Origin of the sequence: Corallincola holothuriorum (genome assembly GCF_003336225.1) — a bacterium.
Classification (GTDB): Bacteria; Pseudomonadota; Gammaproteobacteria; order Enterobacterales; family Neiellaceae; genus Corallincola; species Corallincola holothuriorum.
The window spans coordinates 56,065-113,735 of record NZ_QPID01000001.1; the positions used below are offsets into that span (position 1 = coordinate 56,065).

Below are 57,671 nucleotides of genomic sequence, written 5' to 3' on the forward strand. Positions count from 1 at the left end.
TCCAGCATCTGCAAGCGTGCGCCAGCACTCAGTTCCCAGGCGTTATTGATCCTGTAAGCACCAGCCAGCTCTACGCCATATTTATATGAACTGCCAGGGGCGTAAGCTGATGCGCCAATAGATTGAGCTTCGTTGTCACTGACACCGTAGTAATAGTTGGCGTAATCGTTATTCATCCATTTGGCAAACCCGCGTGGCATGATCGTGAGTCGGTCTGATACCTGGATAGGATAGCCATAGCCAATGCTGGCTACGGTGCCATCACTCTTGTCAGACACATCAAATGCTATTTTCGCATCCAAGATCCCCCAGCTATCCATATAGCGGTAGCGTGTGCCTGCCATGATGCTCATGTCTCTATCATCAAAGCTTTTCAAATGGTTGCTTTTAGAAGCATCAAACTCTTCTCCGCCAGCCCCTAAAAACAGACTGACGCGATGGTTTTGCTCTTCCCATGCTTTGTAACCAATCTCTAAGCCGTCCATGTAGAAATTTTCGCTGTCATATTGGATTAGCGGTATCGCGGATTGCCTGTCGTCATAGCCTCGATAAGCATTTGAGCTGTTCGCAACACCCACACCGACTTTTAGTGAAGAGTTAGCTGCGGGTATACCATCCGAAATCGTCTCAATTCCAGCGAAAACTGGTGTAGTACCAACAACGGCAGTGATGGCAATAGCAGCAAAGTTAACTTTCATATTGTTTCTCCAGTAGTTAAATAGGGGGATATCGGTGCGCTATCGCGCAGCACTAGCTTGATTGGCAGTGTCATGGTTGACGGTACGAAATTAGTTTTTTGTGGTGGCGTATTGGCAGAGAAAAACATCCACAACCGCATCCACTTTTGCGGTTAGATCCGCTTGCAAGGGGGCAACTGATTGCTGGATAAGGTTCGGCCAGACAAACATGCCATTGAACAGCGCTTGGTAAAAGTTGAGCACAACACTCGTTTCCACCGGCTTCAGTGCACGGTCACTTATTGCGTCAGAAACCCAACGTATTAACGACTGTGAGGCACGCGTTTTAATTAAGAATAAGTTTGGCTCGGTGGGATGACTCAGTAACTCCATCATCAATATACGAAGGAATGGCAGGCAGCTTGGTTGCGTAAGCACTTGCACTTCATTGTAAGTCGCAGCCACCAATTGATCTCTTAGTGGTTGCGATGGTTCATAATCGTAATCAGGTAGGCGACTAGCATTTTGTAACTCTTGCTCCAGTATCACATGAAACAGCACATTTTTGCTTTCAAAGTAGCGGTACAGCGTTCGTTTCGACACTGACGCCTGTTGGCAAATTCGGTTGATATTAGCCTGCTCAAATCCTCGTACGAAGAACTCCAGCCGTGACGCTGCAATAATGTCGGATAAGATGCGCTCGGAATTTTTCAACAATGGCTTTCTGGTCATTTATTCATCTTGTGTATACTGTTGAGTTTACATTTTTAATGGTAATCGCAAAATAAACCAATGTAAACTCTAGAGTGTACAAATTTGTTTTGGCGCTAGTTATTTAAATGGCCGAGATGAGCCTACTAGTTGATTTGTATACTGATAATTTGATTTTTGTTCACGTTAGATAGCTGGTTAATACGCTAGCAAAGGCGTATCAATCAGCTTGTGCGACAATATGAAGACGCTTGGGCATTGTGATATCTGTGTCGAATTAGTCTGGCAAACTCATTTCGCCGTTGAATGATTGTACCGAGAGGATGGAATAGGGGGCACAAAGCTGAAGCCAGAAAAAATCAGAAGGAAGCGCTTATTCGCGCTGTCCATAAGTTTTCAGCACTGGCTCAACAACGGCTTGGATCTTTATCGCCAGTTCATTGCCTGATACTGGTTCAGCTACATGTAATAGCTGTGACCATAAAAACATACCATTAAATATCGATTCGTAGACGCTGGTGATCAGTGCAACATCCATCGGCTTAATCGCGCCTGCCGTTATCGCTTCGGCAAACCACTGACTGATGGCGGGGGTTTTATATAGGCGTTCTGATAGCGCTCTAGCAGTTTCAGGCTGCCTGAAAAGCTCCATGACCACCGTGCGCGCAAAGGCAATGCCATTAGGCCGATAAAGTTTGGATACCTCTTGTTCAGTAATGGCTATGAGTTGTTGCTGCAATGATTGTTCAGGCAGATAGCGATAGTCAGACTGGGCATTGTGTTCTGCCTGTTCCAGCGTCAGCACCGCTTCAAACAGCAGTTCTTTACTCTCGAAGTGTTTGTATAACGTGCGCTTGGAGACTTCGGCCAATTCACAAATCTTGTTCATATTTGCCGCTGCAAACCCTTTCTCAATAAATTCCTGCTTGGCGGCTGTAATAATCGACTGGTGCTTCAACTCTGTCAGCTTCATGTTGTTCTCTATTGAGTTATTGATCTAGCGTCACTGATATTAGCAGTCCAACGCAACAAAGTATACTTCACAGTTTACATTGGGTGGGGAAGGTGATTTAATAGGTTGAAAGTAAACTGTTGGTTTTACCTTTGGTGTCTTAGCCTAAGACGGTGTTAGTTACTACTAAAGTGAACCATTACTAAACAGCTTATCAATCCCAAGTTTTGGAAACGAGCGAGATAACGTGGTGAATTCAGCGAAAGTGATGACGAGTAAACGGTGGCAATTGTCAGTTTCTATTTGGTTTGGCTTAGCCCTGACGGCCATGGTACTGACTGGTTGCGGCTCAGAACCAGAAAAGACAAAAGCCGTGGTCATTCGCCCCGTGCTCAGTGAGGTTGTAAAGCCAGGACAAGGCAGCGGTCTGGCGTTTACTGGCGTGGTACAAGCGGCTCAACGCGCCGATTTAGCGTTTCGTATTCATGGGCGCTTAACCGACATACGGGTTAATGAAGGGGATATCGTGAAAGCGGGGCAACTCATTGCCTCGCTGGACGCCAAAGACGCAGAATTGGCGCTTAAAGCGGCGCAACTGGAACTTAACAATACCCGAGCTGAATACGAGCGTGGCAAAGCGTTATTTGAGCAGAGCCAAGCGATCTCTAAAAGTGACTTGGACAAATTATCCACCCGTTACCAACTTGCCGAAAATCGTGTCAGTGAAGCAACCCAGCAATTGGATTATACCCACTTGCACGCGCCCTTTGATGGCATCATTGCTCAGCGCATGGTCGACAATCATGTCCAGGTGCAAGCGAATGAAACGCTGTTTATGCTGCATGACTTGGACAATCTGGAAGTTGTGATCCAAGTACCTGATCACATCATGACAGACAAGCATGGTAATCAACGTGCCGTTGCTGAACTTTCAGTATTCCCCAATTACCAGTTCGATCTAAGCGTGAAGTCTTATGCCACCCACGCAGATCCTGCAACGCAAACCTATGCCGTCACTCTTAGTTTTAATGACTTGGATGGAAAAGCCATACTCCCTGGAATGACAGCACGGGTATTGCCTGCACCTGGAGAGCAACACGGCCAAAGCAAGGTGTTAGTGCCACTTTCTGCCGTCTCTCCTGACAACCTGGGGCAACAGTATGTGTGGGTGATTAACGACAAAAATCGTGTTGAACAACGCTTTGTTGAAACTGGTGAACTTTATGGTGATCGTATCGCTGTTATCCAACACTTGATGCCAGGCGAAATCATAGCGATCGCGGGCACAACAAGCTTGGTTGCAGAGATGGAAGTTCGCCCGACGCAAGAAAAAAGTACTCAGGAGAAGAAGTAGATGAACATCGCCCAATACACCATTACTAAGCGCACCAGCGTTTGGGTATTGATGCTGATGACCCTGCTGGGTGGCTATCTTAGCTACCAAAATTTGGGTCGATTTGAAGACCCTGAATTTGTTATTCGCCAAGCCGTGATTGTCACTCACTATGACGGTGCCACAGCACAAGAGGTTGCTGATGAGGTGACCGATCTGATTGAAGGTGCGGTGCAATCTCTACAGGAGCTGAAAGAGGTTGAATCGGTTTCTCGCCCGGGCGTGTCACAGGTCACTGTTGAGATGGATATGGCGTTTGCAAAAAGTGACGCCGACCTGCAACAGATCTGGGACAAGCTTCGCCGTAAGGTCAGTGACGTGCAGAACCAACTGCCGCCAGGTGCCGGCCCCTCTATCGTTAATGACGACTTTGGTGATGTTTATGCCCAGTTCTATGCCATCACAGGTGAAGGTTTTAGCGACAAACAATTGCAGGATTACGTAGACAATATTCGCAGAGAGCTGGCGTTGGTCCCCGGTGTTGCCAGAACAACGACCCTTGCCGAAAAACAGGAGGCGATTTTTGTCGAGTTTGCTCGCGAGCGTTTAGCCCAATCGGGCATCTCGATGGAACAGATATTTGACGTGCTCGCCCAGCAAAATCGGGTAACGGTTGCCGGAACCATCACCACCGAGAATATGCGTGTTCCGGTGATCCCTGCCAGTAATTTTCAGTCAACCGATGAACTGAAAAACCTTCACCTCACCATAGGATCCGACAACACGGTTATTCGCCTGGGCGATATCGCAAATGTAACCCGTGGCTATCAAGAGCCGTTTAACCAACTGATGCGTTATAACGGCGAGCGTGCGATAGGTTTGGGGATCTCAAACATGGCGGGTGGCAACGTTGTTACCATGGGCGACGCCGTTAAAGCACGCCTAGCAGAGCTGGAAGATCAACGTCCACTGGGGATCGAGCTGCACGAAGTCTCGTTACAATCAGACTCGGTGCGTGATTCTGTCGCTGATTTTGTCATTAACCTGATGATGGCTGTCGTCATTGTTTTTTGCGTACTGCTGATATTCATGGGGGCCCGCTCCGGCGTTATTATCGGCTTTGTGTTGCTGCTTACCGTGGCGGGTACGCTATGTATTATGCTGTTCGACGGCATCGCCATGCAGCGGATCTCGTTAGGGGCATTGATTATTGCGCTGGGCATGCTGGTGGATAACGCTATTGTGATTACTGATGGCATCCAGGTTCGCTTGCGCGAAAACCCTAATCTCGACCGTAAACAGGCCGTAAAAGAGGTTGTCAGTGCCACACAGTGGCCACTGCTTGGCGGCACGTTGGTGGGAATACTGGCGTTCAGCGCCATCGGGCTGTCACCCTCAAATATGGGAGAATACGCAGGCTCACTGTTCTGGGTGATCCTTTACTCCATGATATTGAGTTGGTTGTTTGCGATCACCATCACTCCAATGCTGTGCCATGATTTTTTAGAAGCGAATGATAAATCTAAATCAAGCCAAGGCGATGAATCTAAGTCAGTGGAAGATAAACCAAGTGCATTGATGAACCGCTACAAAGCCTTGCTTGAATGGGTACTGCAACATCGCAAGCTCACTTTGGCAGTTATCCTCGGTGTCTTGTTTACTGCGGTTTATGCGCTGCGTTTTGTCCCCCCTGGTTTTATGCCTGAATCTCAACGCCCGCAGTTTGTGGTGGATGTTTATTTGCCACAAGGGTCTGATATCCATCGCACCGAAAAAGTGATGGCCGCTATGGAGCAAGACGTTCTGGCTAAGGCTGGAGTCACCAATGTGACTGGTTTTATTGGCGGGGGTGGCCTGCGCTTTATGCTGACTTATTCGCCGGTTTCTGCTAACCCAAGTTATGGCCAGTTATTGGTGGATGTTGATGACTTCCATCGTATCAGCCCACTGTTGGCAGAGCTGCAAGGTGAGCTTAACGCTTCCTATCAAGACGCCAGCGTGATGGTATGGAAGTTTGTATTGGGCCCCGGTGGCGGTAAGAAAATCGAAGCGGGTTTCAGAGGCCCAGACAGTCAGGTGCTGCGGCAGTTAGCTGAACAGGCGAAAGCGAAAATGATCGCCAATCCGAACTTAATCGCGGTGCAGGATGACTGGCGCCAGCAAGTCCCCGTATTGCAACCTGTTTATGCGCCAGACCAGTTACAGCGTTTTGGCCTGACATCTCATGATGTTAACCAAGCCATTGCGCAAACCCTGACCGGCCGTAACGTGGGGGTATATCGTGAAGGTAATGATCTGATACCTATCATTGCCCGCTCACCGGAACATGAACGCGATCGTCAGCAGGCAATTGAAAATACGCAGGTATTCAGCGTCAAAACCGGACGTTTTATCCAGGTGAGTCAATTGATCGAATCGCTAGATGTGGTGTGGCAGGATGATGTACTCAAGCGTTTTGAACGTGTGCCTACCATTATGGCGCAGGCCGATCCTGCGCCCGGTATATTGACCGCCGAAGCGTTTGCCAGCATTCGTGATGAGATAGAAGCGATGCCACTGCCCCCTGGCTACTCACTGGATTGGTTTGGCGAGTACAAAGATGCGAAAGAAGCAGATGAAGCCATCGCCATCTCTGCGCCTTATGGCTTTGCTGCGATGGTGTTGATTGTGGTACTGATGTTTAACGGTGTGCGTCAGGCGCTGGTTATCTGGCTTACCGTACCCTTGGCGGTTATCGGTGTTGCTGTTGGCCTGATCCTGTTCCAAACGCCATTTGAGTTTATGGCTACTCTGGGTTTCCTTAGTTTGGTGGGCATGATGGTAAAGAACGCGATTGTACTTGTGGATCAGGCTGATCAGGATATCCAAGCGGGTATAGAGCCTTACTTAGCTGTGATAAAAGCCGCCACTAGCCGAGCCCGCCCGGTCGCCCTCGGCGCTTGCACCACCATCTTAGGTGTGGCACCGCTGCTGGCAGACCCTTTCTTTAAGAGCATGGCTGTCACCATCATGTTTGGTTTACTGTTCGCTACGGTGCTGACGTTAGTGGTGATCCCATTGTTCTATTCGATGATTTTCCGAGTAAAGATACCCGCTTAAACGGCGGGTAGGAGTGACAAATGATGAAATGCATAAAGAGTTCAATTAGACCCTTTAAAGCGCTGTACATTGGTTTAACTGCGCTCGGACTAACGCTGGTATCCATGTCGGCTTGGACGAAAGAGCAGCAAGTGCAGGATTGCCGTATCGTTGCGACCTATATCGAGCGTCAATTTCCTCCGTTTGCTCAAGACGTCGAGCATTCAGAAGCAGGTATGCAAAATTTACAAAGTAAAACAGAGTTACTTGCTGATCCAGACAACAAACAAAGACTGTCGATGTTTAGGCAGCAAGTATTAGCAATGAAGCAATCAACCGGTATCAACAAAACAGCGTTGTGGAATGCTCAATACCAGAAACGCTGTGCTTCCACGTTTTACTAGTCGATGGAGAGACGAGTACAACAGCTTATCGTTGGCGTGAAGTATTGTTCTTCGGCGCTGCGATAGAGGTCATGGCAGCAAGTCGTTACCTGGTGAGTCAGGTCAAAGGCTTGCTGCCAAAAGTTATGCCTATCCTCATAATCCCCTGAATAGCCTTGTTCAATATGCTAATCAGCATCCGCTGATGATTGTGAACTAAATATGATTTAACACCTTGTCGGTTTATTCTTGCCTTTTTATAAACGGCTATAAGCGTCAACGCATTCGCAATTGCCGCGGCAACAGATAGACTTCAGCATTAGATGGTTTTTAACTTGTTGATTTGAGAGGAAGACGCTTTGGCAAAAATCAAGGTTGGTATCAGTAGCTGCTTAGTTGGTGAGCCGGTGCGTTTTGATTCCGGGCACAAGCGAAATCTCTATGTGACAAACGTCTTGCACGATTATTTTGAGTTCGTGCCGTTTTGCCCTGAGGTCAGCATAGGTTTGGGGATCCCACGACAGACGATACGGCTGTCGTTACAGGATGATGAAGTGCGCTGTATTGGCTCTAAAGATCCAGCGTTGGATGTCACCGAGAAGCTGTATCAATCTGCCGAAGATCAGAAGCACTGGCATGACGAGCTGTGTGGTTACATCCTCAAAAAAGACTCTCCTAGTTGTGGTATGGAACGCGTTCGACTGTACAAGGGGGATACGCCTGATCGTGTCGGTGTTGGTCTCTATGCCAAGCGCCTGATGGAGAACTTCCCCAATCTGCCTGTCGAAGAGGAGGGGCGATTAGGCGATCCAGTATTGCGTGAGAACTTTATCCAACGGGTTTTTGTCTACTATCGTTGGCGACAGATGATGTTAGAGCCATTGACGCTCGATAAACTGATGCAGTTTCACGCACGGCATAAGTTCATTTTTGTTAGCCATGATCAAAATTTGGCGAGCGAGTTGGGACGTTGGTTGTCTGAACAGGGTAAGGAGAGTCTGGCCGCAGTAAGCCAAGCCTATCTGACAAAGATGATGACGTTACTCAAGGTGAGGGCGACTCGTCAAAACCATGCCAACACGCTGACTCACATTCAAGGCTTTCTGAAAAAGCATGTGACTGGTTTGGATAAACAAGAGCTGGTTGAGACGATTAATAATTATCGCCTCGGCTTGCTGCCACTGATCGTCCCTTTAACGCTACTGCGGCATCATTTCTTACATCATCCGAATGATTACATTGATGGATCTTACTATATGCGGCCGCACCCCAGCGAGTTGATGCTGCTCAATCAGCTATAAGCGTGTTCAAAGTGGGGGAGTTTGAGTTGTTTCATGTGCGGTTGATGTTTTCACAAGCCTGTTCGCTAAGAGAGATTGTTACAAGATCTTGATTGTTTAAGCCACGATAATTGGCTATAACCTTTCGCACTTACTATGGATCAATGAAGTTACGCTTATGAATAGCACGCCGACACACAAACCTAGACCGATGATTGACCTTATGGTCAGCGTCATTTTGCCCTCAATTATACTGATGAAGTTTAGTGGTGAAAGTGAGTTAGGTGCGGCGGGTGGCTTGATCGCTGCTCTGGCATTTCCTCTGGGCTGGGGCCTTTTCGAATTAGTTAGATATAGAAAGTACAACTTCATTGCTTTGTTGGGCTTAGCGAGTGTTTCTCTCACCGGCGGTATTGGGCTATTTGAGCTTGATACCCAATGGTTAGCAATTAAAGAAGCGGCGATACCTGCGATCATAGGTATTGCGGTGTTGGTTTCGACCTTTACCCCTTATCCGTTAGTCAAAGCTTTGTTGTTCAATCCAGACGTTATGGATGTGAATAAAATTAAACAAAGGCTAGAAGAGCATGATAGTGCCACAGCATTTGAACGGCGTTTGATGAAAGCCACATACTTTGTGGCTGGTTCTTTTGGTTTTTCAGCTGTGATGAATTACGTTCTCGCCAAGTATATAGTGACTAGCCCTGCGGGAACGCAGGCATTTAACGAAGAGCTTGGCCAGTTAACGCTCTATAGCTATCCAATGATTGCATTGCCGTCCATGGTGATGTTGATGGCTATCTTTTACTACCTATGGCGTACCATTCATGATCTGACGGGGCTTGAGCTAGAAGAAGTCTTATCATCGAAGATGCAGCAGAAATAGGGTCCAGCTAATACACTCATCTGTGGCTACTGCATTGAGAGGCAGCATGATCAGTAGGATGGATAGGAACAGGTTGTACTTCATCGGGCTGTCCTTGGTTTAATCTTACTGTCCTTGGTAAATGGCCACTGGCGTTATCGTTGGGTATGTCGCTGCAGCACCCAAAGCCGGTTTCGTTAACTGTTACGAGCGTGTTGCTACGTCGTTTGTTAACCGGCGTCGTTTGCTCTGAACGCGCGCTAAGCATCAGAATACATTTAATTAATTTAGCGTGAGTGTAATTAATCACAGGAGCGGGTTAAACCCATGAACGGCCTAGGATTGGTGTTTTTTTTAAAGAGGTGGGTGCGCTCACGTTTTCTTTGGTTGTTGAATAAAAATGCGATAAATGGAAAATTTTTATCAAATGTAAACGCCAAAATGCGTTCAAGGTCGTATAGGACAACTCTTGGTATGAATATCTATGCAATGATAAGTATGTTTTGGAAGTCGATCCGGGTTCGGATCAATCGATAGCCACTATCTATCAGGAGTATGAATGAGTAATCGAAATTATTTTAGCTGGCGTCACGCGGTTGTTGATATGGCGGCAGCCGAAGGCGTATCTCCAGAGACCATTTCTGAGCAACCAGCCAAAGTGTTTCAGGAGCAATATTTCAAGAAGAACTTGTCTGTGACTGACGCGGTTCAACGGTTAAAGCAGGCTGACTGTTCGGTGCGACGAACGGCAGCTAGCGTTGTTTGAAAAACACCGGCTTAGGGGCATAAGGAATGGCATATTTAATATGGAGGCGTCATAAACCCTAGGCAGTGATGCTTTAACACAATCTTTGATAACTGAGGTTTGATGACTATGGATGGTCATCATCACCGCCGAGAAATACCCCTTCCTAATCACTTTTTGTCTTCACGGCGTTAAAGCCGAACTGTTCGCTATTTAAAGCGAGATCTCAAACTTACGCCATCGATATCCGCTAGCCGATCCGCTTTAGCTTCAAAAGGTAGATGCTGACCAACAGTGCAACGGTAAGGAGTAGTGCCGTTAGTGCGAGCTGCTGGGTAATAAGAATGCTCACGCAGATGCTTAACCAGAGTGTTATTAAAGCTGTTTTAAGTGTTTTGCGAGTGATCGCGCGTTCACGCAAATATCGGCGGATAGCGGAACCAAACACTGGATGTTTTAGTAATTTGTTTCTTAACCGTGGTGAGGCATTAAAGCTAAGGATGGTGGCCAATATAAGGAATGGCGTAGTAGGGAGTACGGGTAAGAATATTCCCGCAGCACCTAATATCACACATAGCATTGCTGCTGTGGTTAGGGCGGCACGTTTGAAGTGATAACTAGCTTTTGCCATTGCTCTATTGTGCCGTAATTTGCTGAAAAATTGAATGAAAGCTTAGGGCAAAAAATAGTTGGCTTTGCAACGGAACTGTTCGGAGGAAGATAGCCGGTGTGGTGAGAGTGTAGTTTACTAAAGAAGGGCTCACTGATGGCAAAATCAGCGAACCCCGATCTATATCCGTACCGACTTAACCGTGTGGTTTAGCCGGGTTACTCTTCTTCGAAAGATTGTTCAAATTGCTTGCGCAGTTTTGCCACTGCTTTGTCTATTTCTGGTTTGATCGCATCAACGCCCATTTCATTGAGCTTATCTGGATCTACCGTTTCCATAACAATACGTTGCATCGCTTGCGAAACGATAACATTGGTCTCTGGGTCTATGGCTTCAAACTCAACAAACAACATCGGCATATCATCGCGGAAACCGGCAGTCGTGATGAAGGTGATTGGCAGGTATTGCCATGCCGCCAAATCTTCTTTTGAGTTGGTGATGCCAGTAAACGCCGTTTTTAATTGCAAGACTTTCGTTGATTCGCCGACTTTCTGCTCTGTACCGAACTCCGACACCATCTTTTCTGAGAAGTACTCGGCTAGCTCTTTTTGGGTTTCGATGTTAAGAGAGGACTCTTTCTTTAGTTCGTCAGATAAGATGACTTGGGTCGGCTCAAATTCTACCGTACCGTATTCTTTAGGGTTGAATCCGTCTGCGCGCCAGCGTAAAAAATTTTCATCATCTTTAACTGGTTTCAATTGATCGTAGCTGCTTAAAAAACCACTGTGTGAATCTTCAACATCTGGTGCGGACGAACAGCCCATCATGCTGAATAGTGCTGTGGCTATAATTGAGCTAGTAATAAACTTTAACTTCATCTGAGAACTCTCCGTGTGACAACCTGTTCAATAGCTTTGGGCTGGTAATAGATATAGTGCGCTAACATAGTAAAGGTGCCTGACTAGACACCTTTTTACTATAGAGGCTCTTAATCCACTATTTACGTTTATACACGGTTTTTCCTTGAAGAACCGTAGTTAACACCTTGGTTTTATGAATATCTTGCACTGGGATCTGCAAAAGATTTTGGTCAATGATAATAAAGTCGGCTGATTTACCAACTTCAATCGAGCCCGACTCATTCTCTTTTTCCATCGCCATGATGCCATTGCGGGTGAAGATCTGGATAGCGGTAGATATATCAATTCGCTCGTCAGGATTCAGCTGGCCATAATTGGGTTGACCAGGATACTGACGTGTCACCATTCCTTCCATGGCAAACCAAGGGTCTGGATTGGCAATGTTGTCCCAATCACTGCCATAACTAACTAAAGCACCTGCATCTACGATACTTTTTAGTGGTGTCATTGTTTGATTGAAACGTTGTTCACCAATGATCTCTGCCCAATGGTGCACTGAGGGATCAGGCGTCCACACCTGATAAGGGGAAACTTCAGTGACGAAGTTATACTTCTCGAAGTTAAAGCGAGGCACCTCGTCTGGGTAGATGAGCATTGAATGTGCCATATGGTGGCGGGGGCCTTTGCCGTTGGCCCGACGGGTTGCCTCTATTGCATTGAGAAAGTGGCGAACAGACAGACTACCTGTGGCGTGTGCCATTACTTTGATGCCCTCTTTGTCAAAGCGCATCATCCAGGTGCTAAAGGTTGATTCATCAATGCTTGGGGTGCCGAAGGTTGGCGCAGTGGCATAGCTATCGATCATTGGTGAGCCGCCTTCCGCATCATTGGGTACACCATCCATATATATCTTCACACCATCAACGTTGATAAGCGGCGAGTTAGGGCCGCGTTTATCACGGGTCATGAAGGTTTTGGCTTGCTCTTCCAACGTTGTGGTGACATATCGCGTATTGAAGTCCCAACTACCCTGAATGCGAACGGTGAGTTTCCCTTTGGCTTCAAGGTCGCGATAGGCTTTTACTCGCATAGGATCGAGTTGCGGCGTGATAATGGCTGTCACGCCATACTTGTTCAGTTTGCTAAATATCCATTGGGCACGTTCTTCAACTACCTTTGGTGCCGGTTCTGGCATGACCGCGGTTATCAAACCTAATGCTTTATCGTGCAGCGTGCCTGTTGGCACTCCGTTACTGTCTCTGTCAATCACGCCAGCGGCAGGGTCAGGGGTGTCTTTGGTGATATTGGCGGCTTCTAATGCGGCAGAATTAACCCAAGCCAAATGATTGGTCCAGTCATGTAAAAACACCGGGTTGTCTGGGGCAATTTCATCCAGCATGGCTGCGGTCAGGGTATGATAATCAAGGCTCCATTTGGCGCCTTCTATCCAATCGCCTTTTTTCAATTTTTTATCTTTAATAAATTTTTTCAACGCCGTTTTAATTTCATCAACGGATGATTCCGCTGGGAAGGCCAGTCCTAGTGAAGTTAAAGCACCACGCAGGGCATGGATATGGCTATCCACTAAGCCCGGCATAACCATCTTGCCTTTTAAATTCACTACTTTAGTTTTCTTACCGATAAATGCTTTCATCTCTTCATCGCTACCTACAGCGATAAACTTGCCATCTTTCATGGCAAAACCTTCGGCAACCTGACGCAGGACGTTAACGGTATAAACGTAGCCATTCTTATAAACTACATCGGCGGGTTCTGCTTTTGTGGCGGCGAAGGCTGCCGTAGATAGGCTGATTAAACACAATATAAATGCTGTAGATATGGTCTTTAACAGGCTCTTCTTTGTTGTTTTGCAACACATGTTCATTGCTAAAGTTCCTTGCTCTGAAAGTTACTTTGTCATGACATTTTTAAGCTGTCTAAAGGTGGTATTTCAGAACATAACTCTAGTCAATTTTAATGATGTCGCTGGTTATTTATGCATTCGGTTGTGCAATATCAATTTTCTGCGGAATAAGCGTTAGTGCACGATATCAAGGGGTTTGTTTAGTGCTATCGATTTTCTTCGATTCTTCGTAGGGCAGGTACACGTGGCCAAGCCTTAATCCTAATGTGGCCAATACCATCACCAGCATTGCCATGGCGATCCAGAAGACACTGAGTGCGTCCATCTCTTTCATCCCGAGGGTTAAATAACGGGCGAGGGCAATCACCGCAATATAGATGGGGTAACGCACGGGGACGCGTCCAAGTTCGACGTAGAGGCGAGACATCGCCAGCACTTCCAGGTAGATAAACAGCAGCAAAATATCACTGAGGTAGACGGCTTTCGCTTTAATTACATGCTGTACTTCCATGCCTATGGCAATGAGTGTCGCCAATGCAATTAGCAGTAGTAAAATTTTCTCGACGATAGATATTCCCACTGTGAAGTAGTGTCGCAGCTGCGGTCTGATATCCATATGACAACGCCTTCTATATGCTCATGATATTCTGGTTTGACCAGAACAAGCATAGCGTATAAGTCATTCATTTTGATAGTTTCATTGCTGTTAGGTTGGCCAGTGGTGATCACTTTTGCCAATCAATACGCAAGAGGGGATACTGTTAGCGTGAAAATAATAATAGGAATAAAACTCATGGGATTACGTCGGCTGTTTGTTTTTGTTGCTAGCTGTTTTGTTACGTTAAACGTAGTGGCTCAAACCTCCGTGCTGCATGTGGGGGAAGTGTTGGCGGTGCCTGGTGAATCACCGCTTAAGCAACAAACCATTGTCATTAGTGATGGCGTGATCACCGATATGCAATCGGGTTACATAGAGCCGTCCAAGTTTGATGCGGATGCTGTTTATATTGACCTCAAGCAACAGTTCGTTTTGCCCGGCCTGATGGATATGCATGTTCATCTCCAAGGTGAGCTGGGGCCGAAAAATGATTCGGAAATGCTCAAAATGTCTAATCCATTGATGCAGATGCGCTCTTATATGTTCGCTATGCGCACGCTCAATGCGGGTTTTACTACGGTGCGAGATGTGGGCTCCAGTGGCCAAGAGATGTACGCCATGCGTGATGCCATCAACAAGGGCTGGATCGATGGTCCACGTATTATTGCTGCCGCGTTTGTGGGGATCACGGGAGGGCATGCAGATATTAGCGGCATTAAACCTGAGTTTATGGAATTCCTGGATGAACAGAATCATACCATTTGCGATGGCCCTTACGATTGCCGACGGGCAACTCGTCATGCCATTAAGTATGGGGCAGACTGGATAAAGATAACATCTACTGGCGGTGTGCTGACTGACCGTGCCACCGGCACTGGGCAGCAGATGGAGATGGATGAGTTGCAAGAGGTGGTATTAGCCGCCAAGCGCATGGGGCGTAAAGTGACCAGTCATGCCCACCAAGAAGATGGCATTATCGCTGCATTGCAGGCGGGTGTTGCCAGTATTGAACACGGTACTTATACCAGTGATAGTGCTATCCAACTGTTCAAACAGTCCGGGGCCTATCTCGTGCCTACATTGTTGGCGGGCGACACCGTGGTGCAGATGGCAAATAACACCGATGTGCTGAGTGAAGCGCAAAAAGCCAAAGCTCTCAAAGTTGGGGCTGATATGCAGGGTAACTTCGCCAAAGCGTATAAAGCGGGGGTCAAGATCGCCTTTGGTACTGACAGTGGTGTATCTAAGCACGGCATCAATGCGCAAGAGTTTTTGTTGATGCACAAGGCAGGCATGTCTCCGATGGAGGCGATTGAAACGGCCACTGTTAATGCCGCGGCACTGATCGACATGAGTGACACTTTGGGCACGATTGCTGTGGGTAAACAGGCAGATATCATCGCGGTAGATGCTTCGCCACTCGATAACCTAGAAGAGTTATTGGATGTCGATTTTGTAATGAAAGGCGGTAAGGTGATCAAGCAGTAGCCGTTAACAACGCTCAATCGCACAATAAAAAACGCACTTCGGTGCGTTTTTTATGTTCAGCGGGTGGGCTTATTTATCTGGCCTTGCCGTTGTCATGCCACTGTCATCTTGTTGTCATAAATTGTTTGCGGTTCTTTCGACTGAACGTTCATTATGTTGCATATTTTCCGACACTTCTTTTTGCTTGGGCTGACCAGTTTTGGCGGGCCCGCCGCTCACTTAGGCTATTTTCATCGTCTATTTGTTGTAAAGCTTGGGTGGCTTGATGAAGCCGCCTACGCACGTTTGGTTGCACTTAGTCAGTTTTTGCCTGGGCCCGGCTCCAGCCAAGTGGGTTTCGCTATAGGCTTAAAGCGTGGGGGGCTTATTGGTGGATTGATCGCCTTCACCGCCTTTACCTTACCTTCATTTCTAGTCTTATTAATACTTGCTGTGCTGGCGGCACAATTTGAACAAAATAGCTATTTGTTGGCGGCGATCCATGGCTTAAAACTGCTTGCCGTTATTGTGGTGGCCGATGCGACGATGAAAATGTTCAATAGCTTTTGCAAATGCAAAGTAACTGCGGGCTTGTGTGTTTTTACCTCGGTGGTGTTACTGCTGATGCCTGGGTTATGGGCCCAGTGTGGGGTACTTGTCATCGCGGCGACTATTGGTGCTATTGCACTACGCCAGTCTGATGTTGATACCAGCGCAGCAGCCTCGCGTACTGTAGCTGTGCCACCGCGTTGGTGGGCTTTGCTACTGTTTGCAGCCCTGTTTTTAATATTGCCACTGCTGAGTCAAGATCATCTGTGGTTGGCTCTGTTCAGTGACTTCTTCCAAGCGGGCAGTTTGGTGTTCGGCGGTGGGCATGTTGTGCTGCCGCTGTTGCAGGTGACGGTTGGCGACAGTTTAAGTCAGTCGCAGTTTCTTACCGGCTATGCTGCTGCGCAGGCCGTTCCTGGACCAATGTTTACCCTGGCTACCTACTTAGGTGCCATGGTGATACCCAGTGCTCCTGTCGTCGGCGCAATTGTCGCCACTTTGGGGGTGTTCATGCCGGGGTTGTTGTTGATGCTGGCGCTGCATAACAGTTGGGAAGCAATGGCAAGACGCCCGCTGTTGGCTGGCGTGATTGCGGGGATAAATGCCGCCGTCGTTGGCTTACTGTTGGCGGCACTGTATCAACCGGTATTTAGTAGTGCGGTCGGCTCTGCGGTGGATTTTGCCTGGGTGGTGGTCGGTTTCTTTCTGTTGAATAAGGTAAAGATGCCCGTGTTCGCTTTGGTAGTGCTAAGTGCAGGGGTAGGGTTGGCTTTGTCGCTGGTCGGCTAATTGTTGGAAAAAACAGATGTTCCCAACCTAAAAAGCTCAATCTTAATTATTGCTGAGCCTAAGGTCGGGGATCTGACTTCTATTGGGTGGAAAGCATTACCACATCAGATCGTCTGGGATCTGGAAGTCAGCATAAGGATCTTCTTCATCGGTTTCAGGCGCCGCGCTCTGGTCTGCGCAATAGATGACATAGCTTTCATCGCGCTGGCGGATCTTATCGGCAGCTGCCGTCGGGATAAGCTTGTAGCTTTCATCCAGTTTGACGATAGTTAAACGACCCAAAGTGACTTGCTTGTGGGTGGCTGCGTCAGTGTATAGGCGTTTCACCTTGGTACCGTCGGTGAAATTATAAGCAATGTCACCATTATCTGTCGCCACAGTATTGGTTTCTATAATTTGTCGGATCTGCGCGGTGATCGCTTTTTGTTCCGCCTCGAGCTTGCGTTGTTGGTTTAGCTCGCGGTCTTTGGCTAACTTCTCTTGCTTCGCTTGTTCAGCTAACTGCTTTGATTCGGCGGTTTCTACCTTTTTACTTTTGCGTTGCTGATGTTTCTGCTTATTAATTTTCAGCGCTTTTTTCTTGTCGGCCAAGCCGGCCTTGAGTAGTTGTTCCTGAAGCGACAGCGCCATGGAATACCTCATTTAATTGAATAGAGAATGCAGCCTGAGTGCTACTCAGGCTGCAAATTAGTGGCATTTTATAGGATGCTGCGGTTACGGTCATCCCTGTGTTTTAGATATGTCGGTGTAGTTAGCTTTTAGCGTGAAGAAATTATGCAATAAAAACATAACTCTGTGAGGTTGTTTCCTATACTAATCAACAGTACTCATCAAGGAAGCATCAATCATGATCATAGAGCGCGTTAAACAGATTACTTCTAAACTTATCTTTGTCACCTTGTCACTCATCTTCGCTTTGGCCTCTTTCGGTTGTATGCAGCAGGAGATGGTTGGCGGCCCTTGTGAGTATCGATCGGAACAGGTTGCTGCCGTAGTCGATAAATTGCAGGACGAATATGTTTTGATGATGCATGAAGAAGATGATTTTGTTTATGCCGTTGATTATGGCTTATTCGATGGTAAGCCGACGCTCGGTGATCGATATATGTTAGCGATCGAAGTGATAACATCTGGCACCTGCACACCTTATGTGGTTCAGTCTGCGACAAAATCCTGAACCTCGTGATGTAGCGGGAATGACAGCCACCTTTATCATTCTAACTCTTCTAACCGCTGCTTTATCGTGAGTTGGCCACTGGCGTTAACCCGTTTGCTGTGGCGGTTATGATCTTAATCTCTTTCACTGTCGTTCAAAGACTGATAGCCGACAGTTGGCTCTGGTTACTTACTTGGGCTGAACAGCTTTAGGCTGGGTTGAGTCAGCTTTTGTTGGAGGTGAAGGTGAGAAATGAACTCGATATTCATCAATGTTTAAGGGTGTTTGATAAGGTACGCCGCCACGGTGTAAAAACGGAGAGTGGGCACCACTTCCAAGGGCTCACCGCGTCGTCTGATTTTGATGGTTATACTGCATTTCTTAGTTCTAACGACGTCACGCTGACGCTCTTCTTTCATAACAAATATGATTTGGACTACCGTCAGCATGGAGATGTCGATGCATTTGTAAAGTTGTTGTCGGTGATCGACCATGCAGCGAATAGTGAGCTTGTCGATGGCCGAGTGTAGTAACATAGAGATGCCGCTCTCTGATGCAGGGCGTGTTTTTTATGGAGAGGACAGAGTGATCTGTAGCGATAAGCGTTCGCCTAGACAGCTGTTGGCAGATATCAAAGGGGTCATTTTTGATCTGGATGGTACCCTAGTTGAATCCTCACTGAACTTTGCTCAGATAAGACAAGATATTGGCTGCCCAGAGGGCCATGATCTACTGGAATTTGTCGATGCTATCGTTTGTAACCACCAGCGTACGCAAGCCTCTCTCAAGATCCAGCAGCATGAATTGGCTGATGCAGCGCAGGCTCGATGGCTTCCTGGTGCCAAACAGTTAGTTGAACATTTGTGTTTTCGTACCATTCCTCAGGCGATTGTTACGCGCAACTTTCAGCAAGCTGCGGCGATGAAAGTGGAACGCAATAGTATCCCCATTGAACGCATTGTAACGCGAGAAGATGCACCGCCTAAACCCGATCCCAGTGGCTTGATTGCGATAGCAAATGAATGGCAGATTGCGGTCAGTGACATTCTGTATGTCGGTGACTTTCTCTATGACATTCAAGCGGCGCAACGGGCAGGGATGGTATCGTGTTTATATGCACCGGCAGCGATCCCTGATTACGCAAAACACGCTGACATGATCTGCCATGATTTTGATCTGTTAACGGCGGCATTTGCAGTTTAACTGGTTTTGACTCTTTGAAAGAGAACATAGCTTTCATTTGTTAGATATGTTTTTTCGCCCAACTGACAAACTCCTGTTTCGGCATCGCTTTAGCGTAGTGAAACCCTTGCAACACATCACACCCCATTTTTTGCAGCATTTCTACGTGTTCATAGGTTTCCACACCTTCTGCGACGCTGGTGAGATTGAGGTTTTTTGCTAGTAACAGTGACGACTCAACCGCAGCACGGTGGCGACCGCTGACTAACATCTGTTGGACGAAAAATTGGTCTATTTTCAGTTCGGTAAATGGGCTGGTCAATAATTGGATCATGGAGGAATGCCCGGTACCAAAATCGTCCAATGAAACGCCAACACCATTGAGCCGTAAGCGACTCATTGTGTCTAATGAGCGGGCCAAATGTGGACAGATCTCAGTTTCAGTGACTTCAAGTATGAGTCTATTGGCAGGTAAGTTGTGTTCTTCCAGCAGACTAAAAACCATATCCGCAAAGCTGAGCTCTACTAGATCCGACGGTGCGACATTGACAGACACATGACATTCGAGTCCTTGTGAGTGCCATTCTGCGCAGGCTTTAATACTCGATGTGAGTACTTGTTGGGTCAATTTGTGGGTTAGTCCCAACTGAAAGATCCGGTTAAGAAATTTATCCGGGGTCAGCATGCCTGTGTCCGGCTTTATCCAGCGTATTAGTGCTTCTGCGCCAATGACTCGTCCTGTTTTGGCACAAATGTGGGGTTGGAAAAAAGGCTGCATCTGGCCGTTATCAATCGCCGATAACAGTTCGCTGTCGTTGAGCGTCAGTGATGGATTAACGGGCTGCTCAATTGAACGCTGAGTCAGCTCTGTCAATAAGGTGGCAAGCTGTTGAAAATGAACAGGCTTGCGTAGCTGGGTTACATTGCGAAGACCATAAGACATCGCCATCTGTTTGACGGATTCTATGACATCCTTCGTCGCTGCGCTGACAAGTGCAATATGAGATGAGACTTCGCGCTGAGCCAGCGTACGTAAAAACTCAACGCCATCCATTTCGGGCATATTCAGGTCACACAAAATCAAGGACGGGTCATCAATGGCGTCAAGCATCGCCAATGCTTCCTTACCGTTCCCTGCAACACTGATTCGCCCGCTGAACAGGTTGGATGCCATCCTCACCAAGAGGCTTCGCTGAAACTGATCATCTTCAATAATCAGTATCGACGATTCGGCTTCATTATTCGGGACTGCTACTTGATGGCTTAACATTTGTTTGCAAACTCCAATTCGCGGATCTGTAATTGCGACGCAAGTATTTGGCTGGCTCGTTGAAATTCAGCTGAATAGATAGCTGATGTGTCTAACAGCAGGTCTCGGCAACGTACCGCGAGCTCGCCCACGGCGTTCTTGCTCCAGCCCATTGGCCATGCTTTGGTAAGACAAACCATCAAGGTTTTGGGTATATCAGGATCGGCGCGATTTAGTTCCAACGCCTGTGCTAAATAGCCGGCGGCACGTTCGTAGTTGCCGTCTTTTATCTGTACTAAGCTTGATTCGCGCAGTCGGGTTGCCTTTTCCGCCATCTCTTCAACTCTTGCGCGCCAGCCAGATATGTAGCGAAGAAAGCAGATATAGGCGACGTTTTGTTTATCTTTCGCTAGGCCCTCGCTCACTGACGTCATTAGCGCGTTGTAGCTTTTGGCATTACTTAGCAGCAATTGCACTTTAGCCAGTTCGATCATCTCATGTTGTTCGGACTGGTAATTGTCTAACTCTTTGATTGTTGTATGATACTCTGCGAGACAGCTCCGCGCTTTACCTACATAACCCCGTAAAGCGTTAGCGCGAGCCAAAAACAGTAACTCCATCGGTTTATACTGATTGCGTTGGAAGTTACTGCGCCATTCGCGACACTGCTCTGCAAAGCGTGACAGCAGTTTTGTTCTTTCGGCTGCTTCGCTTAGCTGTGCGTTATCCAGTGTCAGCGAAGCATTCAGCTGATGTATCTCAAGGGTTTCTCTGAAAGAGTGCTTAGATCTCAGCAAGGCTTGCTGGATATTCTGACTGGCGATGACGGGAGTAAACATGCCCATGGCTACCTGCGCCCTTAATTGATAACGGTTGACCTGTTTTGGTGACTGATTGATGGCAGCATCCAGTTTTTCGGCAGCGGCACTGAATTGGTGCTGTTGAATGAGTACGTTAGCGCTCATATCCATTGCTGCCGCGCAGAGGATGGGATCTTTTTCAATCGGCTCAAGTAGTGCTAGACAAGTTTTGTACTGCTTTTGCTTCATCGCAATGGTGGCCAAAGCCATGGCCACCTGACCTTTTTCCGAGCCATTTCTTAGTGCGATTAACTGGTTTCTTGCTTCATCGAGCTTGTTGTGCTTTATCAGTGCTTTAGCCTTTATCAGCTGGGCACTGGTAGCCATTTCGCTCGCTTTGAATATCTCCTCATCTGCCTGTTGAACTGCGGCCTCATAGTCACCTTTTGCGTAACTTTCGAGTAATCCGCCTAGCTTTCGTTTACGCCGAGCCATTTTGGGTAAACGCTCACCTAGGGTGACAAAATTAAGCGGTTTAACCAGGTATCCATCAGGTTCTAACTCGGCAAAGCTTCTTACGACCGGTGCTGAGGCATCGCCAGTTACAATCACCACAACACAGTCAGCAGGTAAATGACCGTCATGCAATATTTCATCAAGTAATTGGTGGCCGTTGGTCTTATTACCTAGGTTGTAATCACACATCACCAGCTGTAATTGCTTTGTTTTTGCAACGGTGAGCGCGCTCGCCGCATCTTTTGCGACAAGTAGTTGTTCATTATGGAATCCCAATTTTTGCAGCATGCCTTTTGCCGCGGTGCGGTACATAGGGCAATCGTCCACGATGAGAACGGGCCTGGTTCTATCGAAGAGGTTAATTAGTGTGCTCATGGCTTGTCCTGCTTGGGTGATGATGGGACGTATTATGAAGCGGTCGATCGTGCTTATCTGTTCCCAACGGAACAGAGGCGGTTAAAAAGTAGGCATATCATGTCGCCTTACTATTCGCAGAGAAGAAGAGAAAGGCTGGCTATGACGAACCTTTGGCAGAGATACTTAGCTGTATTCACCGTCACACTATTACTGGGAATCTCCACTCAGAATTTTGTTCAGGCACAGCCTAAGTCGGGTGTCTCTTATGCCGACGACTTGCCACATATTACGGTTGCGGTTCCTATGGGCTCTCAGGAAGGTGAGTTAAAAGGAGGAGGGCACGACAGGGTTTTAGAATATGTGGTGGCGCTATGGCGCTATATTGGTCAGCGAGAAGGATTTGAACTGACTTTCATTCCTTTGACTATGTCAGAGGCAAGTGTTGCGTTGGAGCGAGGCGATGTGGATGTCATCGCAGCAGCCATGTATTCAGAAGCGCTGAATCAGACGGCGTACTTTAGTATTCCTTACCTGTTGGCTGATGGTGCAGTTTTTCGTCGTCACGATGTCGAAGGCGAACTAAACCTGGCTGTCCATACACCGATGTCTTTGCCGGTAGAGTTCTCATTGGTTGACCCGTCCCGCACGTCGATGAGTCGTGATTTAAATGAACTGCTAATCGATCCTGATAACGTTGATATGATCTATACCTGGTGCGCCGAGCTTTGTGCACGCCCAATGTTGCAACAGCTAGGGTTGGCTGATGACTTTATCCGTGTCCATGAAGATGTGCCTTCGTTTAGCTTCCGGGCAGCTGTATCGCGCCGCAATAGAGAGTTGGCACTGGTTATTAATCGCGGGTTAAGAAGTATCGATCGCAACAGTGCAAAGAGGTTGTGGCAGCGACACATGGGCGACACATTGGTCTCCTTTACGCCATTAATTGGCCAGTTTGTCACGCCTGTGTCTGATGCCCAGCAAAACTACTTGATTGATCATCCTGTTGAGACTATCGGCCTGGGTGATGACGGCTACCCGCCCTATAGTATTGTCGGCGATTTTTATGCGTCGGGCTTCTCAATCGAACTGATTAAGATCATTAGCCGCCGCGTGGGTTTTGAGGTGAGGTCAGAGACCTATGGTTCGTTTGAAAATGCGCTAGATGAATTGAAAAAAAATCGCTACAGCATATTCCCACACATGTATCAAACAGCGGAGCGGAGTGAAAGCCTGCTTTTTACGTCTCCGATTGATGCCGCAAGTGGAACGGTATTTAGTCGCGATAATTTCCCGCTGGAAACAATCGCAGAACTCGATGGGCATCGGATCGCCGTGGTCAAAGGATTTCATGATACCTATTTATTGGAGCAGACGTTAAAAGAAGCAGAGTTTGTCTATATAAAGGGGATATCTGAAGCTTTAATCGCGGTATCGGAAGGGTACGCAGATGCGTTTTTTGGTAAAGATCTGAGCACCGTATATGCGATAAATAGGTTGGGGTTAACCAATTTAGAGGCGCGTCAGGACAGTACTTTTGATATGCAGTTGATGGAAAGGATGAGCGTCAGTAAGCAGCGCCCTGAGCTTGCGGACCTTCTTGAATTCTCATTGAATTCGCTTTCTGAAGTTGAGCAAGCTGAGTTGTCTAGACGTTGGACACGGAATCGCTTTGAAGTGGGTACCGACAATCGCGAGATGATCCGTGACCTGTTGACCTATGGTAGTGGACTGTCTCTCTTCGTCGCTGTTGTTTTTCTCTACCAGCGCCGCCAGATCTCCCGCCGTCGCCAAGCACAACTGCACCTGGAAAAAGCGTTAGCCACAGCTGAGTTGGCAACGTCAGAAGCGACGCAGTCTGCGCGAGCCAAGACAGACTTCTTAGCACGCATGAGCCACGAAATACGTACCCCGATGAATGGTGTGTTGGGCATGGCTGAAGCATTGTCATTTACCCGATTAAGTGATGATCAAAAAGACTTACTGAGCACGCTGAATGGATCCGCCCGCAACCTGATGGCGCTGCTCAACGATGTGCTCGACTTTTCCAAAATGGATGCGGGGCAGCTGAAATTAGAAAATATTCCATTGAATCTCAATACTTGCCTGCAAAGTGCCATCGATAACTTTAGACACAAGGCTATTTCAGCTGATTTGAGGTTAGGGCTGCGCTTGGATCCGGGATTGGCCAGTCAATACTACGGTGATCCAACGCGTTTGATGCAGGTGGTTAATAACCTGGTCTCTAATTCAATCAAATTCACTGCGCAAGGGTTTGTGGAAATATCAGCACAGCTGATTGCTGTCGATGAGAAAGACCACTTTAAACACGTTATTCGCATTGACGTACGAGACAGTGGTATTGGGATCCCGGAGGACAAGTTAGACACGTTGTTTAATCCGTTTGTACAAGCAGAAGGTGATACCACGCGCCGGTTTGGTGGCTCTGGTCTGGGCTTGAGTATCTGCAAAGAGATCATTGAGGTGATGGGGGGACAGATCCAAGTAGCGTCGATAGTTGGTCGAGGTAGCTTGTTCTCTATTGATCTAACCCTGCAAGCGATGGAAGCGGGCATTGAGGATAATTCGCCTGTTGAGCTGGCGTCTCTATTTGATGCCACACCTAACGACGTTGATGTTTCCGTGTTGAAGGTTTTGGTAGCGGAAGATAACAAAGTGAACCTTAAGGTGATCTCTGGGCAGTTGGCACGGCTGGGTATTGATGCAGACACTGCAGAAAATGGCTTGATTGCTTATCAAATGTATCAGCAGAAGCACTATGACTTGGTGTTGTCGGATTGCCATATGCCTGAGATGGACGGCTTCGCTCTGGCAGCGAAGATATCTGAGGAGCGTGACGGCGAGGTGCCCTATCTGATCGCTGTCACCGCAGATGCTCAAAGTGGTGCTGCAGAGAAGTGTTACGCGGCGGGGTTTGATAGTTACATCTCAAAACCTTGTCCGGCAGAAGTGTTGGAGGCGAAATTAGCTGAGGCAGTTAGGCATATGGCACAAGACTCAGCGCAGCTGATGACACCTGCTGATCCGTCACCCTTTGTGATGCAAGAAGATGCAGCGCAGTTTCCATCACTGCCAACCACTCCTGTGGATGAGGTGGCGCAGTCGGAGTTTGGCTGGATAGGTGAGGCTGCTATCGACGAAGAGGATAGCTTGGTTGAGCTCGATGATGATCTAGCTGTTTTTGCCGCAACATTGTCGGAAGAGGGCGGTACGCAACAAAGTGTTTCAGTACTGGAAGACACCACTTTGAACGCGGGACCGAGTGAAAACGCTACCGTAAGCAAAAGTCAAAAAATGGCCAGTGTCGCCGCCCTGAAAATCAGCGATGTAGAGAACCTGCTAGATCGCGACCATGTGTTGACCCTTAGTGGCGATGATATGGAGATGGCGAAGGATGTCATGGGGGTTTATTTAGAGACCAACATGGAAGATCTCAGAGACATACAACAAGCGCTGGATGACGAAAATTACCCGCAAATAAAGGACGTTGCCCATCGCATAAAGGGCGGTGTCAGGTATTTAGGGGCGGTGCCATTGGGAGACTTGGCCCAACATATTGAGGGATTTGCACTGCAAAGACAGTCTGCTGCCGTCATCGAGTCTGTAGCTCAACTGTGCGACGGATTGATCTTACTTAGAAATGAAGTGGTGGAGTGGTTTGAAGAGCTGAATGGTGTTGGCGCTACGTCATGTCCCGAGCAAGATCTGGAGGTAGTGCAATGAGGTGGTATCGTTCGATAGAGACGCAGATGAGTGCGATATTACTAGTCGTAAGCACCGTGGTATGTGTTCTGTTGTCGGTGGGCTCTAGCTATTACATACAAAAAGAGACCCATCATTTTGAGTTGGAAGTGCTCGAAAAAATTGCCAATGCAGCCGGTTACAATATCTCAGCTCAAAGCGAAGAGCTGTCTACAGTGGTTGCTGATTGGGCCCAGTGGGACGATACCTATCAGTATCTCATTCAGCCATATCAAGCCTATCTCACTGATAATTTTAGTCAGGGAACGCTTGAGCGCTCTAAACTTGCTGGTGCCCAGTTGTATTCGGTGAATGGTGAACTTGTCGCAAGTAGTGAAGGATTTCTCGACGGCGCGAGTGGTATCAGTGTAGCGGTTGCAGGCGCTCTAGCTAGGGCTGGCGGATCCCAGGTGTCTGGGGTACTCGCTTACCGTAATACAACCCTCTTCTTTAGTGCCCATGCCGTGACAGATACCGACGCTGTTCGTCAAAGCAATGGTTGGTTAGTGATGTTTCGTCATCCAAACAGTTTACAGCTGGACCAGTTTGGACGGGCGCTAGGTGTCACCATCTCAGTTGAGCAATCGTTTAGGCCATCGGTTCCATTGGCTTTCCTGATGCGGGGGACGTTGAGCGCAAAATATCGTCACAGTATCGAAGATGCGTCTGACTTGTTAAGTGCTAGCTATTATCTGGTATTCGATAACAGCCAACTACCGATTGTTTTGAATATTGGGTCAAAGCAGCCTCTGGGATTTATGAGTTCGCTAAAGCACCTCGTGGTGCCGTTAGTCACGCTGTTTTTTGGTATGAGCGGGATCCTTGTTTTGCTATTGCGCAGTCACGTAACGCGTCCCATTGTTAATATTTGTCGCGCTTTATCTGGTCCGAAGGTTGACGCCGAAAGGTTGAAGCAGCTTGCTGCTGGACGTAATGATGAGTTCAGTCGTTTGGCATTCAGGGTGAAATCACTGTTTGACCAGGTTTACGCAAAAAACAGTTTTAATGAGTTACTGCTGGATGCCATTGGTGATGAAATTCTAACCATCAATGAAAAGGGTGAAGTGGTTTACGTTAACCCCTCGGCCAGTGAATGGTTGAGCATGCCGATGGAACAGCTTCGTGGTCAGCGCCTCGACTTCTTGCTTAATAATTGTGATGACAATGGTTCAACGGCCTTTTGGGTAAATAGTGTCTTGGCGGGAAAAAGTCTGCACCAATATTGTCGTATTCGTGTGTTAGGGCATTCTGACGAACAAACTGTTGAAGTGAAGGCACACCCGATAGCACCGAATGGTCCAGGTGACCAGGGAGGCATCTTTATCATCCGCCAGCACCTGGTTGGTATGAATGAGTATCAACGTCAGATGGTAGGGTGAGGGTCGCAGCATGAGTTGGAAAAAATCTGTAGAACGTCGTTTGCTTATCACTATCGGTGCATGTTGCTCGGTGCTGCTACTGGTCATGTCGCTGAGTACCGCTGTTTTTATGCATCTAGAGCAGCAGTCGTGGGAGAACAATAGGGTCACGAGTTTAGGTGAAATGGCGAGTGAATTAATTGAAAATCGCTATCAGCAGCTAGCAGACTTGTCTCTTAAATACGCAAAAAATGATGCGACTTATCAATACATTGAAGATGCCAGTTATGATTTTGTAGTCAGCAATCTACAGCTGGAATCGTTACGGAATTCAAGGATTGTTGGCATATTGATTCAAGATCATGAGGGCTATTTTATTAACAGTAAGAGCACCCTTAATGTCAAATTTAGCAATCTTATGACGGATGGGCTTTTGGACTTGCCATTGCAAGAGAATGACGCGCTATACCAACAAGGTGTCATGACATTCCATAATCAAATTTACCTGTTTGTTAGAGTGCCTGTGACTGATTCCACCGGTACCGCATTAACAAATGGAGCTATTACGTTAATTCGAGAGTTTGATAATGAGATGATGAAGGACATTGGTAGTGATATGGGTGCTTTCTTTAATTTGGAAGTGGTCGCGCCGTCACTCGCTTTGAAGGTGTTCGCTCACGGTTTTAACAATGAAGCGACGCTGATGAATGTGGCAAGGGAAAGAGGCAAAGTGAGAGCACATTTTAGCCTTTACCCCACGGATAACGCTTACGTATTGCAAGGTCAGATTGTTTTCGACCAGTACCAAGGTGGCTGGACTAATTTATTGTGGCTGATTGTGATTATCTTAGTCGCGTTATCTGTTGCTGTTTATTTGATGCATTATTGGCTGAAACAACAGATCACCTTACCTGTACAAGAGCTGGTTAAGCACTTGGGCGAAAAACAATCGGTGGCCGATCCGTACCGCCCCATCATTAGCCATCGAGAAGATGAATTTGGTGCACTTTCAGCGCAAATTAATCGTGTGTTTAGCCTGTTGTATCAACAACACACGTTTAACCGCGTTCTTTTTGATGCTATCGGTGAAGCGATTGTTACTGTCGATTTCCAAGGGCGACTGACTTTCGCGAATCCTGCCGCCGTGTCATTTTTTGGTTTGGACGAATCACTCTTGTTACAGCAAAGACTCGACTTTTTGATCTCTAACCAAACGGTTGATTCACCTTGTGCCACTTCAATGGTTCGGAAGATCACGCAGCATGGTGAACATATTGATTTAGCCTGTCAGTTACGGGTGCTATCAAATAATGAAAAGGTTATTAGCACCGTCATTTGTGGGCATCCTATGCAACTGGATGATGATACTGCGATGGGAGCTGTTTTCATTATTCGCATAGTTAAGTCGCATGCTGTAGAGACTAAGACGGCGTCCTATTCAGCTGCTTAAGTCATTGGTTACATAGATTTTCTGTGTTCATCTAGATTGTTGGTGGGTAATTGTTTCGGTGATCCGTTATTTTTCTGGGGTGAGTACTACGGATTGCCAGTGCCGCGGTCGTTCATGACCGCGTTATGCCAGCTTGTTCGTTAGCTTGGCTTGGTCACTCTATTCAATGTGACAGTTCTCATCACGCCCCTAGCCATCGCTCTTTGTTAACCACGCTAACTGCTTGGTGAAATTTATATTATTCAGTCTATTACGTTGCTATAACCCGACTATACTTTGCGTTAATTGCGAATGTATTGTGAGGGAAGCGTATTGACTACCGGTGAAATCGGCGCAATTGAATGGCCATGTGAACTGACTCAAGCGCTGAAAGACGCGTTAATCAGTATCGCTCAACCAACCAATCAAATTGGTGAAGCTAGCACCCACGGCGGAATATGGACTGTAAAAGGTGTTGTTTATGTGGTGAGTGGCACAGTTAAACTTTGCCTTATGTCACAAGATGCGTCCAACCTGATGGGGGCGCTAATGGGACCGCACGATTGGGTTGGTGCAGCATCTGTCGATAACGATACAAACTTTTCTGTTTACGTTGAAGAAGTTGAACCCGTGCAGCTTTTGTATTTTCCTGCGAATCTTGTTCAGAAATTGTGTATTGAAAAGCCTGAATGCTACAAATGGTTGTTTCATTGCATAAGTCGAATGCAGCCTAAATGGTTTCAGGCAAAGCTGACATCGCTGCATGACAAAAAACTTCGGGTGGTTTATGCCCTGATGTCGCTGGCTTCAATGTCGCCAAAGATGGCAGGTGTTTTGCCAAAAATTAGAATATCACAACAGCAGCTGAGTGATGTTTGTGGTTTAAGTCGCCCCCGAGTTAATGGCGTATTAAAGAGTTTGGAAGGCGAGGGTAGCATCCAGGTTTCTCGCGGCGCGGTGCAGATCTTGGATACGGCCAAGCTGGGTCATCAACTGGATGATTTGAATCTGACCTTCCACGATCCCCGTGCAGTCGTTACGCGTTAGGCGCTTGGTCGAAAAATCGATATGTTCTGGCGTGCTGTTGTAAAAGGGCAACGTCACCGCAATCTGTTATCCGGTAATCTTTAGTTCAGCGCATCTTGCTCGATGATTTCACCGTCATCTAATCGAATGATCTTCAATGTCTTGTCGGCGTAACAGCCAAATGTTGCAGGGTGACCCTCTCTGGGCATGGTGATGGAACCCGGGTTAAAAATGCGATGGCTTGGCTGTAAATCAATTTTTGGTACATGAAAGTGGCCATAGCAAAATAGGTCGTTGTCACTTAATGCTGGCATCATGTCAGGTGAATACAGGTGACCGTGGCTGAGAAACCAGCGTCGTCCATCCAACAATAAATGGTTGTAATCGGCTGTGATAGGGAAAGCGAGTAGCGCCTGATCGACCTCGCTGTCGCAGTTTCCCCTGACGGCAATAATTCGGTCAGCGTATTGGTTCAGCAAGGCTGCAGTTGTTTGCGGATCATAACCTAAAGGCAGCGGGTTTCGCGGGCCGTGGTTGAGCAGATCGCCCAATAAAACAAGATAGTCAAATTTGCCATCAACAAAGTGTTTGAGTAGCTGTTTGGTTGCGTGGGCGCAGCCATGAATGTCTGATGCAATAAGTAATTTCATCTCGTTTCCATGCTTATCCAATTGTTGCCTGATACGCCATCATCCTGTTTATATGATCCAGCGTTCTTGGCGCCCAGAGCGTAGCAAAGGGCGATCTGGTTTAGTTTGAGTTTAGTCACTGTTGCCGATGCTTCTTGTCATTTTCAGGTTTTTTGATCACCGGAGTGCGCAAGAATTCGTAAATAAGTTCAACCATTTGTCGGTTTGTTTCGTAAGCTTGATGATAGCTACTTTGAGGCATTGGCAATGCTCCGAATGCCACCTCAATGTGAGGCTAACGATTATTCTTCGAAGAAATTTGTTGCGGGTGGATCAGGTAAACGCCGTTGTGATGTTTGCATCATTCCGCAGGATCTGTTGCTAATAGAAATAGGTTGGTGGATTTAGTTCATGCTGAAATTATCGGGCGTTTACAAAGGTTACGCTGACGTGAGTAACGGTGAACAGGAGCCAGAAAACGATTGTGTTATTCGTGGGGTGGATCTTTCGTTAGCATCAGGTAAAAGCTTGGCATTGATGGGGGCAAGTGGCTCGGGGAAAAGTACGCTACTTCATCTTATTGGCGGTATGGATCAGGTGTCGGCGGGGCAGATCCATTTCAATGATCAACGTATCGACAATGCGAATGAGCAATGCTTGAGTGCCTATCGGCGGGTCGAGCTCGGTTTTGTATTTCAACAGTTTAATTTACTGCCTACTTTGAGTGTTAGGGATAATATCGCCTTTCCTAGGCGGCTGTTGGGTTTGCCTGAACACGATGATCATACGGAAACGTTAATCTGCCGCCTGGCACTCGATGATTTGTTGGATCGTTGGCCGGATCAGCTGTCTGGTGGCCAGCAACAGCGTGTTGCAATCGCCAGGGCGTTGGCTCATCAACCCAAGTTGCTATTGGCTGATGAGCCGACCGGAAATCTCGATGATCATATGAGCCATGAAGTGATGGCACTGTTGGTTGATCTAAGCCGTCAGGCCGGCAGTGCACTGATCATGGTGACCCACAGCCGAGAGATGGCAAATTATCTTGGCTCGCAGATGCAGCTGCATGACGGTCAGCTTGAGGCGATCTGATATGTATTCTCGTGGCATCGTCGCTAAAGCGTTGTGGCAGCACTATCTGCGGCATCCGTTACAGTTAATCTTGCTGTTAGCGGGATTAGTCACGGGCGTGGTGATGGTCAATGGCGTTGCGCTGCTAAATCAAACAGCAACTGAAGATTACTTGCGTGGCGAGCAGCTACTGGGTCGTCAGGCAAGTGCTTATGTTGTCGCGGTGAGCGAGCGCCAGTTAATCCCGCAAGCGCTTTATACTCGCCTACGAAATATGGGGTTAGATAGTTTGGTGCCTGTGGTGTCGGGAACCATTACCGATGAAAGTCGGCGGCTGCTATCTATTATCGCGACGGATCCTTTAGCGTTTGCCGCTGCGGAATCAATTTCAGCATTCAGCCAAGGCCAAAATCAGGGAAGTGCAAGCGGTGGTGGATTGGCTGAGTTCATTTTGCCTCCTTATGCTATCTGGATCAGTGTCGCTCGCGCCGAGCAGTTGGGCATCCAATCAGGACAGCGATTTCAGCTTAAAGGTGGCGAAGAGAGTGCACCGGTGTTTACTAAGCAGGGGCATGGGTTAGGCCATCGTTTATGGGTCGATATCGGGTATGGGCAGCAGCTGTTATCCATGGGGGAGCAACTCTCCTATCTTGCTGTGATGGGGGGTGAGCAGCTCGACGATATTCGTGCAGCGCTGCCAGCAGGTTACAAAGTGCGACTGGCTAAAGACCCCTTAAGTTTGAAAACAATGACGCGCTCGCTACACATGAACTTAACTGCGATGGGGTTGCTGGCCTGGGTGGTCGGCGTATTTATTGTATTCAATGCGGTTACTTTTTCATTGCAAGACAGGCGACCACTGGTGAGGCAGTTACAGATGGCGGGGGTACCTAAGCCGCTTGTGATTCGATTGTTTGTGATCGAGTTTCTGCTGCTTGCCTGTGTGGCCGCATTGTTAGCCGCTCCTCTGTCTGTGGCGATGGCTGAGGGATTACTGCCGATACTCGGACGTACGCTGGACAATCTTTATGGAGTGGCGCTGTCCTATCAATCCTTTTGGCGTGCAGATGTTCTCTATCGCGCGCTCATTGTGTCTTTGGTCGGAGTCGGCTTGGCTGCTTCAGGTCCATTGTGGCAGCTCGCTTCGCATCAGCCGTTGGTTGGTGTGAGCCAGCAGTATCAGCTACGTCAGGGCAAAGCACTGCAAGCAAAGCTAGCTCTGCTTGGTGTTAGCCTGCTGATTACTGCCGCCGTCTTGGCTTGGCAATTGCCGGGTTTGCATACCGGGTTTGTGACTCTCGCCCTTCTGTTACTCGGCAGCGGTTTGCTGATCCCCTGGCTCTATTCCTTATTGCTGCAGCAGATCATGGTTGCTTTACCTCGAACGCGGCCACTGCTTGCGTGGTCTTGCAGTGAGCTTGATTGGCAGTTAGGACGCAGTCACGTTGCAATGCTGGCGCTGGTGTTAGCACTGACGGCAAATGTCGGTGTGAATACTATGGTTGGTAGTTTTCGAGACGCTGTGACAACTTGGTTGGAGCAGCGTTTAGTGGCTGATATCTATCTACGCCCGGAAGGGCGTAGCGATGAGATCATCGCTTGGTTGCAGGACAGGGATGAGGTGGCATCGTTGCTATTGCAAAAGCAGATGCGCACAGAGTTTGTTTTAGTGTCCGATAAACGTGCTGAAAATAATCAACCAATAAGGATTAACTTGCTTAGCTTGGCATCAGAACAATATGCGCGACAAGCTATCGCGCCAATACATCTGGTCGAAGACGGTTGGCAGCGCTTCGCCAATGGTGAAGGTGTGCTGATCAGCGAGCGCCTCAGTTTGTTAAATGGCCTTGAATTAGGGGATCGTATTGGTTTGCCCCTGGACTCGATTGATCAGCTTAATAACGTGAATAGTAACGCAAGCGGTGTCAGGCAGCAGATCTTTGAGGTGTTGGGGGTTTACTACGATTTTGGCAATCCGACCGGTCAGATGATGTTGGATGAGATAAGTTTTGAGCAGCATTGGCCAGGGCATCTGCTTTCGGGTATCGGTATCAAGTTGAACTCGGTTAAGGAGAAGGCTGGTATCTATGATCAGCTAGTGCATAGATTTCAGTTAAATGACCGACAGATTATTGATCAGCAACGAATGCGAGAGGTGGCGCTAGGGGTTTTTGAACAGACGTTTGTTGCTACCAAGGCATTGAATGTTTTGACCTTATTGGTTGCCGCAGCAGGTCTGGCGTGTGCATTGGTACTGCTTAATGAGCGGCGAAGATTGGCGTTGGCGGTGCTTGGTAGCTTGGGTGTGACTAAACGGGCACTGTTTCAATTGTCATTACTGCAGTGGGCAAGTGTTGGACTGATAACCGCTCTTCTATCCTTGCCTTTTGGTATCGGGCTGGCTTGGGTATTGATTAATTTACTTAATGTGTATGGATTTGGCTGGAGTTATCCGGTCACTCTGCAATGGCTGGATTATGGTTATCTTATTCTGCTTAGCACAGTGATCACCGCGCTCACCGCAATATTACCGTTGCGCCGTTTATACAAGATGGCGTTAGCCCGGCAGTTGGCAGAGGGACAATGATGGTTGGTCGATTCGGTAAGCCACGCCGCTGTGTTCAAATTCTGTTTAGCGTTTTGCTGATATTGAATGCTTGTTCGCCAGTAGAGCCTGACAGTAAAAGCAACTCCACTAAGGACGCTGGGAACTATACCCAGTTGTTGCAAGGTGGCGATACGCAGCGTTTTTTACAAGCTTTACCGGGTAAGCCGCTGCGTTTTCCGACTGATCATGGTGAGCATCCTGATTATCGTATTGAGTGGTGGTATTTGACTGCCAACCTTGAGGATGAAAGCGGTGCCCAGTATGGCGTTCAGTTCACTCTGTTCCGTTCCGCGTTGGCGCCCAGTGAAGGTGATGATGAATCGAGTGCCCTGGGTGGTGTGAAAGATAAGCCCAACGCCTGGAACAACCGACAGATCTATATGGCGCACGCGGCTCTGACAACGCCAAAGTCACATTATCATGGGGAGAAATTTGTTCGTGGTGGCGTGGGGCTGGTCGACGTGTCAGCTCAGCCGTTCATGGTTCGAATTGAGCAGTGGCAATTGGCAACGATTAATCGGCAAGCAAAGGGCTTAATGCCGCTGGTGTTACAGGTGGATACGGCACAATTTACTATAGATCTCACTATCACTGGACAAGAGCGGCCGGTGCTTCATGGGCAACAGGGGTTTAGTCAAAAACACCCTGACGCTATGGTGGGCTCCTATTACTACAGCTTGCCCCATTTAGCGCTCACGGGCGAGATCACCCTGAAGGCACCTTTGCAAGCGGATAACGATGCAGGCTTGGACCCTGAGCTTAATCCGGTTGAGAGGACGTTGACTGTAACGGGTGAAGGCTGGTTAGACAGAGAGTGGAGCAGTCAGTATTTGGCCGCAGACCAATTGGGCTGGGACTGGTTGTCACTGCATCTTGATGATGGGCGGGCACTAATGGCATTTCGCTTGCGGCAAAAAAAAGGCAAGCATTTTGTCTACGGTACACTGATTGACGCAGAGGGCAATGGAACGGCTTTAAGTGCGAATGACCTCAGCTTTCGGCCTGTTAGTTGGCAAACGGTTGATGGCAAAACACTCCCCTTGGCTTGGCGTGTGATATTGGCAGAGCACGATATTGACGTTGAAGTGGCAGCGCTGCATGGCGAACAATTTATGAAGACGCTATTTCCCTATTGGGAGGGCGTGGTGTTGTGTAAGCCAGAACAGCGCTGTCGAGGGTACTTAGAATTGACCGGGTATGAGTGATGGTAAAGGTATCTATGCAAGCGATTATGCTGGCGTTTAAAAGCCTAAGATGCGGGTGTGTCAGTGCCAAAATGGTAACGACGTTAATAGCTAGCCGTTTCTACGTTGCCAAGTTCATTGCAGCGCTGATTATCGCAATGGGAGCTCCTGCTATTGTTCAGTCAGAAATACTGAGTTCCTCAGAAGCGTCAATGCAGAAGCAAGTTCGTCAAATCCCATCGCTTATTTTGTCCCCGGTTTTTCCTGATCTAGCGTTGAATAAACCGCTTTTTCTGACCCATGCTGGTGATGGCTCTGATCGTTTATTTCTGGTTGAGCAGGGCGGAGCGATTAAGGTCGTCGCTAATGGCAGCGACGGCAGTGATGCTAAGCTATTTTTTGATATTCAAAGCGCGACAAAAAATCGATTTACCGTCAGCGACGAAGAGGGATTGCTAGGGTTAGCATTTGACCCTAACTATCGTACGAATGGTTACTTTTATGTTTACTATTCGGCGGTCTCGCCCCGGCGTTCTGTTATCTCTCGCTTCCGCGTGTCACCTGATGATCCAAATCGGTTTGAAGAAGCGAGTGAGCATATACTGCTGACGGTGGAACAAGACTATCGTAATCATAACGGCGGTATGTTGTCTTTTGGTCCAGACGATTATCTCTATGTTGGCTTAGGCGACGGCGGCAGTGCAGGTGATCCTCATCATCGGGCGCAGGACCTTGGTCAGCTTTTGGGCAAAATATTGCGGCTTGATGTGCAGGGGCGTGCCGCACCGGACAATCCTTTTGTCACGGTTGAAGGCGCACGTGATGAGATTTGGGCGTATGGCCTCCGTAATCCTTGGCGGTTTAGCTTTGATCGAAAAACGGGCGACTTATGGGCGGCAGATGTTGGCCAAAACAGTAGGGAAGAGGTAAACAAAATCGTTCGCGGGGGCAATTATGGCTGGCGCTGGTTCGAGGGCAATCACAGTTATCAGCTGGATGAGGATAGTTATAAACATAAAGTGATTATGCCTGTAGTTGACTACAGTCATCAGCTAGGACAATCGGTGACGGGTGGCTATGTGTACCGTGGTGCTCGCTTTCCACAACTGGATGGGTGGTATCTGTTTGGTGATTATGTCAGCGGTCGACTTTGGGCACTGGACACGGCTCTAGAAAAACCGTCAATGATTGCTGTTGGGCAAGTGGGACATCCCTCATCGTTCGGCGAAGACGAAGCGGGAGAGTTGTATATGGTGAGTTACGTTGGTCAGATTTATCAGCTGATGCCGGAGTGAGCCGCTGGCCTTGTTTTCTTTCAGAATCGAAGAGGGTTAGCGTTCCAGTGCCATCTGTTCCAATACCAATTTTTTTACCTTTGCCCACTGCGCTGGGTAGCGCCAAGTTTCTGCATTAATATCTGCAAGAGGTGTCCAGTTGACTGCGGCTATCTCTAGCCAATCGCCACCGTCAGCAAGAAATGCACTTTGCTGCTGGCAATGAAATAGCACAAACCCGTTTTCCAATGTTGTTAACTTGCGACCCACGACGACATCACCGCCCAATTCCTCTCGAGATTCACGCCAAGCCGTACAACTCGCGGGTTCATTACCGCTGCCTGTGCCCCCTGGTATGCCTATCGTTCCAGTGAAACGGTGGGTGACAGTCAATAGTTGGCTACCGTTAAAAATCAGGCAGCCAGCGTTACCGGGTTGAATGTTGTCGTTCTGATAGGGGCAGGGGGCGGCGTCATGATCGGAGCATGCTGTTAAAAAGAGAGTGGTAACAATGAGTACCATAGTTTTAATACTGTAGCGGCTATGAACTCTCACTCTGTTTGTCTCCGTTTGTTAATAAAAATCGTAAGATATTAATATTTAGCTGTGACTGAGGGTAATTACTCTCAACTGCATGAAATACTAACTAAAAATGAGTGGCTGATAGCCATACTAGCATATCAAATGTAGTTTTTTACGCGGATGAACTGCAAAAATACAGGCATTATCCGTTATCCGCGCTGGATTCTGTCGTTGGAATATAAGAAGATGTTAGTTAGCTTTTGCTGTAATGCCCTATTGGAGATGTTTTGGCTAGCTCAGTCCCATTACCTTTACTTGAAACTTGGTTGTCTATTCTTTCTGGGAACCATGACATGGTTGTGAAACGTCGTGCTTTTGAGGCGATCCAGAGTAATTTCCCCAGCCTAAGAGAAGCGATAGATCACCTTGAGGCAAAAAAAGGTGTCCTATCGGGTGATTTGAAGAAGTTGCGGGCAGCATTGCCTAACAACTAGGTGTTAATTGAACGAACTGTTTCGTCCAATATTCACTCATTAATCAGCTCTATGACTCAGCTCCCGTGGTTGGCGGTACGAGTAGAGATGTGACCGAAAGTATCAGTATATTAAGGTCTCATCGGTCTGTGTTGTTATTACCTAGTCTATTTGCATGCTTGCGATGCAGCCGCCCCTGAACTCTACTGACCTTATCTGATCTACTTATTATCTCGATATGATGGGATCTGCTTGATCTAACCCCGTACTCCTTTTCTATTCGCCTGTTCGATAGCTACTGAGGCTGATAAGCCGCATGATTACACTGCGCAGGTGTGTTGTTTTTCTTGTCAGCTTAAGTGAATGATCGCGGTCAAATCCTGATCTTATTTTCCGAAATTACTTAGCCGCTTTTACTAAGCTCATGGTAACGCTACATAAAGGGTGAGGTGGGTCGTTGGCTATTTCCATTTTTCGTCGTTCCTTTCGCCCAACAGTGTTGTTGCTCAACCTGTTGGTGCTGATCCTAATCGTCTTTTACAAACCATTTCCTGAGGGAATAAATCAGGGAATGGCGTTACTTATTTTTGTGGCAGTGTTGTGGTTTTCTGAGGCGATGCATATCACTATCACGGCACTGACGGTACCAATTCTGGCGGTGCTGTTAGGTGTTTTCGAAACCAAGCAGGCACTGGCTAACTTTGCCCACCCAGTTATCTTCCTCTTTCTCGGGGGATTCGCATTGGCATCGGCTTTGCGCAGCCAGGGACTAGATAAAGCATTGGCACAATTAATTGTTAGAGCGTCGGGTGGTCGCCCTTGGTTGGCGATCTTGTTGATGTTATGTAGTGTGTCGTTTTTGTCTATGTGGATATCAAACACAGCGACAACGGCGATGATGCTGCCGATGATGATTGGACTACTGGATGCCATCGCAATAGATAAATATCGCGATAACAATGCTAGGTTTGCGCTTCTGGGTTTAGCATATTGTGCCAGCCTTGGCGGCATGGCGACAGTTGTTGGTAGCCCCCCTAACGCCATTGCGGCGGCGCAGCTGAATTTGAGCTTTATAGATTGGATGCAGCTCGCCTTTCCGCTATTGCTGGTACTATTTCCCACCTGTCTGTTGATGCTGTGGCTGATGACACGCCCACGCTTTCCTAAACGCGTCTCTGTTGCCGATGAACCATTTGTGTGGACGACTAAGAGGGTGCTCACTTCAGCTGTATTTCTCATCACTGTTCTTGCTTGGATGTTATCTCGGCCCTTGTCTGGCTTGCTAGGAGATCTGAATAACATCGATACGCTTATTGCTCTCACGAGCTTGGTTACGCTGGCGTTACTAAGGCTGTTGGATTGGAAGGCGTTTCAGCAGCAGACAGATTGGGGGGTATTGTTGCTCTTCGGCGGCGGATTAACGTTAAGTGCGGCACTCAAGACGACGGGAACCAGTATCTATTTAGCGGACGTTGTGGCGGGGCTGTTTTCAAATACTCCGCTACTACTCACCTTTATTGGTTTGGCTGCATTTGTTGTATTTCTTACTGAAGTGGCCAGTAATACGGCAAGCGCGGCATTACTGGTGCCGCTATTTGCATCGTTGGCGGTGCAATTGTATGTACCTGAACAGGCACTGGTGGTGATGGTGGGGCTCGCTTGTTCCTGCGCCTTTATGTTGCCTGTTGCTACACCGCCAAATGCCATCGTTTATGGCTGCGGCGAGCTGAAGCTAAGTGACTTTCTACGCCACGGTATTGTGTTGAACATTATCTGCAGTGTGCTATTGGCCATCTATGCGTTGCTATTTATTGCGTAGTAAAGAGACAACAATGTTTGATGAGTAATAACTTGTCTGATGACTATTGATTAGCACTTCAGATGTTGGCACTGCGGTTGTTAGCTCAACCTTAGTTGCTGCAACAGTTTGTTGCATGGGTGATGAACATCTATTTACTTCGTTGCTGGATGATCTACGTCGCATAGAAAGGCAAAAGGCTCGCCATCGTTAAATAGCGAGCCTTTCTATTGGTCGGCGTGAGAGGATTTGAACCTCCGACCCCTGACACCCCATGATAGCGTGAAAAACATCCGTAAATAGTGGTTTCTTGGGACATTCTTACCATATGAATCAATGGGTTAATATGGGTTTTACGCTGGAAAATGGGGCGTTTTAGAGTGTTAGCGTGATGGTGCCGTAGACGGATGCTTAGGTTGATTTCTGTACTTGCGGCAGCAGAATATCGATACTGCTTTCTTCGGCTAATCAACGAAACAGTCAAGTATGAGCGAGTTGCAGTCACACAGAGAATCTACGAACCTTAATTCGAATACCGTAAAGCGGACAGTCGTATACGCGCCATATCCCTCTCTCCTCGTTCACATATCTCTGGCCAAAGACTTTAAAAATCTAATACCGGTAAGAGCTCTACAGAGCTAGTATTTCCAGTTTAAAAATCTCCTATAACAAGGGAGGAGAATTTAGTGGTCTTCATATCTGAAGTCCTTTGAAAAAACAGAGTCAACCAGCCGTGTCCTTTGCTGTGGCTTGTATGGTGCAAGGGCACTTCCGACGCATCATCGGGAATGTGCGCTCGGTTCCCTTGTACCAAGTGGTTACTCTTTCGGAGTAATTTTCCGCAGTGAAGCTCATTGCTGAGGCAGCATCGTTTAGATCCCAGCGTTTAAACGCCTGATATGCGTCTCGTATCTCGGGAAAATCACTACCTTTGGTGTCGTCACTCAGCACCTTGACCACGGAGTAGGTAGAAGACAGATCTGGCTTAATAGTCGTCAGGACATGTATAAAAACATCACCGCATTCAAATTTGCGATAATGGTGCACCCCGCGATACAGCTCTACAAAGCTCACCGATCCTTCGTACTGCTTGTCTTCGCTGAACCCTTGGATCTTACAGTTCAGTCCCACTTCCTTAATCGTTTTTTCGGCAAGCGACAAGGCCTTGGGAAAGTCACTGCTGAGCATGCTTTCGGGAGCTGCATTCTGATGCGGAATAGCCCAAGCTACAGCGGCCACCCCTGAAAGGGCAGCGTTATGGTTTTTGGCATAGGTCACATTAAACCTGTCGTCCCAACCATCATCCATCGCATCCAACCACGGCTTATTGGCATCGATTGTGTATTTGCCGCCGCCAATCTCAAGGAATAACGACTTTACTTTATACTTGTAGCTTCGCCCTGCCGTGTCGGCCGGGGCTTTAACTTTTTGGGCCAGTTCTATGTAATGGATGATCGGATCGGCGGTGTCCCATTTGTAGTGAAGGAAACGGTCTCCATCTTTTCCAATAAAGTTGCCGTAGGGTTGATACTCCGCCTGTTCCAACGTGAACTCCGGTGTCGTTAATGCGCAACTATTGGCGCCCGTTAAGGCGATGATTGCAGCGACAAACTTCAGTATTTTCATAAATTCCCTTCCCATATGTAAGAAGGCCGGTCACTATCCAGAACCACCGACCTTTAACTTTGGTCTCCGCCTATTTGATGATGGTGTCTGCGGCCGTTTGGCTCAGCCCATGTGCAACCAGAATGAATGTCAGCACTTCTGCCTGCTCGCGTAGATCTTGCTGTGGTGTCTGGCCGCCAAAATGGTTTCCGTCCGCATGTGTCCGCAACAAAACTAGGCTGTTGTTGGTCTGCTTGCTTCTCATTTTGGCGGTCCACCTTGCGGCATGCCAATAAGGTACATCTGTGTCTGTCCAGCGTGTTGTGACCAGTTGCGGGGGATAGCCATGGGCAGCGATCTGACTGTAGGGGTTGTAACTGAAAACATAATCAAACACTCCCTCGTGCTGAAGGGGGTTGCCATACATGCTCCAAACCCACTGCACTGTTGGGCCATCCACATCCAGCATTTCGCTGAGTGGATCTACCCAAGGGACATTGAGGACCGCTGCAGCCCAGAGATCTGGTGCCTGATTGAGTGCTGCTCCCATTAGCGTGCCACCGGCACTGTCACCACTGATGCTGATATTGCCCTTGGTGGTATAACCTTGCTTAACCAAGTATTGCGCGACGTCTACAAAATCGTTGAAGGTATTTTTACGTTGCATCCCCTCTCCGGCTCTATGCCACGCAGGGCCCAGTTCCCCGCCGCCACGGACATGCGCCATAGCATAGAGAATGCCCCTGTCCAGCAGGCTGAAACGTTCTTTTGAAAACTTAAAGCCTCTTGGCCAACCCTCGCCAGTCTGGCCGAACGCTCCGAACCCTGTAAGGTGTAACGGCTGACCGGGTCTTCTAAGATCCTTACGATAGAACAAGGTAACAGGTACATTGACGCCATCTCTTGCGGTGGCAAAGATACGTTCGGTTTTGTACTTGGAAGTGTCGATCGATAGATTGGTGAAACCGGAAAGCTTTCCGCTGACAGCGTCAAAAGTAACGTCCGATGCGGGGGTTGTAAGAGAGAAGTAGTTGATAAGAACAGTATTTTGATTTGGATCCTGGCGCCGTGCCAGAGTCGCTGTGTATGCCTTGTCCGGGAAAGCTACCCATTGTGGTTTTTGGTTGTTCCGCAAGATAACTATTTCGCTCTGGCCTTGTCGGTTAACCTGTACCGCCACAAAGTCGTTGAAAGGAAACATGCGCGTTAGCTGGATCTCATCGGAGCCCTCAAATAGCGTTTTCCATTCACCCGGACCATTGCCTGTATCTTCCGCGACAGCGATACGGTAACCCCGGTGAAGATCGTTCGTGCGCATATAAAAGTGACCGTTTACGTGGTCGATGTAATTCATTACGTTATGCTTGATGGCCGTGATTCTTAACGGCTTTTGGGAGGGAACTTTCGTCGAAAAAGCCAGCACCTGAAGGCTGCGATTTTCACCACGGAACAAAAACGCATATTCGCCAGATGAGCTGGCGTGAATTTCATTTCTGAAAGCACTTCTTTTTTCTTGAAAGAGCAGTGTGTCTTGTTCCTGTTCTTCTCCCAACCTATGGTATTTTATTTGGTTAAGGCCGCCTTCCGGCAAGAACGGATAAAACACACCGCGGCTATCATGGCCCCAGACCACTAAGGGCAGAAAAGTAGCAAGCTCGACATCAAGCTGCACCTGTTCATGCAGATCGAAAAATTGCAGAGTGCTTTTGAAAGGATCATCGGGATTCGCGCCCCATGCAACGTAACGACCGTCGGGACTAAAGGTGACCCGGTCTATAGCGAGACCGGCGTCGGCAGCCGTCAACTTTGACTCATCAAGGATCTGCTCGTACTTACCGAGCTGCTCAGGACTGCGTTCCCAGATTTTGAAACGGCTGTTGGGAAGTTGGCTGCTGCGATACCAGTACTTTCCTATCCTCACGGCTGGGGTTTCGGCTGAAACCAATTCGACCTTCTTGGCGTTGGCCTCTTGCAGTATCGTCTCAGTCAGCGCTGAGTATGAACCCATAACCTGTTCATAGTAATGATTTTCTGCATCGATGTAGCTAAGTACATCCGGATCATCAATATGCGGAAAGTCCTCGTCAATCAGCCATGCATACTCATCGATCACCTGTTTTCCGTGATAGGAGCGCGTGGAACTTATCTGCTTGGCTGACGGCAGAGCGATATCTTGCGGTGCTGTTAATTGCAGTTTCTGGGCTTGTACGCTGACTTGTGAAATTAGCAGAAAAAAGGCTGCCAAATAGATTTTTGCCCTACTTTTCACATTCAAATATTTAATGTTCACTGCTGTACATTCCTTCATTTTAAGTGTACCTGCCAGGTATCCAGTGGGTATGCCCAACCGGATGACGCTTTACCTTCACAGACGTTTACCACCTTTGACCGAGAGCTTACCCGGACAAAGACACCGTTTGCGTTGCCACCGATAAAATAGAGTCCGAGCACCACATCGTGAGGCTCTACCTTTCCGCCGATCCTTGGAGAAAGGTTAAGTTTGACAGAGTCTACGATTCGTTGCGCGACATAACCGTTGTCTTTTGAATCTGCCAAACAACGTAAAAGCGTGTCTTTCTCGATATCGCAGCCAAGCAGGATATCCTGACCACCGCATGAGTAGCGCTTTTTGAAAATCAGTTCATCCTTCTGTCCTGTGATCCTGTCGATATTTGCCTGCGTTACAATCTCTGTTTGCGGCACCACCCTCGCGATCGCGGATATCTCTTGCTCACTTAAGAGCGATTGGTAGGGCTCGCACCTGAGAATGTCGAACCAGCCCTTATCCATTAGTCTCTCAGTTACCAAACTGCTGCTGATTTCTGCGTCACTGTCGACCAGCTTTTTGAAAAATTCTGAGTATTCGTTGAGATCTTCAATCAGGAAATTCCTGTACACGAGAGTCTTACTGCCAAATTCAGGCGTGAGAAGCTCTTCCGGATAATCTGTTTCATCGTATACCGCAACTTTGAATTCGGGCATCGCTTTTTGAAAGTACTTACACATGAAATTTACCGATGTGTAGCCCTGATAGCGGTATTTCGAAAGGATAAATATGACAAGTTTTTCACGACCTGACTCGTACATTTTTCGTTTGTAAAAGTCGGCGAGGTCGGACAAGGGAGCTTTAAGTTTCCTTGTGAAGTCTAATCCGGATTCGTGACTTAGAAAGTGGTACAGGTTAAAAGCTTCAAAGCCTGTTGTGGGTGTCCCGTAGTTTATTTCGCATATCTTATAACCACCCTCAGAGGGAATTATATCCGCTCTGATAATATTATTATTCAGAACATCCATTTCAGCTTCGTCAATGATATTCAAAGTAGTTCCCGGCAAAGGAAATAGCTCGTCAAGTCCGCCTAATCCGGCGTTTTTATAAATAGCGTTTACGATCTTCTGCTGAGAATAAATGACCATCCGGACGTTTTCGACAAGGCTACCGAAGTCTGTTTCTGGAAAAATCAGCGGGTAATCCATCACGTCTTCTGAGTATGCGCCATCCCGGCGCAACAGCATTGCCGTCTTGTCCGCAGTGGACGCTAGTGTTGCTTTCATTTCCTCACGGTGGATAAGTTCCAGCCATCTGTCATTCAGCGAAAAATTCATGTTGTACTCCGAGCGTATCATGGTACTCATTTAAATCAGGCAGTGTGTGATGACATGATCTCCCATGTCTCTGTAACTGCATGTCACGGTCTTCCCTTTCATCAGACGTGGATGCAGATCGTAATTTACCTGCAGATAGGCATTGTGCGGGTCAATGTCAAAAACACTGACTGCATCGAAATCAAAGTATCTTTTTACATATGGGTAGGCGGCTTTGAAGAAAGATTCCTTTACCGAAAACATTAAACTGTAAAACAACGCACTTGTTTCTGGATACGCTGAGCAGGTCAAATGATCGGTGCGGGTTGCAGCTACTTCTTTTACCGGGCCCGTTTCATCAAGAGAGAGTTTCCTCTCACAGTCAATGCCAATGTAACTCGCCGTATGGTCGTTTTTTTGTGCAATACAGACAGCGATGCCATCGGCATGTGAAAGCGAGCCGGTGAAATTTTCCGGCCATACGGGGCAACCGTTGTCGCCTATTCCTACATAGGTTTCGTCACAACCAAGTTCATCGAGCGCAATACGCGCCAGATACCTGCCAACCAAAAAGTCAGCCTGCCTACTTTTGCAACTGCTCTTTATGGTATCCGGTAACGGGATGGCATATTCAGAAAACAGTGCCGAATGGAATTTGGCGACGTCATAAGTGACTTGAATGCAGGGAGGGGCTTGCGATGAGATGAGGAAATAACCGGGCGGGCCGACAAAAAAATCTTTCTCCATGATGTTCTCCAATGTCACTTTGCTCGCTAAATGCTCATTTCTTTGTGTTCTTCGCTTACTTCCGTAGCTCGCTCAATCTTTCCATTTCTGATTCTGATGATGTTTTCACAGTACTGGCTGGAGAGCGCATTATGAGAAACAATTATCTTTATCTTTCCCGGCACAGGCTTAAATAACCTTCCGTATACATGTGCTGTCGATCTGATATCTAGCGCCGACGTGGCTTCATCATAAATTTGAATCGTTTCATCTCGGTAAAAGGCCTGTGCCAGTTTTATGCGTTGCTCTTCCCCGCCGGAAAACTCTCGATGCTTGCCTACGATAGTCTGGTCACCTATATCTAGTTTGCTTATCAGATCACAGCAAATACTGTCCGCCAGTGCTCGCTGATATCTTTCTTCATCGATGTCTTCAGCTCCCATCGTTATATATGATCGGATAGAGACGCCACGAACAATGGCATCTTCGGAGCTGACTTCCCCGACGACTTTCCTCATCTGGAAAAAAGGTATGTGTTCGATGTTGATTTCATCAAACTTGACATGCCCGGCGGAGGGGAGGAGCTTCCCGCTGAGGATCTTTAAAAGCGTGGATTTGCCCGAACCACTTTGTCCCTTTATCAGATAGACATGTCCGGCTTTCAATTGCAGTGAAACGCTCTCCAATGCCTGCTTTTCTTCTTTAGCATAATGAAAGTCCACAGCGTGCAGCTGTATTGTCTGTGTGTTTCTGCCGAGCAGCTTGCTCAGTTTTCGGTCATCGTCAGGTAGGCAGGTAACGGTGCGTATCTCTTTTAACTGGATCTCAAGTTCGTTCGTCCCCATGTATATCTGATAGAGCATCTCGAAGCTGGGAACCAAGATAGATATAGAGATAACCAGCGCCAAAAAGGGGCCAATCGAGATATCTCCGTTTAGAAAAAGTACGCCGCCCAGCCATATCGTCGTCAGCTTTATGAGGAAATCCGATGAATAGCTCACCACCCCGGCACTGTACCAGGCTTTCCACTTTTTACCTTGCTTCAGCATATGGGCGTCGATGCTGTTCAATGTCGAATTGGACACTTTACTACTGGCGGAGGTGACTACGGGTAAAAATGCCGTAATCAGTTCCGAGAGCTTTTTCGAAAGGCGTGTGGCGCTGATGTTCTCCTCGTCAATCGCGCTGTTGCCTTTTACAGCGTATCTCACGCTTATCCCCATCAGAGCAAACATTAGAGGTACCAGCAGCAGCACCTCAGGAGAGGAGTTAACCAGAATTACAATCAGCGAAATAATGATTGTAAACAATGCCTTAAACAGCTCAGGAAGAATGTTTGATAGAAGTCGGCTGACGCTCTCCATATTAACCGTGGTTAACTTAACTATCTTCTGCGTGCTTACGCGCGAAAGCAACGGGTAGGAAAGGTTCTGCTGTTTATCGATGAGTTGTCTGGTCAGCCTTGAGCAGGAATGTGAGCTGACCCAGGAAGTTGTTATATAAGATATTAGCTGTAAAAAAACCCCAAGGACAAGCAGCAGAATAAAACCGATCGAAAAATTCGTTAATTCATCAATGTCACCACTGACCGCGATGTGACCGACAACAATCTGCAAATAGAGCGTGAGCAGCACGGGTATCGACAAGGAAGCGCAGAAAAAGCTCTGCAATGCAATGAGCAGCATTCCTCGGCCGTTGCAATTAGCGATCCGCGCTAAATCGAAGAGGTTTACAAGCTGCTTTGTGATGGAAACACGCTTGCTCTGTCTGGTCCACTGGGTTGTAAGTGCCATCTGTAACTGTTGTTCATTGCAGCAATTGAGATGAACGAGACACTGGCCAATTTGCCAGCCCGTACGCACCTGCAACTTCAGCGCTTCGTCAATGTTTTGCTGGTTAATAAAACCGAAGCTTTTAAGATACTCTCCTATAAGCATGGTGTTACAGCTGGCCTGTTATATCGACAAGCATACCGGGTTGAAGGGGGTATTGTATGCTGCCCCGTTTACCGCCGGATGTGCCCTGAGCGACTTCCACCAGCCAGTGGTAGTAGCAGCCATTGTTCGTGGTCACTAAAAGACTCTTCAACTGGTCGGTTCTGATTGGTTCTCTTGATTCTCCGTCGTCTAGATACAGACCGGAAAGTGGAACGTTCGTTTCAATGAGTTGATTCAGTTTCTGATTGATCTGACGATCCACTGAAAACTGCACCAGCTGACGGTCCACCCGCTGCGCTTCTATAATCACATCGCCCTGACCGACATAGGCGTCGTTATAAATGTGCTGCTTCAGGATCTTTATATCAAACGGTGCGGTTATCCTGCTGCTCGACTGCATCTCTCGCAGGTACGACAGTTTACGTATCGCAGCTTTCTCAGCCGCTTGGTTCACCTCAAGGGCAGGGGTGAGTTTCTTTTCCTGTCCTATAGCAGACTTCAGCGTGTTGCCGAAAAGCACATTAAGTTTCAAGCGCTCTACCCTGATCCTGTTCAGTTCGGTTTCAAGCTCAAGGACTTGCACGTTCAGTTCATGGGCTTCGATGAGCGCCAGCAAATCGCCGCGTTTGACGATCGTCCCCGCTTTGGTGCTTTCCGGCATTGAGTGAACCAGCCCTGGCACCGGTGTTCTGATATTTGTGAGGTCGTTCGTAAGAACTTTACCTGTATATGACAGATGTTCAGGACTCTTTGCAGAGCACTCGGCCGGACTGGCAAACCCCTGGGCCTGCCAAAGCAGAAGCAACGGCCAGACGAGGATGAAACCGGGTCTGAGCAGACTAGGTTGTGTTCTATGCATAAAAATTCTTCTTTGAGAAAAAGCCCCTGTGACGGGGCTGGCGTTTGGATTTGCTACAGTTCAAACACATCCATCAACTCTTCTTCCGACAACGAAGCATTGTTTCGCTCTTTTGTTTCGTCTATCAGACTTGCTAGGGATGCGATTGTGCTTGCGTTGTACATCTCTTTAATCGTGATGCGCGTGCCACATTCTCGGTTGAGATTCCAGAGCAATTTAGTTGCCAGCAGCGAGTGCCCACCGACGCTGAAAAAGTCTGACGAAGTGCAGACATCTTCCGCCTCAAGCAGGCTGACAAACTCTGCGTGAACCAAGTGCTCGGTTGGTGTCGCGGGGGCTGAACGCGACAATTGCTCGACGGAACTGCGTGCGTGCTCCGCCAATTCCAGCAGGAGTTTCTTATCGACCTTGCCTGTGCCTGAGATAGCGAAAGAATCAACAATCACCACTTGTGAGGGCTGCAAAAAGCTTGGCAGGGTCCCCGACAGGGAGGCGAGAATCTGCTCTTCGTTAATGGGCGGTGCGGAGCTGTCTGGCCTCACAAATGCGATAACCCGTGTGTTGTAGTCATCGCTTTGTGTGGCCAGAACACGACTATCACTCAGGCCTGGAATCGCTTTGAGTGTGGCATTTATCTCTTCCAGCTCAATTCTCACTCCCCGAACTTTGACCTGATCGTCATCTCGTCCTACGAACGATAGCTTTCCGTCTGAGCGCAACCGCACTATATCGCCAGTGCGGTAGAAGCGGTGTAAGTTGCCGTCCGCCAGCCTGATGCTGACAAACTTTTCTTCGGTCAGTTCCGGCCGGTTGAGATAACCGCGTGCCACCCCGCGGCCTGCAATAAGTAGCTCTCCCCTGGTATTGTATGGCAAAGGGGCCAGAGCCTCATTTACGACGACGGCATAGACGTTGTCAAGCACATGGCCGATATTGGGGGTAGTGCTGTGGCTAATGCGTTCAAATGACGAACCGACGGTGCATTCTGTCGGGCCGTAGCCGTTGAAGAACATACGACCTTCTTGACTGTCAATATTCGACAGCTGCGTCCACATAGCCTCTGAAATGCTTTCGCCTGCGACAATCAGCGATGGCAATGTCCAATGTTTGCCGACGCTATCCAGATACTCTAAGGCATAATGAAGCTGTGTTGGCGTAAGATTCGAAATTGTACAGGCATACTGTTCAAATTCATCCGTCAGCACCTCGGGGGCCGTGCGCGATTCCGCTGACAAAAACACGATGGTTCCGCCACTGAAGAGCTGAGAAAGGGCACATAGCGAACCATCAAAGATCAGGGAGTTGTTCCAGCCATACCGTTGCTGATCGGAGCCTGTTTCATTTTTTATATAGGTATTGAGCTGTTCGCAGTAGTGAACCAGGTTGCTATGTTCAACAAGAACGCCCTTTGGATAGCCCGTTGTGCCCGAAGTGTAGATGCTGTAGCACAGGGCATCTTCTTTTGGAGTAGGCAGGGCGATGCCACCAGTGATATCGTCGCCGGCCAGCACCTTGTCAACTTCAACAACGTAGCCACGTACCATAGAATTCAGTGTCTCGGCATCTTCGGACTGACAGAGAAAATAGTCAAAACCGGCGTCGTTACAGATAAATTCAAGTCGGCTCTGTGGGTGTTCCTTATCCAGAGGGACGAACGCGCCGCCCGCTTTGATCACCCCCAGCAGACTGATGATGTAGTTGCTGGTTTGGTCGAAGTACATGCCGACTAGCTGCTCAGTTTCTAAACCTTGCTGAACCAGGTGACGCGCGACCCTGTCGGACTGGCGATCCAGTTCCGCATAACTGATCAGCTTGTCGCGTTCCTGAAGGGCGATAGCATCCGGGAAACGGCGTGCGGTAAGGCGGACCGCTTGGTGAAATGCCACCCCCGAGTGGTCTGTAGCAACCTCCCGCAGGTGGCCGGTGATGGCGGAGTCATTGGCACGTAGGCATGGCAGCGTTTTTACTGGGGTTGCACCAGAGTCCAATACGAATTCCCATACTCTCAGTAGGCTCTCAAATACTGATCTGCCGACTTCAGGAGCGATGATGCTGGAGTTAAACTCCCAAATCAGTTTCGCTTCGTCCTTCGCCCCTGCGAGTGTTGCGCTCGGGATAACGGTCATCTGCATGTCGAATTTGGAATACCCCTGACCAAGTGCTTCATCTGAGCTGTGGAACAGGGAGGGATTCTCGCCGTCCGGTAACGGCGCATCATGGAAACCCAATGCGACCTGGAACAGAGGGTTGTAGCTTGCCGCTCGTGGCGGATTCACGACTTCGACCACGCGACCGAACGGCAGCTCCTGATGCTCAAGCGCTTCTGATACAGTCTCGCCAACCCGTTTCAGGAAAGAACTGAAAGACTCCATCTGGTCGATCCGGTTTCTCATAACCAGCATGTTGATGATCATGCCAATGATATTTTCACTGCCTTTCCAGCGTCGGTTTGCAAATCCTGAACCGATAGAGATATCGTCCTGATTGCTATACCGTCCAAAGACGACGGTCATGACAGCCAGCACCAATGAATAGGCGGTGACGTTATGCGCTGCGGCAAATTTCTCGGTTCTCTCCCAGAATTCACGATCCAGCGAGTGGCGGATAGTGGTGCCGATGTTCTTTCTCTCTTCACGGGGGAGTGCTAAAGGGAGATCAATCACCTGCGGTGAGTTCTCCAGCTTCTGCTTCCAGTATTGTTCTTGCTGTTGAGCAGATGACGAGCGGAGCCATGCTTTCTGAACTTTGGCATAGTCGCCGATCTGCGGCTGTATCTGTCTGGCAGGGGGGACTGCGCAGGACAGGCGCTCCTGATAGGTATCCATCAGCTCTCGCAGAAATACGGTATACGACCAGCCATCGTGGACCAGGTGGTGCTCTACATGCAGTAGCTCAAAAGTCTGTTCCGCTGTCTTTACGAGTTTCCAGCGCACAAGGGGCAATTGCGTGATATCAAAGACTTCATCAACGGCGCCGCAGATAAGCTCGTATGCCTTTGCCCTTGCTGTCTGCTCTCCCAGCGAGCTGAGATCCTCATATGACAAATCCACTTCAAAGGGTTCTTGTGCGACCTGACAGGGAATTCCATCCACCTCTATGTAGGTGCTTCGATAGCACTCATGATTGATCACTATGGCATTCAGCGCGTCCCGCAGCGCCTCTGCATTGAGTTTGCCTTTCAGTGTCATGATCGCCCTTGCGTGATACGCCCGGTTTTCGGGTTCGTGCGCGCAAAGTGTGTAGATCTGCTCCTGTGCGGCCGTCAACGGCTTGTGCGAAGGTAACGAGCCATCGGGATCAGGCCGGACTTCGACGATATTGTCTTCCTCGATATCAAACTTGCTATCGAGCAAGTGGCCCAGGCGTGGTTCATTGAAAAGTTGTGAAATAGTGCGTTTGACGCCTAATTCACGCTCGACAGCCTCCAGTACCATTGTTGCGAGCAGGGAATTAGCTCCCTGCGCAAACAGGCTCGTATACGGATCAAATGCGGCTCGGTTAAGCACTTTGCCGGCAATTTTGGCAAGTCGTGTGGTTTCTTCTGACCAATCTGTCTTGTCAACCATCGTAGCCACCAGCGATGGCTGGGGCAGAGCTTTGATGTCAATCTTGCCGTTCGGTGTTAGCGGAAACGCATCAACGGCCACGAAGTGGGAGGGCACCATGTAGCGGGGAAGCTGTTCCTGAAGCAGCTGGCACAGTTGCTGTTCAGTTACTTCGCCCTGAAAGTAGGCAATGATTTGGCTGCGCTCTGATTCAGCTGCGGCCGCGACAACGGCAGCTTGGCGAACGCCCCCGCAACGCAGGAGCTGCTGTGTGATCTCGGATAGCTCCACACGGAATCCGTCAATGTTGACCTGGTCATCCTCTCGGCCGATAAAGTGCAGGTTCCCTGAGGTATCTCGATAGCATATATCGCCCGTTGCGTAGAGAATGTCACTTTCCTCTCGGCTCGTTGGGTTCTGAATAAAGCGCTCATCGGTCAGCGCCTGATTGTTTATATACCCCATGGCGACGCCTTCACCGCCGATGTACAGCTGACCCTGTTCGCCATCCCCGACCTCATTGAGTTCGCAGTCGAACAAATAGAGCTTGCTGAACGACAAAGCGGTACCTATGTGAGGAAACGCCTGTTGGCCTGTTGCCTCGGGCTCCACTAACCCACAACTCGCAATGACAGTGCACTCAGACGGGCCATAACAGTTGTACAGCTTTGCGGGAAAATTCGCAGGTGGTCTTGCCTTAAGCTGTTCGCCGGCCGTAATAAGATAGCGCAGTTGCGGAAGATCTGCGGGGTGTTGTTCCCAGTCGAGTTGAAGTAACGCTTCTACGAGCACAGTCGGCGCCCAAGCAAAGCTGATCTCACGGGTTTGCAGCCAGTTCAGAAATTCGCTGGGCGAACGACGTTCATTTGCATTGGCGACTACCAGCGTCGCGCCAGTAACTAAGGCTGGCCAGATCTCCGCAACTGCGGCATCAAATCCTTCTCCGGCAATAACCGGCATGCGATCTCTATGGCTGATACTGAATTGTTCAGTAAAAGACGTGGTCATTGCACTGAGTGAATGGTGGGCTACCTCAATGCCTTTGGGCTGGCCTGTGGAACCAGATGTGAATATTACATATGCACGTTCACTCAAATCCTCCGAAAATACAAATGGTAAATTCGTACTACCGTAACTCAGAGCCTGTCGGCTAAGCGACTCTGTATTGACAAATTTGTTTGGGGCATGCTGTGCTTTGTCCTGGGCGCCGATAAAGACACTAACATTTGCTTGTTTAAGAATTTCTTCGAGGCGATTGTCCGGTATATCGTTGGCAACTGGTAGATACGCGCAACCCGCTTTTAGAATACCCAGATAGACGGCTATCTGGGAGGCTGAACGGGGAATTTGTACGGCAATGATGCGGTTATCAAGCTCTGCCCGAGACAGACTCAAGGCAATGGTATTGGACCAATTGTTCAGTTCGTGATACGTGATTGCGGAGTGCCCGTCTTCAATAGCGTTCTTGTTTGGGTATTGTTGAGCAGAGTAGTTAATTAGCTCGATTATAGAGGCACTTTTCACGTTTAGATTTCCTTATGCGCCAAAGATAAATATCTGAGGCAACTGACAGCTAATCATGAAAGAGCAGGTAAGTTCTTCGGGAAACCACGGAGCTTGATAGGAGCACGCTGCAGACTGCTCTTCCCTGAATCAAATTAATTCCTTTTACTCGCGGGAACAGCTAATCGACCGCAAGGCGGCGTTGACACTACACCATCCAAAAAACGAAAGCAACGCTCAATAGCCCCCAGACGTTTCTTTATATGCAAGGAGGTGTATTGTGCATTATTGCGCGAGCATGGTGCCCAAAAATTAGTTTGAACTATTTTTTTTTTCAGTTAAGTTTATAACCAGATTTTAAGGTTCGAAGTGGGGAACTGCTTGAAGGCCATGCAAATAGCTTAAGGTGCGGGTATGCCAAAGGAACTGGCTGAATTTAAAAACGGGGTTCGTAAATATGTCGTTCACGCGCTGGCTGTGAAGGACATGTTATATGATGACATTAGCTTTACCGTCATTTTTAATTCAGAAATGACTTTCGTCCTGAAGAGGTGGTAAACGTGAATACCACCCTATCGGGCAGCGCCTTGCCCAAGCAGGAGAAAGCATCCCGTTTATCTCTTTTCTGGCATGCTGTAAGAATCAATAAAATTTCCTGCCTTGCAGTCGCTGCGTATATTTGTGCGTTTTCGGTTTTTTATCTGCTTTTGCCTGTCTCGGTAAAAGTACTTATCGACTATGTGCTGCCGAAAGGTATGTCCGGTATATTTCATATCGTGTGTGCGCTGCTGGTCTGCATTTTTCTGCTAAGGGTATTATTGCATTCCTATCAGGATGTTATCTTTCTCGCCATCAGGCAGCGGCTGGAAAAAGATATCTGCGGTGAGTTTGTCCTGAGTCTGCTGAAACTGGACTATCAGGACATAAAAAGTCTGGACAAGCAGGACCTGGTAGCACGACTTGGTGTGTTTATTAACGACTTTCAACATCAATTTTCACTGGTTGTCTATTTTGTTTTTTCTGTTGTTTTTGTATCGGCCATTGTTGGCGGTATTTACTGGACGATAAACCCCGAGTTGTTTTTCATCCTCCTCGGGTTCGTCGCGCTGCATTATGTTAATTTCAGGTTCCATGGCTCACTGGTAGGCAGAGCGATTGGTCTGTTTTATGAGAAGAAGTCCAGACTGGGTGAATCACTGGGCAACTACTGCAGCAGTATGACTAACATCCAAAGCAGTCCACTGTCTGGTAAGCTGGAACAAGCGCTTAGCAAAGATAATGACGCCCTTTACCTCCAGAGTTTTAAGACCGATTTAAATATATTATCGCAGCGAACGATTCAGTCACTGATACTAAATATCAGCTATGTCGTGATCTTCTTTTACACCGTTCTGCTGATTGACCGTGGTGAAGCAACGGTTGGTACGGCTGCCATGATTGTTCTGCTACTCGACTATCTGAATCAGCCGTTTTATCAGCTGTCAGATGTGTCCCGCGCGCTGAAAACCACTGGCGCACAAATTGGTCGGATGGGGGAGATTGTCAGACTGTCAAAGCAACACCCGCGTCGGCCACCGTCTTTTACCGTCCGAGAGGAAAACGGATATCGTTGTCAGATTGAATGCCGAGCATTGACGGTTGGATACCGTGACAGTCCCCCACTCGTACCAGCACTTGATTATACGTTCAACTCCGGTTCTGTTTATTTTCTTAAGGGCAGAAACGGAGCCGGGAAATCCACGTTGCTGCGCATTTTAAGCGGAGCGATGACGCCCAACTCGGGTGAGGTGAAATACTTCGCTGAGCCCGGCTGTGAGCCTCTGACGGTTTCCTACATTGAGCAGGACATCAATCTGTTCTCATCCACAATCAAGGAAAACGTCTGCCTGCTTTCTGATGAATACGATGAAAATAAGCTGGATAAGGCGGTTTCTGGCGCCATGGTAAATGATTTCATCACCGCATTGCCGCATGGTTTGAATACTGAATTGGCCGATGATGACAGTAAGTTGTCGGAGGGGCAGAGGCAGCGGGTATCTATCGCCAGAGGCTTGTACACGGATGGTGATATTCTGCTCTTGGATGAGCCTGCATCACATCTGGACGTAGCAACAGCACAGACATTCTGGGAAAATATCCAGGTCCTTAAAAAGGATAAGATAATCATCGTGGTGAGCCATGATCCAAGTACGCAGGCGCTGTGTGATCATATCGTTGAGCTGTAGGAGGCGAAGGTGCTTTTTTTCTCAGGCTATTATGTGAAGTTTTACAAAGCTAAAACACTCGCCCCCATGGCGGTGGCCACTTTTTTTATCATTATTTTGATCGTTACCGTCATTGCGTTTGTTCTTAACATAAAGTTTAAAGAAGTATATGAATCTACTGCTTTGGTGGACCCGAGCAGAAGCATTGAAATATTTGCCGATGAAGATCTGACCGTAATTAAATCTGAACTCGTCAAGGGTTTAAAGACGCCCGCCGGTAAACCATTGTTAGAGGTCAGGTACCAGACATTTGACAATGTTATCAAAGATTATCTTTATACCTACGCGCCTGTCACCCTGCCGTTTGATTCAGTAGTAACCGAAGTGTACCGGGGGTATTCAAGCTCTGAGAACATTCTGAAAGGTGACGTTATATTTAAGGCGGTTTCACAGGATAAGGTGCGACTGTCGCTCCCCGTAGATGAGACATGGGTTGGCCTTGTGAAAGTTGACCAGCCAGCCTTAATAAAAAAGCCCGGCAAGGTCAGGGAATACCGGGGCAAAGTTTCCGAAATTGAGATGCAGGAATCTGACAGCGGAATTAAGGTCGTTGCGCTGGTCAGGTTTGACGATGATGTGGTGCTGGAACTTGGCCAGCAGTTCGAAGTTAAAATCGTGACCGGAAAATCCACATTGCTGGACTTTTTCTTTCATTCACTCATTTAGTTTTGGGCTCTGGTTATCTGACATTTTTCAGCCGGACGACGGCGGCAAGGTACACGGATTTAGTTTGATAGGGATATTAGAGTGGTAGACGTAAGCAACCTGATTGCAGAGTTAGATGAACTTGGCGCACAACTTTTACTTGAAGATGGCCAGCTCAGAATGCAGGCCCCCAAAGGAGTGCTCAGCCGTGATCATCTTGAGAATGTTAAGGCAAACAAGCAGGCCATCATTCAGTGGCTGGCCACACCTGAAAATATTCTGGTAGAGCCGACAGCGCACAACGAATCAGGTTATCCGATGTCGCATGCGCAGCGCGGTTTGTGGCTGATGGAGCAACTCGACAACAAAACCAGTCACTACAACATTAGCCTGGTGTACGAGATGAGTGGCGAGCTTAACGTTAAAGCGCTGCAAAACGCACTGTCAGAGCTGGTTGCCCGGCATGAGATTCTCCGCACCCGTTATTTTGACCATCCTGAGTCCGGCCCTTGTCAGCAAGTGGTTGCCGCCGGTCCCGTCGCGCTTTGTGTGGAGGAGTTGCCTGCTGAAGTCACGCCCGAAGAGGGGCTGCAGCAGATCTCCGGGCATGAGTCCGCACAGTCCTTTGCTCTGGGTACGCCGGGTCAGTTTAACGTTCGTCTGGTGCGGGTCGGAGAGAACAAACACAGCCTGTTTTTAACGCTTCACCATATTCTGGCGGACGGCTGGTCCAAGGCGCAGCTATTTGACGAGCTGACCACACTCTATAATCAGTTTGCAGAGCATGGCGAAAGTCGTCTCGCCGTACCGGACTTGCAGTACAGGGACTATGCTGCCTGGGAAGCAAAATGGCTGGAGGGCCGGGCTGCTCAGGCGGCACTGGGCTACTGGGAAGAGCTGCTGTATTGCGTTCCTCAGCGGCATCAGCTGCCACTTGACCACGCGCGTCCGGCAGTGCCAGGTTACGCCGGAGAGCACTACAGTGAAGTGCTGAATGGGCCAGAAGCGGAAAGGCTCAGAGCTCTGTGTGCCGGAGCTGGTGCAAGCCTGTTTATCGGTGTGAAAGCTCTGTTGGGTGTACTGCTGTCGAGGCTGAGCTCACGAGCTGATATCGTGATTGGCACACCGGTCGCAAACCGGACCCGTCCCGAGCTCAATAACATCCTTGGTTATTTCGTTAATGTCATTCCGCTGAGGCAGGATGTTCAGCCTTTTCAGAGCTTTCATGAACTGCTTGAAGTCACCAAAGCAAGCTTTATTGAGTCTCAGCATTATTCCTATATGCCGTTTGACAGGATAGTTGAACGGGTGGCGCCGGAACGGGATCCAGGGCTTCATCCGCTGTTTCAGATCATGATCAGTTACAGTATCTCAGACGGTGATGCGGTTGGTATGACGGGTCTGGACGTGCAGCAGAGAGACCCGGCGTATCCGTTGTCCAAGTTTGATATCACCTTGGATGTAGTCGAAACGCCGCACGCGCTGGAACTGAACTGGGAATACAGCACGGAACTGTTTTGCAGAAAGAGCATTGCAGAGTTTTCAGACTACCTGAGAGCGCTACTCGGGCAGATTTCCCGGTTCCCGGAGATACCACTATGTGACCTCACGACAGATTACGATGCACGCTATCAGTACGATGAATTTGTTGCCAGAGAGAGACGGGAACGGGATCTGGCGGCGTGGCACGACGATGAAAAGGCCGCAGTCAGTGCACCGCTGTTATCTCAGGAGCAACAACAGGCGCTGGTTACGCTGGGCACCGGGCCGGAGGCACCGGAGGTGACCGCAGATGACCTGCTGCCGGCGGTGCTGGAGCGTCAGGCTGCCGAGCGCGGCAATGCGGTGGCGGT

Annotated in this window: 44 protein-coding genes (2 of these 44 only partly in view); 25 read left to right on the top strand and 19 right to left on the bottom strand. The window is 48.2% G+C overall.

All coding sequences use genetic code 11. The annotated features are described in order from the left end of the window. The 3 genes from DU002_RS00315 to DU002_RS00325 all read right to left on the bottom strand — a co-directional run. Positions 1–698 carry the 5' portion of a MipA/OmpV family protein gene (locus tag DU002_RS00315; RefSeq protein ID WP_114336358.1) on the bottom strand. The gene continues 82 nt to the left of window position 1, outside the view, so 698 of the gene's 780 nt are visible here — the first part of the coding sequence; the start codon lies at positions 696–698; its stop codon lies off the left edge, out of view. A 90-nt stretch (positions 699–788) separates the two neighbouring features. Next, positions 789–1,409 (bottom strand): TetR/AcrR family transcriptional regulator, encoded by a 621-nt coding sequence (locus DU002_RS00320; protein WP_114336359.1) that lies wholly within the window; start codon positions 1,407–1,409, stop codon positions 789–791. Positions 1,410–1,761: 352 nt separating this feature from the next. Beyond that, positions 1,762–2,361 carry a TetR/AcrR family transcriptional regulator gene (locus DU002_RS00325; protein WP_114336360.1) on the bottom strand — a complete coding sequence of 200 codons (600 nt, stop codon included), beginning with the start codon at positions 2,359–2,361 and terminating at the stop codon, positions 1,762–1,764. A gap of 226 nt (positions 2,362–2,587) precedes the next feature. Here DU002_RS00325 and DU002_RS00330 point away from each other — a divergent pair, with 226 nt between their 5' ends. The 6 genes from DU002_RS00330 to DU002_RS00355 all read left to right on the top strand — a co-directional run bounded on the left by DU002_RS00330 (position 2,588) and on the right by DU002_RS00355 (position 10,045). Beyond that, positions 2,588–3,694 (top strand): efflux RND transporter periplasmic adaptor subunit, encoded by a 1,107-nt coding sequence (locus DU002_RS00330; RefSeq protein WP_233496352.1) that lies wholly within the window; start codon positions 2,588–2,590, stop codon positions 3,692–3,694. Further along, positions 3,695–6,772, top strand: coding sequence for an efflux RND transporter permease subunit (locus tag DU002_RS00335; protein WP_114336361.1), 3,078 nt, complete (start codon positions 3,695–3,697; stop codon positions 6,770–6,772). A 20-nt stretch (positions 6,773–6,792) separates the two neighbouring features. Beyond that, a complete protein-coding gene (locus DU002_RS00340; protein ID WP_114336362.1) occupies positions 6,793–7,155 on the top strand; it encodes a hypothetical protein in 363 nt (120 codons plus the stop codon). Between the two features lie 338 nt (positions 7,156–7,493). Beyond that, positions 7,494–8,435 carry a YbgA family protein gene (locus DU002_RS00345; RefSeq protein ID WP_114336363.1) on the top strand — a complete coding sequence of 314 codons (942 nt, stop codon included), beginning with the start codon at positions 7,494–7,496 and terminating at the stop codon, positions 8,433–8,435. A gap of 157 nt (positions 8,436–8,592) precedes the next feature. Next, positions 8,593–9,300: a VC0807 family protein gene (locus tag DU002_RS00350; protein WP_114336364.1), complete on the top strand. Its 708-nt coding sequence runs from the start codon at positions 8,593–8,595 to the stop codon at positions 9,298–9,300. A gap of 538 nt (positions 9,301–9,838) precedes the next feature. Beyond that, a complete protein-coding gene (locus tag DU002_RS00355; RefSeq protein ID WP_114336365.1) occupies positions 9,839–10,045 on the top strand; it encodes a hypothetical protein in 207 nt (68 codons plus the stop codon). A 229-nt stretch (positions 10,046–10,274) separates the two neighbouring features. Here the strand turns inward: DU002_RS00355 and DU002_RS00360 are convergent, their stop codons facing one another. The 4 genes from DU002_RS00360 to DU002_RS00375 form a co-directional block, all read right to left on the bottom strand. Next, the gene (locus DU002_RS00360; protein WP_114336366.1) at positions 10,275–10,655 is read right to left on the bottom strand and encodes a YbaN family protein; all 381 of its coding nucleotides are present in this window, start codon (positions 10,653–10,655) and stop codon (positions 10,275–10,277) included. A 197-nt stretch (positions 10,656–10,852) separates the two neighbouring features. Further along, a complete protein-coding gene (locus tag DU002_RS00365; protein WP_114336367.1) occupies positions 10,853–11,512 on the bottom strand; it encodes a DUF3313 family protein in 660 nt (219 codons plus the stop codon). A 118-nt stretch (positions 11,513–11,630) separates the two neighbouring features. Next, entirely contained in the window at positions 11,631–13,316 is a 1,686-nt protein-coding gene (locus DU002_RS00370) for an amidohydrolase (RefSeq protein WP_158537910.1), read from the bottom strand. A gap of 229 nt (positions 13,317–13,545) precedes the next feature. Next, a complete protein-coding gene (locus DU002_RS00375; RefSeq protein WP_114336369.1) occupies positions 13,546–13,974 on the bottom strand; it encodes a phosphate-starvation-inducible PsiE family protein in 429 nt (142 codons plus the stop codon). Positions 13,975–14,151: 177 nt separating this feature from the next. Here DU002_RS00375 and DU002_RS00380 point away from each other — a divergent pair, with 177 nt between their 5' ends. Together DU002_RS00380 and chrA are read left to right on the top strand one after the other, a co-directional pair. After that, positions 14,152–15,444 (top strand): metal-dependent hydrolase family protein, encoded by a 1,293-nt coding sequence (locus tag DU002_RS00380; protein ID WP_114336370.1) that lies wholly within the window; start codon positions 14,152–14,154, stop codon positions 15,442–15,444. Positions 15,445–15,597: 153 nt separating this feature from the next. Then, on the top strand, positions 15,598–16,761 hold the full coding sequence (chrA, locus tag DU002_RS00385) for a chromate efflux transporter (protein ID WP_114336371.1): 1,164 nt from the start codon (positions 15,598–15,600) through the stop codon (positions 16,759–16,761). A 96-nt stretch (positions 16,762–16,857) separates the two neighbouring features. Here chrA and DU002_RS00390 read toward each other — a convergent pair whose 3' ends face one another. After that, complete coding sequence (locus DU002_RS00390; RefSeq protein ID WP_114336372.1) at positions 16,858–17,391, bottom strand: DUF2058 domain-containing protein; 534 nt, start codon at positions 17,389–17,391, stop codon at positions 16,858–16,860. Positions 17,392–17,608: 217 nt separating this feature from the next. Here DU002_RS00390 and DU002_RS00395 point away from each other — a divergent pair, with 217 nt between their 5' ends. The 3 genes from DU002_RS00395 to DU002_RS00405 all read left to right on the top strand — a co-directional run bounded on the left by DU002_RS00395 (position 17,609) and on the right by DU002_RS00405 (position 19,120). Then, positions 17,609–17,938: a hypothetical protein gene (locus tag DU002_RS00395; protein ID WP_114336373.1), complete on the top strand. Its 330-nt coding sequence runs from the start codon at positions 17,609–17,611 to the stop codon at positions 17,936–17,938. 224 nt (positions 17,939–18,162) lie between these two features. Beyond that, positions 18,163–18,447: a DUF3081 family protein gene (locus DU002_RS00400; RefSeq protein WP_158537911.1), complete on the top strand. Its 285-nt coding sequence runs from the start codon at positions 18,163–18,165 to the stop codon at positions 18,445–18,447. Continuing rightward, the gene (locus DU002_RS00405) at positions 18,410–19,120 is read left to right on the top strand and encodes an HAD family hydrolase (RefSeq protein ID WP_233496354.1); all 711 of its coding nucleotides are present in this window, start codon (positions 18,410–18,412) and stop codon (positions 19,118–19,120) included. Before DU002_RS00400 ends, DU002_RS00405 begins: the two co-directional genes overlap by 38 nt. Positions 19,121–19,160: 40 nt before the next feature. On the opposite strand, the gene DU002_RS00410 is transcribed toward DU002_RS00405, so the two are convergent. Both DU002_RS00410 and DU002_RS00415 read right to left on the bottom strand, forming a co-directional pair. Beyond that, positions 19,161–20,369, bottom strand: coding sequence for an EAL domain-containing response regulator (locus DU002_RS00410; RefSeq protein ID WP_114336375.1), 1,209 nt, complete (start codon positions 20,367–20,369; stop codon positions 19,161–19,163). Next, entirely contained in the window at positions 20,363–22,039 is a 1,677-nt protein-coding gene (locus DU002_RS00415; protein WP_114336376.1) for a response regulator, read from the bottom strand. The genes DU002_RS00410 and DU002_RS00415 overlap by 7 nt, the downstream gene beginning before the upstream one ends. Before the next feature lie 141 nt (positions 22,040–22,180). Between DU002_RS00415 and DU002_RS00420 the strand changes: the two genes are divergently transcribed. The 4 genes from DU002_RS00420 (at position 22,181) to DU002_RS00435 (ending at position 29,614) form a co-directional block, all read left to right on the top strand. Further along, positions 22,181–25,762 carry an ATP-binding protein gene (locus DU002_RS00420; RefSeq protein ID WP_158537912.1) on the top strand — a complete coding sequence of 1,194 codons (3,582 nt, stop codon included), beginning with the start codon at positions 22,181–22,183 and terminating at the stop codon, positions 25,760–25,762. Positions 25,763–25,788: 26 nt separating this feature from the next. Continuing rightward, positions 25,789–27,159: a CHASE4 domain-containing protein gene (locus DU002_RS00425; protein WP_158537913.1), complete on the top strand. Its 1,371-nt coding sequence runs from the start codon at positions 25,789–25,791 to the stop codon at positions 27,157–27,159. 10 nt (positions 27,160–27,169) lie between these two features. Continuing rightward, entirely contained in the window at positions 27,170–28,588 is a 1,419-nt protein-coding gene (locus tag DU002_RS00430; RefSeq protein WP_114336379.1) for a CHASE4 domain-containing protein, read from the top strand. A 312-nt stretch (positions 28,589–28,900) separates the two neighbouring features. Next, positions 28,901–29,614: a Crp/Fnr family transcriptional regulator gene (locus tag DU002_RS00435; RefSeq protein ID WP_158537914.1), complete on the top strand. Its 714-nt coding sequence runs from the start codon at positions 28,901–28,903 to the stop codon at positions 29,612–29,614. An 80-nt stretch (positions 29,615–29,694) separates the two neighbouring features. Here the strand turns inward: DU002_RS00435 and yfcE are convergent, their stop codons facing one another. Continuing rightward, on the bottom strand, positions 29,695–30,243 hold the full coding sequence (gene yfcE / locus DU002_RS00440) for a phosphodiesterase (protein ID WP_114336381.1): 549 nt from the start codon (positions 30,241–30,243) through the stop codon (positions 29,695–29,697). A gap of 390 nt (positions 30,244–30,633) precedes the next feature. Between yfcE and DU002_RS00445 the strand changes: the two genes are divergently transcribed. The 4 genes from DU002_RS00445 to DU002_RS00460 are packed head-to-tail and all read left to right on the top strand — an operon-like array spanning position 30,634 to position 36,380. After that, positions 30,634–31,314, top strand: a complete 681-nt coding sequence (locus DU002_RS00445; RefSeq protein ID WP_114336382.1) for an ABC transporter ATP-binding protein — start codon at positions 30,634–30,636, stop codon at positions 31,312–31,314. A gap of 1 nt (position 31,315) precedes the next feature. Further along, a complete protein-coding gene (locus tag DU002_RS00450; RefSeq protein ID WP_158537915.1) occupies positions 31,316–33,880 on the top strand; it encodes an ABC transporter permease in 2,565 nt (854 codons plus the stop codon). Continuing rightward, positions 33,877–35,106, top strand: a complete 1,230-nt coding sequence (locus tag DU002_RS00455) for a lipocalin-like domain-containing protein (RefSeq protein WP_114336384.1) — start codon at positions 33,877–33,879, stop codon at positions 35,104–35,106. Before DU002_RS00450 ends, DU002_RS00455 begins: the two co-directional genes overlap by 4 nt. Continuing rightward, entirely contained in the window at positions 35,106–36,380 is a 1,275-nt protein-coding gene (locus tag DU002_RS00460; RefSeq protein WP_114336385.1) for a PQQ-dependent sugar dehydrogenase, read from the top strand. The genes DU002_RS00455 and DU002_RS00460 overlap by 1 nt, the downstream gene beginning before the upstream one ends. Positions 36,381–36,416: 36 nt before the next feature. On the opposite strand, the gene DU002_RS00465 is transcribed toward DU002_RS00460, so the two are convergent. Next, positions 36,417–36,914 carry an NUDIX domain-containing protein gene (locus tag DU002_RS00465; protein ID WP_114336386.1) on the bottom strand — a complete coding sequence of 166 codons (498 nt, stop codon included), beginning with the start codon at positions 36,912–36,914 and terminating at the stop codon, positions 36,417–36,419. 254 nt (positions 36,915–37,168) lie between these two features. Between DU002_RS00465 and DU002_RS19245 the strand changes: the two genes are divergently transcribed. Then, a complete protein-coding gene (locus DU002_RS19245; RefSeq protein ID WP_131416245.1) occupies positions 37,169–37,375 on the top strand; it encodes a hypothetical protein in 207 nt (68 codons plus the stop codon). 436 nt (positions 37,376–37,811) lie between these two features. Beyond that, entirely contained in the window at positions 37,812–39,173 is a 1,362-nt protein-coding gene (locus DU002_RS00470) for an SLC13 family permease (protein ID WP_114336387.1), read from the top strand. A 702-nt stretch (positions 39,174–39,875) separates the two neighbouring features. On the opposite strand, the gene DU002_RS00475 is transcribed toward DU002_RS00470, so the two are convergent. From DU002_RS00475 to DU002_RS00505, 7 genes are all read right to left on the bottom strand, one after another. Then, positions 39,876–40,778, bottom strand: a complete 903-nt coding sequence (locus DU002_RS00475; RefSeq protein WP_114336388.1) for a hypothetical protein — start codon at positions 40,776–40,778, stop codon at positions 39,876–39,878. Between the two features lie 70 nt (positions 40,779–40,848). Continuing rightward, a complete protein-coding gene (locus DU002_RS00480) occupies positions 40,849–43,047 on the bottom strand; it encodes a prolyl oligopeptidase family serine peptidase (RefSeq protein ID WP_158537916.1) in 2,199 nt (732 codons plus the stop codon). Positions 43,048–43,061: 14 nt separating this feature from the next. After that, positions 43,062–44,360, bottom strand: a complete 1,299-nt coding sequence (locus DU002_RS00485) for a hypothetical protein (protein ID WP_147271752.1) — start codon at positions 44,358–44,360, stop codon at positions 43,062–43,064. A gap of 30 nt (positions 44,361–44,390) precedes the next feature. Next, positions 44,391–45,086, bottom strand: coding sequence for a 4'-phosphopantetheinyl transferase family protein (locus DU002_RS00490; protein ID WP_114336391.1), 696 nt, complete (start codon positions 45,084–45,086; stop codon positions 44,391–44,393). A gap of 26 nt (positions 45,087–45,112) precedes the next feature. Further along, the gene (locus DU002_RS00495; RefSeq protein ID WP_114336392.1) at positions 45,113–47,002 is read right to left on the bottom strand and encodes an ATP-binding cassette domain-containing protein; all 1,890 of its coding nucleotides are present in this window, start codon (positions 47,000–47,002) and stop codon (positions 45,113–45,115) included. A gap of 4 nt (positions 47,003–47,006) precedes the next feature. Further along, positions 47,007–47,861 carry an efflux RND transporter periplasmic adaptor subunit gene (locus DU002_RS00500; RefSeq protein WP_114336393.1) on the bottom strand — a complete coding sequence of 285 codons (855 nt, stop codon included), beginning with the start codon at positions 47,859–47,861 and terminating at the stop codon, positions 47,007–47,009. Between the two features lie 53 nt (positions 47,862–47,914). Further along, on the bottom strand, positions 47,915–52,930 hold the full coding sequence (locus tag DU002_RS00505) for a non-ribosomal peptide synthetase (RefSeq protein ID WP_114336394.1): 5,016 nt from the start codon (positions 52,928–52,930) through the stop codon (positions 47,915–47,917). Positions 52,931–53,323: 393 nt separating this feature from the next. Here DU002_RS00505 and DU002_RS19325 point away from each other — a divergent pair, with 393 nt between their 5' ends. From DU002_RS19325 to DU002_RS00520, 4 genes are all read left to right on the top strand, one after another. Continuing rightward, positions 53,324–53,467: a hypothetical protein gene (locus DU002_RS19325; protein WP_158537917.1), complete on the top strand. Its 144-nt coding sequence runs from the start codon at positions 53,324–53,326 to the stop codon at positions 53,465–53,467. 2 nt (positions 53,468–53,469) lie between these two features. Beyond that, on the top strand, positions 53,470–55,134 hold the full coding sequence (locus DU002_RS00510) for an ATP-binding cassette domain-containing protein (protein WP_158537918.1): 1,665 nt from the start codon (positions 53,470–53,472) through the stop codon (positions 55,132–55,134). 9 nt (positions 55,135–55,143) lie between these two features. Continuing rightward, positions 55,144–55,839, top strand: a complete 696-nt coding sequence (locus DU002_RS00515) for an HlyD family efflux transporter periplasmic adaptor subunit (protein WP_114336396.1) — start codon at positions 55,144–55,146, stop codon at positions 55,837–55,839. An 81-nt stretch (positions 55,840–55,920) separates the two neighbouring features. Next, on the top strand, positions 55,921–57,671 hold the start of the coding sequence (locus tag DU002_RS00520) for a non-ribosomal peptide synthetase (RefSeq protein ID WP_114336397.1). The gene runs 12,640 nt beyond the window's last position; the window shows 1,751 of its 14,391 coding nt (coding positions 1–1,751); it begins with the start codon at positions 55,921–55,923; its stop codon lies off the right edge, out of view.

Coding starts and splice junctions, on each gene's coding strand:
- DU002_RS00320 (WP_114336359.1), bottom strand. CDS start 1,409: ATGACCAGAAAGCCATTGTTGAAAAATTCCGAGCGCATCTTATCCGAC.
- DU002_RS00325 (WP_114336360.1), bottom strand. CDS start 2,361: ATGAAGCTGACAGAGTTGAAGCACCAGTCGATTATTACAGCCGCCAAG.
- DU002_RS00335 (WP_114336361.1), top strand. CDS start 3,695: ATGAACATCGCCCAATACACCATTACTAAGCGCACCAGCGTTTGGGTA.
- DU002_RS00340 (WP_114336362.1), top strand. CDS start 6,793: ATGATGAAATGCATAAAGAGTTCAATTAGACCCTTTAAAGCGCTGTAC.
- DU002_RS00350 (WP_114336364.1), top strand. CDS start 8,593: ATGAATAGCACGCCGACACACAAACCTAGACCGATGATTGACCTTATG.
- DU002_RS00355 (WP_114336365.1), top strand. CDS start 9,839: ATGAGTAATCGAAATTATTTTAGCTGGCGTCACGCGGTTGTTGATATG.
- DU002_RS00360 (WP_114336366.1), bottom strand. CDS start 10,655: ATGGCAAAAGCTAGTTATCACTTCAAACGTGCCGCCCTAACCACAGCA.
- DU002_RS00365 (WP_114336367.1), bottom strand. CDS start 11,512: ATGAAGTTAAAGTTTATTACTAGCTCAATTATAGCCACAGCACTATTC.
- DU002_RS00375 (WP_114336369.1), bottom strand. CDS start 13,974: ATGGATATCAGACCGCAGCTGCGACACTACTTCACAGTGGGAATATCT.
- DU002_RS00380 (WP_114336370.1), top strand. CDS start 14,152: ATGGGATTACGTCGGCTGTTTGTTTTTGTTGCTAGCTGTTTTGTTACG.
- chrA (WP_114336371.1), top strand. CDS start 15,598: ATGTTGCATATTTTCCGACACTTCTTTTTGCTTGGGCTGACCAGTTTT.
- DU002_RS00390 (WP_114336372.1), bottom strand. CDS start 17,391: ATGGCGCTGTCGCTTCAGGAACAACTACTCAAGGCCGGCTTGGCCGAC.
- DU002_RS00395 (WP_114336373.1), top strand. CDS start 17,609: ATGATCATAGAGCGCGTTAAACAGATTACTTCTAAACTTATCTTTGTC.
- DU002_RS00405 (WP_233496354.1), top strand. CDS start 18,410: ATGCAGCGAATAGTGAGCTTGTCGATGGCCGAGTGTAGTAACATAGAG.
- DU002_RS00410 (WP_114336375.1), bottom strand. CDS start 20,369: ATGTTAAGCCATCAAGTAGCAGTCCCGAATAATGAAGCCGAATCGTCG.
- DU002_RS00415 (WP_114336376.1), bottom strand. CDS start 22,039: ATGAGCACACTAATTAACCTCTTCGATAGAACCAGGCCCGTTCTCATC.
- DU002_RS00420 (WP_158537912.1), top strand. CDS start 22,181: ATGACGAACCTTTGGCAGAGATACTTAGCTGTATTCACCGTCACACTA.
- DU002_RS00425 (WP_158537913.1), top strand. CDS start 25,789: ATGAGTGCGATATTACTAGTCGTAAGCACCGTGGTATGTGTTCTGTTG.
- DU002_RS00430 (WP_114336379.1), top strand. CDS start 27,170: ATGAGTTGGAAAAAATCTGTAGAACGTCGTTTGCTTATCACTATCGGT.
- yfcE (WP_114336381.1), bottom strand. CDS start 30,243: ATGAAATTACTTATTGCATCAGACATTCATGGCTGCGCCCACGCAACC.
- DU002_RS00445 (WP_114336382.1), top strand. CDS start 30,634: ATGCTGAAATTATCGGGCGTTTACAAAGGTTACGCTGACGTGAGTAAC.
- DU002_RS00450 (WP_158537915.1), top strand. CDS start 31,316: ATGTATTCTCGTGGCATCGTCGCTAAAGCGTTGTGGCAGCACTATCTG.
- DU002_RS00455 (WP_114336384.1), top strand. CDS start 33,877: ATGATGGTTGGTCGATTCGGTAAGCCACGCCGCTGTGTTCAAATTCTG.
- DU002_RS00460 (WP_114336385.1), top strand. CDS start 35,106: ATGGTAAAGGTATCTATGCAAGCGATTATGCTGGCGTTTAAAAGCCTA.
- DU002_RS00475 (WP_114336388.1), bottom strand. CDS start 40,778: ATGAAAATACTGAAGTTTGTCGCTGCAATCATCGCCTTAACGGGCGCC.
- DU002_RS00485 (WP_147271752.1), bottom strand. CDS start 44,360: ATGAATTTTTCGCTGAATGACAGATGGCTGGAACTTATCCACCGTGAG.
- DU002_RS00490 (WP_114336391.1), bottom strand. CDS start 45,086: ATGGAGAAAGATTTTTTTGTCGGCCCGCCCGGTTATTTCCTCATCTCA.
- DU002_RS00495 (WP_114336392.1), bottom strand. CDS start 47,002: ATGCTTATAGGAGAGTATCTTAAAAGCTTCGGTTTTATTAACCAGCAA.
- DU002_RS00500 (WP_114336393.1), bottom strand. CDS start 47,861: ATGCATAGAACACAACCTAGTCTGCTCAGACCCGGTTTCATCCTCGTC.
- DU002_RS19325 (WP_158537917.1), top strand. CDS start 53,324: ATGCCAAAGGAACTGGCTGAATTTAAAAACGGGGTTCGTAAATATGTC.